Here is a 57,671-nt window from a genome sequence, read left to right as displayed (position 1 = left end):
TCACAACGTGCGAAATGCCGTTATAGACCAGCGCCACCGGCACTTCCTGCGCCAGCCAGTCTGTTTCCGCAAGGCTGATATCACGCCGCTGATGCACCTGCGCCTGCACCGCACCTGAGATCTTATTCACATTAATGTGACTTTCCTGCTCATTCTCTGTCACTTTTTTCGCCTCACATAACAACCTTACTAAAGTAGTGGTAATATTAGGTCGCTATTGCCGCAATATTCGTCGGGTTATTGTGACGCCCGATTCACTGCTCTGCAAAAGTAAAAAATCATTCATGTTGAAAGGATAATCCATGAACGTCAGCCGAAGAAAATTCTTCAAGGTCTGTGCTGGCGGTATGGCAGGGACAACGGCAGCGCTGCTTGGCTTTGCGCCAGAGGTAGCGCTGGCGGAAACGCGACAGTATAAACTGCTGCGCGCACGCGAAACCCGTAACACCTGCACTTACTGCTCAGTTGGCTGTGGCTTGTTAATGTACAGCCTCGGTGACGGCGCGAAAAACGCCAAAGAGACCATTTTCCACATTGAAGGGGATCCGGATCATCCGGTGAGCCGCGGCGCATTGTGCCCGAAAGGCGCAGGCCTGCTCGACTTCATCCACAGTGAAAGTCGCCTGCAATACCCGGAATACCGCGCGCCAGGCTCCGATAAATGGCAGCGCATTAGCTGGGACGATGCCTTTGATCGCATCGCCAGGCTGATGAAAGCGGACCGCGACGCTAACTTTGTGGCGCAAAACGCTGCGGGCGTGACGGTAAACCGTTGGCTCTCCACCGGCATGCTGTGTGCTTCCGCTTCCAGCAACGAAACCGGCTACTTAACCCAGAAATTTACCCGATCGCTCGGCATGTTAGCGGTCGACAACCAGGCACGCGTTTGACACGGACCAACGGTAGCAAGTCTTGCTCCAACATTTGGTCGCGGTGCGATGACCAATCACTGGGTCGACATCCGTAATGCCAATCTGATCGTTGTGATGGGCGGGAACGCCGCTGAAGCGCATCCTGTGGGATTCCGCTGGGCGATGGAAGCCAAGATTCACAACAAAGCCAAACTGATTGTTATCGATCCGCGCTTCACGCGTACGGCATCGGTAGCCGATTTCTATACGCCGATTCGTTCGGGCACCGACATCACTTTCCTGTCGGGCGTACTGCTGTGGCTGATACAAAACGACAAAATCCAGCATGAATATGTGCAGGCGTACACCAATGCCAGCCTGATCGTGCGCGAGGATTATCATTTTGAAGATGGCCTGTTCAGCGGCTACGACGAAGAGAATCGCAAATACGACAAAACCAGCTGGAACTACGAGCTGGACGCCGACGGCTTCGCCAAACGCGACACCACGCTCACGCATCCGCGCTGCGTATGGAACCTGCTGAAGCAGCACGTTAGCCGTTACACGCCAGAAATTGTTGAACGCATCTGCGGCACGCCAAAAGCGGACTTCCTGCACGTGTGTGAACTGATTGGCGAAACCAGCGCGCGCGATCGCACCACCTCGTTCCTGTATGCGCTCGGCTGGACGCAGCACTCGGTCGGTGCGCAGAATATCCGCACCATGGCGATGATTCAGCTGCTGCTCGGCAACATGGGCATGATTGGCGGCGGCATCAATGCGCTGCGCGGCCACTCGAATATTCAGGGGCTGACCGATCTCGGTTTGCTGTCGCAAAGTTTGCCGGGTTACATGACTTTGCCGTCGGAAAAACACACCGATCTGCAGAGTTATCTTGCTGCCAACACGCCGAAAGCGCTGCTGCCGGGCCAGGTAAACTACTGGAGCAACTACCCAAAATTCTTTGTCAGCCAGATGAAAGCCTTCTTCGGCGACAAAGCCCAGGCGGAAAACAGCTGGGGCTTCGACTGGTTGCCGAAGTGGGATAAAGGCTACGACGTGCTGCAGTACTTCGAGATGATGTCGCAAGGCAAGGTCAACGGCTATCTGTGCCAGGGCTTCAACCCGGTGGCATCGTTCCCGAACAAGCGCAAAGTGATCGCATCGCTGTCGAAGCTGAAGTTCCTCGTCACCATCGACCCGCTCAACACCGAAACTGCCACCTTCTGGGAGAATCACGACGAGTTTAACGATGTTGATCCGTCAAAAATTCAGACCGAAGTGTTCCGTTTGCCCTCCACCTGCTTCGCCGAAGAGAACGGTTCGATCGTTAACTCCGGCCGCTGGCTGCAGTGGCACTGGAAAGGTCAGGATGCACCGGGCGAAGCGCTCAATGACGGCGAGATTCTTTCCGGCATCTATTCACGCCTGCGCAAAATGTACGCCAGTGAAGGCGGTGCATTGCCTGAGCAAGTGCTGAACATGAGCTGGAACTACCTGACGCCAGAAAATCCGGCGCCGGAAGAAGTGGCGATGGAGAACAACGGCAAAGCGCTGGCGGATGTATACGATGACAAAGGCACGCTGCTGGTGAAAAAAGGCCAACAGCTCAGCACCTTTGCCCATCTGAAAGATGACGGCAGCACCAGCAGCGGTTGCTGGATTTTCGCCGGCAGCTGGACGCCGGACGGCAACCAGATGGCGCGCCGCGACAACACCGATCCTACCGGTTTGGGCAACACGCTGAACTGGAGCTGGGCGTGGCCGCTCAACCGCCGCATTCTCTACAACCGCGCCTCGTCTGATCCGCAAGGCAATCCGTGGGATCCGAAACGTCAGATCCTGAAGTGGGATGGCAGCAAATGGGGGGGCATGGATGTGCCGGACTACAGCGCCGCCGCACCCGGCAGCGATGTCGGGCCGTTCATCATGCAGCCGGAAGGCATGGGCCGCCTGTTTGCGCTCGATAAAATGGCCGAAGGTCCGTTCCCGGAACACTACGAGCCGTTTGAAACGCCAATCGGCACCAACCCGCTGCATCCGAACGTGGTATCCAACCCGGCGGCGCGCGTGTTCAAGGACGATTTGGCGTCGATGGGCCAGGCGGAGCAGTTCCCGTATGTCGGCACCACTTATCGCCTCACCGAGCATTTCCATTACTGGACCAAACACGCGCGGCTTAATGCCATCGCGCAGCCGGAACAGTTTATTGAAATCGGCGAGAAGCTGGCCAACAAGCTCGGCATCGCGCAGGGCGATACGGTGAAAGTGAGCTCCAATCGCGGCTACATCAAAGCCAAAGCGGTGGTCACTAAGCGCATCCGTCCACTCAACGTCGACGGCAAAATCGTCGATACCATCGGCATTCCGATTCACTGGGGTTATCAGGGCGTGGCGAAAAAAGGCTTTATTGCTAACACCCTGACGCCATTTGTCGGTGATGCCAACACGCAGACGCCAGAATTTAAGGCGTTCCTGGTCAACGTCGAGAAGGTGTAAGGAGAACGAATATGGCTTATCAATCTCAAGACATTATCCGCCGCTCCGCCACCAATGGACTCACGCCTGCCCCGCAGGCGCGTAACCATCAGCAGGAAGTGGCGAAACTGATCGACGTGACCACCTGCATCGGCTGCAAAGCGTGTCAGGTGGCGTGCTCGGAGTGGAACGATATCCGCGATGAAGTGGGACATAACGTTGGGGTGTACGACAATCCCGCCGATTTGACCGCCAAATCCTGGACGGTGATGCGCTTCTCAGAAGTGGAGGAGAACGGCAAGTTAGAGTGGCTGATCCGCAAGGATGGCTGCATGCACTGCGCCGATCCCGGCTGCCTGAAAGCCTGCCCATCTGAAGGCGCGATTATTCAGTACGCCAACGGCATCGTCGATTTTCAGTCAGAACAGTGCATTGGCTGCGGCTACTGCATTGCGGGCTGTCCGTTCGATGTGCCGCGTCTGAATAAAGAGGACAACCGCGTGTATAAATGCACGCTGTGCGTCGATCGTGTCAATGTCGGTCAGGAACCGGCGTGCGTGAAAACCTGCCCGACCGGCGCGATTCACTTCGGCAGCAAAAGCGATATGCAGGCGCTGGCCGGTGAACGCGTGGCCGAGCTCAACACGCGCGGCTATGCCAACGCCGGCTTGTACGATCCGGAAGGCGTCGGCGGCACACACGTGATGTACGTGCTGCATCACGCCAACAAACCGCAGCTCTATCACGGTTTGCCGGATAATCCGAGCATCAGCCCGGCGGTAACGTTCTGGAAAGGGATCTGGAAACCGCTGGCGGCGATCGGTTTTGCCGCTACCTTTGCTGCATCCGTGTTCCACTACGTTGGCGTAGGGCCAAACCGCGTGGAAGAGGATGAGGACGAGAATCTGCACGAAAAAGAGGAGCGCGAATAATGAAAAAACGCGATCGTCTGGTGCGCTACAGCGCACCGGAACGCATCAATCACTGGATTGTGGCGTTCTGTTTTGTGCTCGCCGCGCTGAGCGGACTGGGTTTCTTTTTCCCGTCGTTTAACTGGCTGATGCACGTGCTCGGCACGCCGCAGTTGGCGCGTATCCTGCATCCGTTTGTTGGCACGGTGATGTTTGCCGCCTTTATCATCATGTTCTTACGCTATTGGAAACATAATCTGATCAATCGCGAAGACCTGGTGTGGGCGAAAAACATCCACAAAATCGTGCAAAACGAAGAGGTCGGCGATACCGGCAAATACAACTTCGGGCAGAAGTGTGTGTTCTGGGCTGCTATCATCAGCTTAGTCTTGCTGCTGGTGAGCGGAATTGTTATCTGGCGCCCGTATTTTGCCGGTGCCTTTACTATTCCGCTGATTCGCATCGCGCTAGTGGTGCATTCGGTCTCAGCTGTGGCGCTAATCGTGGTGATTATGGTGCACATTTACGCCGCGTTGTGGGTAAAAGGCACCATTACCGCCATGGTTGAGGGCTGGGTTCCGGCCGCGTGGGCGAAGAAACATCACCCACGCTGGTATCGCGAGCAGCGCCAACGCCAAACACAACAGGAAAAACGTCCCTGATGAGTATTCGCATCATCCCGCAGGACCAGCTGGAGAAAAGCGAAAAGCACACGGCGGAGCAAGTTCCGCCGTTACTTTTCCCCCGGCTGAAAAATCTGTATAGCCGCCGTGCGGCACGTTTGCGCGACCTGGCCGCGAAGAATCCGCTGGGTGATTACCTGCGCTTTGCCGCGGTGATCGCCGAGGCGCAGGAGATCGTGCTGTATGACCATCCGCTGCAGCTCGATCTGCAGCAGCGGCTGACGCAGAGCGCCGAGCAGGGCAAACCGCCGCTCGATATCCACACCTATCCGCGCGATGCGCACTGGCAGCGTTTGCTGCATTCGCTGATCGCCGAGCTAAAGCCGGAGATGAGCGGCCAGGCGCTGGCGGTGCTGGAGAATCTGGAAAAATCCTCCACTACCGAACTGGAAAATCTGGCACATGCGCTGCTGGAAGGCGATTTCGCACAGGTGAGCAGCGACAAATCGCCGTTCATCTGGGCGGCGTTGTCGATTTACTGGGCGCAGATGGCGGCATTAATTCCCGGTAAAGCGCGCGCCGAATACGGTGAGCATCGCCAGTTCTGTCCGGTATGCGCCAGCGTGCCGGTCACCAGCGTGGTGCACATGAGCGTGGGTCAGCAAGGGCTGCGCTATCTGCACTGCAATCTGTGCGAAAGCGAATGGTATGTGGTGCGCAGCAAGTGCTCCAACTGTGAACAAACCGGCGATCTGCATTACTGGTCGCTGGACAGCGAAAAAGCGGCGGTGAAAGCAGAGAGTTGCGGCGATTGCGGTACCTACCTGAAGATGTTGTATCAGGAGAAGGATCCCGCCGTAGAGCCGGTGGCCGATGATTTGGCCTCGCTGGTGCTGGATGCCCGCATGGAGCAGGAAGGATTCGCCCGCAGCAGTCTGAATCCGTTTATGTTCCCCGGCGATTAGCTTTTCCCATGTTTCTGCGGTCCGTAGCGGCGCGATTTATCGCGCATTGTGCCAGCGCACCGCTACGGATATGTGCGGTTTGTTATCGCGTATTTTCATTCAACACGGAGGCGCACGATGAAACTGATTGGCAGCTACACCAGCCCTTTTGTCCGCAAAATATCAGTGATATTGCTGGAAAAAGGCCTGGTTTTCGAATTCGTTAATCACTCTCCGTGGATCGATGACAGCGATGTACCGCAGTACAATCCGCTGGGCAAAGTACCGGCGCTGATTGACGACAACCAGCTCACCTGGTTCGACTCTTCGATCATCGCGCAAGTCATTGAACTGCGCGGCGATGCGCCTGCGCTGCTGCCCGATGATGCGCTGCACGCGTTGCACATCCGTCAGCTGGAAAAACTGGCCGACGGCATTAACGATGCGGCGGTGATGATCATGCGCGAGCAGATGCGTCCCGGCGATCAGCAATCTGAAGAGGTGCTGCTGCGCAACCGTGATAAAATCCAACGCGGCCTCGATGCGCTAGAAACCGCCGCCGCACGAGGCGAATGGCTCAATAGCGGCACGATCAATCTGGCCGATATCGCCACCGGCTGCATGATTGGTTACCTCAACTTCCGCCGCGTGCTGCCAAACTGGTGCGTAAATCGCCCGGCGCTGGTGAAGCTGGCCGAAAACCTGTTTGCGCGCGAAAGCTTTGCCCGCACCGTTCCGCCCTCTCTGTAAGTCACCCGATGAAAACCCTGTACAGCCAATTACCTGCTATCGACAGCCTGCTGCGCGATCCCGCGCTGCAGCCGCTGCTTGCCGATCACGGAACCGCCTTCGCCACGCGCCAGCTGCGCAGCATGCAGCAGGAAGCGCGCGACCATATTCAGCAGCACCAAACCTTGCCAGAGTGGCACCTGAACTGGCCGGATGAAGCGCTGCGCCGCAGCCAGCAACAGCAGCAAAGTGCGCTGCGTCCGGTGTTCAATCTCACCGGCACCGTACTGCACACCAATCTTGGCCGCGCACAGCTGAGCGATCGCGCTATCGACGCGGTGGTGAATTGCCTGCGTCAGCCGGTCACGCTGGAATACGCGCTGGATGAAGCGGCGCGTGGCCACCGCGATCGTGCGGTCAGCGCGCTGCTGTGCGAGTTAACCGGCGCGGAAGCGGCCTGTATCGTTAACAACAATGCCGCCGCCGTGTTATTGATGTTGGCCGCGTTAGCGCCGGGGCGCGAAGTAATTGTCTCGCGCGGCGAGCTGGTGGAAATTGGCGGCGCCTTCCGCATTCCTGACGTGATGCGCCAGGCGGGCTGCAAACTGGTGGAAGTGGGCACCACCAACCGCACGCACCTGAAAGATTATCGCGCCGCCATCGCGGAAAACAGCGGCCTGCTGATGAAGGTGCACACCAGCAATTATCAGATTCAGGGCTTTACCCATGCGGTAACGGAAGCGGAACTGGTTGAGTTGGGTGACGCTTATCAATTGCCGGTGATCACCGACCTTGGCAGCGGATCGCTGATCGATATGACCGAATTTGGTCTGCCGGCTGAACCGATGCCGCAGCAGCTGATCGCCACAGGCGTCAGTCTGGTAAGTTTCTCCGGCGACAAACTGCTCGGCGGTCCGCAGGCGGGGATTATCGTCGGCAAGCAGACGCTGATTGATCAGCTCCAGTCGCATCCGCTGAAACGCGCGCTGCGCGTCGACAAAATGACGCTCGCGGCGCTGGAAGCCACGCTACAGCTCTATCGTCAGCCGGAAACGCTGCGTGAAGCCCTGCCGACGCTGCGGCTGCTCACCCGTCCAGCGCAGGATATTCAGCAACAAGCTGAACGATTGCTGCCCGCGTTACAACAGATTTATCGAGATGACTTTTCGCTGGCGATTGCGCCCTGTTCATCCCAAATCGGCAGCGGATCGCTACCGGTTGAACGCCTTCCCAGTTTCGCCCTCACCTTCACGCCACGCGATGGGCGCGGTAGCCAGCTCGTCAATTTGTCACAGCGTTGGCGCAGCTTAGCGCGCCCGGTGATTGGCCGCATCCAGGAAGGCAAACTGTGGCTGGATCTGCGCTGCCTTGATGATGAAAGCGCGCTGATTCAGGCCTTAGCGTCATGATTATTGCCACCGCTGGACACGTCGATCACGGCAAAACCGCGCTGCTACAGGCATTGACCGGCGTGGATGCCGATCGCCTGCCGGAAGAGAAACGGCGCGGCATGACCATCGATCTCGGCTACGCGTACTGGCCGCAGCCGGATGGTCGCGTGCTCGGCTTTATTGATGTGCCGGGCCACGAGAAATTTCTCGCCAATATGCTGGCGGGCATTGGCGGCATTCATCATGCGCTGCTGGTGGTGGCCTGCGACGATGGCGTGATGCCGCAAACCCGCGAACATTTGCAATTGCTGAGCCTGGCCGGACAGCCGCCGCTCAGCGTGGCGCTGACCAAAGCCGATCGCGTGGATGAAGCGCGCATCGCGGAAGTCCAGCGGCAGGTGGCGCAGCTCACGCAGCAACTCGGCTGGCCGGCGGTGCCGCAATTTGTCACCAGCAGCCACACCCAGCAAGGCATCGACGCGCTGCGCCAGCATCTCAGCACGCTGGCGGAACCGGCCTTCGACTCTCGTTACCGTTTCCGTCTCGCTATCGATCGCGCCTTCACGCTGAAAGGCAGCGGATTGGTGGTCACCGGCACCGCGCTGTCGGGCGAAGTGAACGTCGGCGATACTCTTTGGCTTAGCAGCCTGAATCTGCCGCTGCGCGTGCGCGCGCTGCATGCGCAGAACCAATCGGTGACGCGCGCGCAAGCCGGTGAACGTATCGCATTGAATATCGTCGGCGATGTGGAAAAAGCGCAGATCGCGCGCGGCGACTGGCTGCTGTCACAGGCCAGAGCGGAAGGCACCACGCGCTTAACCGTGGCGCTGCGCTTGCTGCAGCCGCTGAAGAGCGCGTCGCAGCCGATTCATCTCCACCACGCCGCCAGCCACGTCACTGGACGCATTACGCTGCTGGCGGATGATGTCGCGGAACTGGTGCTGAACCAACCGCTGTGGCTGGCCGAGAACGATCGGCTGATTATCCGCGACAGCAACGCACAGCACACGCTGGGCGGCGCGCGCGTGCTGCTGCTCAACAGTAAAAAGCGCGGCAAACGTCAGGCGGAGTATCTTGCCTGGCTGCAGCAGCTGGCCGCCGCACAAGATGATGACGCCAGCCTGCAGGCGCATCTGGCCTATCAACCGACAGAACGGCGTGACCTGGCGTGGGCGCGCCAGCTTACCGAGCCCGCGCTGGATGCACTGATCGAGCATGCAGCACCGGTGCAGCTTGATAACGCGCTGATGAGTGCCGCGCAGGCAGCACAATGGCGGCAAAAGCTGCTGGAATCACTGGCGCATTTTCATCAGCAGCATCCCGAGATGCCGGGCATCGGCCACGATCGTTTGCGTCGTGTGGCAATGCCGCATCAGCCTGCGGAATGGGTGTTAGCGCTGATTGATCAACTGCTGGCGCAAGGTCAGCTACAACAGCGACAAGGCTGGCTGCATCTGCCCGACTTCGAACCGCGCTTTAATCCGCAGGAAGAAGCTCTTTGGCAGCAGGTCGGCCCGCTGTTTGGCGATCAGCCGCTGTGGGTGCGCGATATCGCGCTGGCGCTGCAGCAGGATGAACAGGCGATTCGCTCGCTGCTGCTCACTGCTGCGCGGCTCGGACATATCACCGCGATCGTACGCGATCGCTACTATCGCAGCGACCAGATCCAGATCTTCGCCGATCTGATTCGGAGCCGTGCCGCGCAAGAGGGCAGCACCAGCGCCGCCGACTTCCGCAACCAGCTTGGCACCGGGCGCAAAGTGGCGATACAGATTCTGGAATTCTTCGACCGCAGCGGCTTCACCCGCCGCCGTGGTAACGATCATCTGTTGCGCGACGACCGCCTATTTCCCGTATCATCTGCCTAAAATCTCTCGCGTTGCCTCGCAGTTCAGCCTGTAACTGCGCTGCAACGCGCATTCCCTGTTGCGCAAAAAAGTGACAGAATGTAAGAAATACTCTTACACGGGATGACGATGATGGCACGTACCATGACGATCGATTTAGGCGATGAACTGCGCGAATTTGTTGAATCTCTGGTTGAATCCGGCGACTACCGTACGCAAAGCGAAGTGGTGCGCGACTCGCTGCGCTTGCTGCGTGAGAAGCAGGCTGAATCAAAGCTGGAAAAGCTCAGAGAGTTGGTCAGAGAGGGCTTTGAAAGCGGCCCGGGTAAAGAGTGGGATCATGAAGATTTTCTAAGACGAGCAAAAGCCAGGGTAGGCATTTATGAAAAGGACCATCACGATAAAACCGGAAGCTGATGCAGATCTAATGAAGATCTGGATTTATGGCTACTGGAATTATGGAGAGCAGTTAGCTGATGACTATAGCGCCAGATTCGCTCAGCTCTTCGACAAACTCGCCATGTTTGATTTAGGTCGTAAACGACCGGATTTAGGTCAGCAGATCTATTCGCTGCCTTTCGAACAGCATATTGTGATCTACCGCGCTGAAGTGGATGAAATTTTCATCGGGCGTATCTTGCACCACTCGCAGGACGTTAGCGCCGAGTTTTGAAAACAAAAAAGGGACGATCTCTCGTCCCCTTTGTTTTGTAGCATCGCCATTCATGGCGACCACGCCAATTACTGCAGCAGCGAAATATCCGCCACCTGCAGGAACAGCTGGCGCAGCTGTGCCAGCAGCGTCAGACGGTTAATACGCACCGCCTGATCGTCAGCGTTCACCATCACTTTATCGAAGAAGTTATCTACCGCTTCACGCAGCTGCGCCAGTTCAACCAGCGCATCCTGATAGCGACCTTCTGCAAAGTACGGCTGCAGCTTGTCGCCCAGCGCGGTCACGAAGGTCGCCAGCTGGATCTCTTCGTTCTCTTTCAGCAGGGAAGCCTGCACGCTGTCGTTCAGGGTTTCGGTCGATTTCGCCAGGATGTTCGACACACGTTTGTTGGCAGCAGCCAGCGTGGCGGCCGCTTCCAGCGTACGGAAGTGCGAAACCGCCTTCATGCGCGCATCGAAATCAGCCGGACGGGTTGGACGACGCGCCAGCACCGCCTGAATGGTGTCAACGCTGTGGCCCTCTTCCTGATACCAGGTACGGAAACGGCCCAGCATAAAGTCGATCACTTCATCGACCACTTTGGCGTTGCTCAGCTTGCTGCCGTACAAACGCACCGCTTCTTCGGTCAGCGTTTGCAGATCGAGCGGCAGGTTTTTCTCCACGATGATACGCAGCACGCCCAGCGCAGCACGGCGCAGTGCGAACGGATCTTTGTCGCCTTTCGGATGCTGACCGATACCGAAGATACCCGCGAGGGTGTCCATTTTGTCGGCAATCGCCACGGCGCAGGCCACAGGATTTGACGGCAGATCGTCACCGGCAAAGCGCGGCTGATACTGCTCATTCAGCGCCACAGCCACATCTTCCGCTTCGCCATCGTGGCGCGCGTAGTGCATGCCCATCACGCCCTGGGTGTCGGTGAACTCGAAGACCATGTTGGTCATCAGGTCACATTTCGACAGCAAGCCCGCGCGGGTAGCGTGGTTCACATCAGCGCCAATCTGCGCGGCAATCCAGCCAGCCAGCGCCTGAATGCGATCGGTTTTATCACGCAGCGTACCCAGCTCTTTCTGGAACAGTACGGTTTCCAGACGCGGCAGATTATCTTCCAGACGCTTTTTGCGGTCGGTGTTGAAGAAGAACTCGGCATCCGCCAGACGCGGGCGCACCACCTTCTCGTTACCGGCGATAATCTGCTGTGGATCTTTGGATTCGATGTTGGTAACGAAGATGAAATTCGGCAGCAGCTTGCCCGCCGCGTCGTACACCGGGAAGTACTTCTGGTCACCTTTCATGGTGTAAACCAGCGCTTCAGCTGGCACCGCGAGGAACTTCTCTTCGAATTTCGCCGTCAGCACCACCGGCCACTCCACCAGCGAGGTCACTTCTTCCAGCAGGCTTTCGCTCAAATCGGCGATGCCGCCAATTTTCTGCGCTGCCGCTTCCGCATCCGCTTTGATTTTGGCTTTACGCGCGGCGTAATCCGCCACCACTTTACCGCGCTCCAGCAGCAGCTGCGGATACTGATCGGCGTTGTCGATGGTGAATTCTGGCTCGCCCATAAAGCGATGACCGCGAATCACGCGATCGGACTCAATACCGAGAATCTTCGCGGGAATCAGCTCATCGCCGAGCAGCAGCGTAACGGTGTGCACCGGACGCACAAACTGCACGTCGCTCGCGCCCCAGCGCATCAGCTTAGGAATTGGCAGCTTGCTCAGCGCGGTAGCCACCATAGCGGGCAGCAGCGCCTGCGCGCTTTCGCCGGTGATGGCTGCGCGATGCACCAGCCATTCACCTTTATCCGTGCTCAGACGTTCAGCCTGCGCCACGGTGATGCCGTTACCACGCGCCCAACCTTCGGCCGCTTTGGTGGCGTTGCCATCGGCATCAAACGCGGCGGCGATAGCCGGGCCACGTTTTTCAACTTCGCGATCCGGCTGCGCGGCAGCCAGCTGGGCCACTTTCAGCGCCAGACGGCGCGGAGCAGCAAACCAGCTCACTTCGCCGTGCGCCAGACCGGCGCTATCAAGTTCAGCAGTGAAATGCGCAGCAAAGGCTTCCGCCAGACTGCGCAGCGCTTTCGGAGGCAACTCTTCGGTGCCAATTTCCACCAGGAAAGTTTTATCGGTCATGGCTGCCTCTTACTTGTTTTTATTGCACATCGGGAAGCCAAGCGCCTCACGGGACGCATAATAGGCTTCCGCCACGGCTTTCGTCAGGGTGCGGATACGCAGGATATAACGCTGGCGTTCGGTAACCGAAATCGCTTTGCGGGCATCCAGCAGGTTAAAGCTGTGCGCCGCTTTCAGAATGCGCTCGTAAGCCGGCAGCGGCAGCGGTTTTTCCAGCGCCAGCAGCTGCTGCGCTTCTTTCTCATACTGCTCGAAGCAGGTGAAAAGGAAGTCAACGTCAGCGTATTCAAAGTTATAGGTCGACTGCTCCACTTCGTTCTGATGGAACACTTCGCCGTAGGTGGTTTTACCGAACGGACCGTCGCTCCACACCAGATCGTAAACGCTGTCTACGCCCTGAATGTACATCGCCAGGCGCTCTAAGCCGTAGGTGATCTCGCCGGTTACTGGCTTACACTCGAGGCCGCCAACCTGCTGGAAGTAAGTGAACTGCGTCACTTCCATGCCGTTCAGCCACACTTCCCAACCGAGTCCCCACGCGCCCAGCGTTGGGTTTTCCCAGTTGTCTTCGACAAAGCGAATGTCGTGGATGGTGGGATCCATACCCAGCTCTTTCAGCGACCCAAGGTACAGCTCCTGAAGGTTGTCCGGGTTGGGCTTAATCACCACCTGGAACTGGTAATAGTGCTGTAAACGGTTCGGGTTTTCACCGTAACGTCCGTCGGTCGGACGACGAGATGGCTGCACGTAAGCGGTCGCCATCGGCTCTGGGCCTAAGGCACGCAGACAGGTCATCGGGTGTGAGGTGCCGGCGCCCACTTCCATGTCCAACGGTTGGACAATGGTGCAGCCTTGACGCGCCCAGTAATCCTGCAAGGTCAGGATCAGGCCCTGAAAGGTCTTGGTATCAAACTTTTGCATGTTGAATTCGCACGCGATACGGATCGGTTAAAAAAAGAGTGCGCCAGTATACCCTTTGACCGCGGATTGTGCAGCCGGAAATCCAGGCCAGTGCGCAGGCGATTACGGCAAGGTTTAACGGGCAAAAACGGAACAATAAGAAAATCGTATACGATTCACACTCATCGCGAGCACTCGTCATAAAATTTTCATTAAAATCTTAAATATCATAATCTTGATCGATATATCAGCAAATCCTATTACGTGATGAATATCACCTTTTTGACCCAATGGTTAAAAATCGCGCGTTGACACTCGTATAATCGTATACGAAATTGCGGTGAAACAGTTTTGCTTGAGATTTCACCATGAAGATCGCGTTGAGTTATCCCGGCATGAACGCCAGCGACCGCCCAATGGGGCCTGCGCCGCTCTCCGCCGCCGTGCTGCATGAACCGATGTTGTTCATTTCCGGCCAGGTGGCGATTGATCCCTACAGCGGCGAGATTATGGGCAACGACATCACCAGCCAGACGCGTCGGGTGTTGAAAAACGTCGGCGATCTGCTGAGCGAAGCGAACATGACCTTCGACAACGTGGTCCGCGTCACTGTTTACCTAACCGATCTCAGCACGTTCAGCGCGATGAATGCCGCTTACAGTGAATTCTTCCGGTTCCCCTTCCCGGCGCGCGCCACCGTGGGCATTCAACTCAACCATCCTGACCTGCTGGTCGAGATGGAAGTGACGGCGATGCGCTGATGCATATTCACATCGAGAACGACGCCAGCGCACCGTGCGCACTCCATCTCTCTGTCGAGCAGCTGCAACTGCAACTCGACGCGCATCCGCCGTTGCGCAGCCACTTCACGCTGAGCGAAAACCGCGATCCGGCGCAGACCGCCGACTTTCTCGCCCGCTGCGACATTCTGTGGAGCGGACGTAAGCTGGCGCTCGATCAGTTCAGCACGCCGCGTCTGGGTTGGGTGCAGGTGATGTCCGCTGGCGTTGAGCAGTGGCTGGCGCACTGGCCGCAAGGCGTGACGCTCACCAATGCTTCTGGCGTACACGGCGATAAAGGTGCCGAGTTCATTTTGATGGCGGCGCTGATGTTCAACTTCGGCATTCCCGGTTTTCTGCAGGATCAGGCGCAGCGTGTGTGGCGTCCGACTTTTGGCGGCTGCGCACGCGGCAAAATTGTGCTGCTGCTGGGGGTTGGTGGCATTGGCGCCGCGGCGGCAACTCTGCTGACGGCGCAAGGCTATCGCGTGATTGGCGTGACGCGCAGCGGCCAGTGCGATGCCAACGTGGCGCGCTGCATCCGTATTGATGCGCTAGACGAGGTATTGCCGCAGGTGGATGTGGTGGTGTCGACGCTGCCGCTGACGCCACAAACCCGCAATCTGTTCGATCGCCGCCGTCTCGATCTGCTGCCCGCACGCGCTGGTATCGTGATTGTTGGACGCGCCGATGTGTTTGATTACAGCGCGATGCGCGAAAAACTCAACGTAGGCGAACTGGCCGGCGCGGTGCTGGATGTCTATCCGCAAGAGCCGCTACCGGCCGACGACCCGCTGTGGCACACGCCCGGCGTGGTGATGACACCGCACTGCAGCCTTGACGATCACAGCGCCTACCTCGCCGGTTGCCTTGACGTGTTTATCGATAACCTGGCGCGCTTCCGCCACGGACAACCGCTGCGTAATCAGGTTGATCCGGCACGAGGTTATTAACCCCCGATATTTCCGTAGGTCGCCATTCATGGCGACCACCTAAAAAAGCACCAAAGACGTTCATAAATCACAAGGTCATCGCTTTCTCATTCACCAGCATCAGGGGAACCTTATTATGAAATTCGCACGCACTGCTTTATTAATCTCTGGTCTCAGCGGCAGCTTACTGGCGGGCCTCTCCAGCGCCCACGCAGCCAGCACCGATCCCATCACGCCTGCCGCCAGTGACTTCGCGGCGATGGCGCAGTGCAAAGCGCTGCAAACCAAATATCCGTCGCTGAAAGGCAAAGATCTGGTCGTCGGCCTCGGCGGCTACACCAAAGGCTTTGAAGCGCCATCGGAAAAAGATCCCAGCATCATTGAAGGACTCGATCCTTCCCTGTTCGAGCGCATCAGCAGCTGCCTTGGCGCGAAACACAGTTACCAAAGTGGCTCGTTCAACGTGCTGCTCACCTCGATCGCCAGCGGACGCGCGGATATCGGTCCGATGCTGTACGTCACCGAAGAACGCATGAAGCAGATCGCCTTCGTCGCCTCGATGCAGGTGCAGGATGGTTCGGTGCTGGCACAGGGCAACCCGAAGAAAATCAACAGCGTCGATGATCTGTGCGGCAAAACCGTCGCCGCCGCTGCGGGTTCGTACGAAGCCAACAAACTGGTGCCGGAACAAAGCGCCAAATGCAGCGCCGCCGGTAAGCCCGAAGTCAGCATGTTGATGGTGCAGAACACCGACAACAGCATTCAGGCAGTGAAAAGCGGTCGCGCGGACGTCTATCTGACCGAAGCCGGTTCCGCCGTTGCTATCGCCAAAGCGGACAAATCGCTGCAAAGCGGCTTCACCGTGGATCTGCCGATCATGGTGGGCTTCCCGATCGCCAAAGACAACGCCACGCTGCGCGCGGCGGTGCTGGACGCGATGAAGGTGATTCAGGCGAGCGGCGCACAGAAAAAACTGCTGGATTACTGGGGCCAGGGCAGCGCTGCCGAGCGTCCAGTGGTTGCGCGTGGTTAATGCATAAACTCAGCCGCCTCGGTGACGAAACCGAGGCGTTGAGGAGGATAACGCCTTGGATGATTTTCTTAAGTACCTGACTTTCCCCTACTTGTGGGAAGGCGCTGTTATCGCCGTGCAGCTGCTGATTGGCGCGCTGGCGGGCGGCATTGTGATTGGCTTTTTCCTGGCGTTAGCCAGCAGCTCAAAGCACGGGTTTATTCGCGTGCCGGTGAAGATTTACATCTATACGCTGCGCGGCACGCCGGTGCTGCTGCAGCTGATTTTGCTGTACAACGTGCTGCCGGAATTTGGTCTGCGTTTGAGCCCGTTCACCAGCGCGCTTATCGCCCTGATGATCAACGAAACCGCCTTCTGCGCCGAAATCATTCGCGGCGGCATTATGGCGACCGATCGCGATCAAAGCATGGCGGCGCAGGCGTTCGGTTATTCGCGCAGCAAAGAGATGATTCACGTGGTGATCCCGCAGGCGCTGCGCGCCATTCTGCCCACCATGGGCAATGAAACTGTCGGGCTGCTGAAATCCACCTCGCTGGCTTCGGTGGTGGGCGTCAATGAGCTGACGATGCGCGGCCAGGCGATTGTGTCGCAAAACTTCCTGTTTATTCCGGTGCTGGTCGCGTCGGGCGGCATCTACCTGATTCTTTCCACGCTGCTGGCGGGCGGTCAGTGGTGGCTGGAGAAGTTCTACAACCTTGATGAACGTGCGCGACGGGCACGCGCGCGCCTGGCGAAACTGCCGCCGGAAGCAGACGTGATGCCGATGCAGCTACCAAAACGGCGCTGGGATACGCAAACCGCCGCGCCGGTGCTGGAAGTGAATCAGCTGTGCGTCGACTACGCCGGTAAAGCGGTACTGAAATCGCTGTCGTTAACCGTCCGTCGCGGCGAAGTGGTGGTGTTGCTTGGTCGCTCCGGTTCGGGCAAAAGTACGCTGCTGAAATCGATTCTGGCGCTGACGCCACGCAGCAGCGGCACCATTCAGACTGAAGGCCACTTCATGGGCAGCGACGAAAACGGTCGCGCGCTGGCGCAGCGACATCTGCCGGTGAACCGCGCCAAGTCGGGCATTGGCATCGTGTTCCAGCACTTCGCGTTGTTTGATCATCTTACCGCGCTGGAAAACGTGATGAGCATTCTGCTGCGCGTGCAGGGCGCACAGCCGGAAATCGCGCGCGGCAAAGCGATGCGCGCGTTGAAAATGGTAGGACTCGGTGATTTCGCCGCCTCGCTGCCGCACGAACTCTCTGGCGGACAGAAACAGCGCGTCGGCATTGCGCGCGCGCTGGCGGCAGAACCGCAAATCCTGCTGTTTGATGAACCGACTTCCGCGCTCGATCCCGAACTGGTGCGCGAAGTGAACCAAACCATGCGCAGCCTGGCACAGACCGGCATCACCATGATCATCAGCACCCACGACATCGCGTTTGCGGCGGGCGTTGCCGATCGGGTGGTGTTCCTGCAGGATGGCGCGCTGATTGAAGAAGGCCCGCCGACGATTCTGCAAAATCCGCAAACGCCAGCGTTTGCCACCTTCCTTGAACATGAAAATGCTGCGGAGGCGCCACATGCCAACGCGCTTTGAACTCACGGCACGCGAGCGCCTCGGCGATGCGCTGTTCCGCTATATGCAGGGCCAACCGGCCGATGCGCTGGGTAATGAACCCGATGCCAATCAGCAGGCGCTACGCCGCTTTCGTCTGTTACCGCGCGTGCTGCAGGGCAATGAAAGCATCGACACGCAGATTTCCCTGCACCAGCAAAACTGGTCCGCGCCGATTGGCGTCGGCGCGTTTGCCGGTGACCGAATTTTTCACGAAGAAGGGGTGCTGCCGATTGCGCGCGCCTGCAAACGTCTGCAACTGCCGCTGGTGATCTCCGAAGAGAGCGTCACGCCGCTGGAGCAGATTGGTGCCGAATACGACCGCTGCTGGCTGCAAGTGCGTGCGGCGGGCGATGTCGGCCGCATCAACGCTTTGATCGACCAGGCCGCGCAGGCCGGATTTAAAAATATCGTGCTCACGGTGCTGGCGCCGGTGCATCCGGTGGCCGGGTTACAGCCCGGCGGCTTCTCTATCGGCGACGCCCTGAAACAGCGCGGCTGGCACACCATCGGCGGCACGCAGCCGGGTGTTGCGCCGCTGCCGGCTTTTCCGGTGTGGCGCTGGCAGGAGATTGATGAGGTGGCGGCACACTGCGCCGATCGCCAGCTTCCGCTGTGGCTGAAAGGCGTTCTGCATCATGACGATGCGGCGCAAGCCACGCAGCACGGCGTCAGCGGAGTGATTGCCTCAAACATCGGCCTGCGCCAGAGCGCGCGCTGGGCTACGCCGGTCGATCAGCTGCCCGACTTGCAGGCGGTGACGCGGCTGCCGCTGCTGCTGGATGGCGGCGTACGCTGCGGCAGCGATGCGGTGGTGGCGCGCTGTCTTGGCGCGTCGCTGTCGCTCAGCGTGCGCCCGATCATCAGTGCTTTAGTCGCCGGTGGCGAGAGCGCGGTGTTCGATCTGCTTTCCGGCTGGATCAATGAAGTTACGGCCATTAGTCATTGGTGCGGCGTCAGCGATATGGCGACGCTGAACGGCAGCTTTATCACCGAGGAGCGCTACTGATGCAGACACTGATTTTCAATCAAGGCGATGCCAGCGAATCCCGCATCTATTACTGCGCGCACTATCTGGCGCACAGCCTCGGCCTGTTCGCCGCAGAGCAGCTGCAGGTGATCTTCACCACCAGCGAATCAGGCGGGCATACGGTACAAGGCGGCCAGGTTCCCGCAGTGCTGAATCGCGACGCCGATCTCACGCTGGGCGGCCCGATGGTGGTGATGAAGCATTTTCAGCAGCACGGCGCAGAGTTGCAGTGTTTCTGCGCCTCGGTGGCGGCCAATCCGTGGTTTCTTGCGGCGGCGCAGGCGCAGCCCGATTTTCAGCTCAGCGATCTGCGCGGCAAACGTGTGCTGGATGTCGGCAATGTCGGCACCGCCACGCTGACGTTCCGCTGGCTGCTGGCGCGTCACGGTTTGCAGGATGACGTTGAGCTGATCGCCGGCAGCGGCGATCAGGCGCGGGATTTCACCGCCGTGGCCCAAGGGGCAGCTGATTATGCGCTGCACGCCATGCATATGCTGGCGCCCGCCATCGCCGCCGGACAACTCCACAGCATCAGCAGCCTCGCCAGCGTGTGCGGCCACGTACCCTGGAGCGCCTACATCGCCCGCACCGATGTATTGCAGGAGAAAGCCACCGCTTTCGCCGCCTTCTCCCGCGCCATTGCTCAGGCGCTGACGTGGATCGCCAACCATGACGCCACTGCGCTGGCGCAACAGGTGCAGGCGTTTTACCCCGATTATCCGCGCGAGGCGCTGGTGCGCGGCCTCGCGGCCTATCAACAGGCTGGCGTGTTTGCGCCAGATTGCGTGATTCCGCGCGCTGAGTTTGCGCATTTCAGCCAGCTGTTAACTGCTATCGGCTGGCTCGACTCTTCACAGCCGGTGCCGTATGCGGCGCTGGTGACGCAGGCAGGAGCAGAATGATGAAACAGCTGATTATTAATGGTTTGGTGGTGACAGAAACCCGCGCTGAACTGGCCGATCTGCTGATCGAAAACGGCAAGATCAGTGGCGTGTTATCGCCTAACACCATCACGCACGGCGTTGACGAGGTGATCGATGCACGTGGCTTGATCATCGTGCCCGGCGCGATTGACGTGCATACCCATTTCACCGGCTCGCACGATTTTCCCGAACAGGAGCTGCGTGAAGGCACGCGCGGTGCGGCGGCGCACGGCGTTACCACCATCGTCGAGATGCCGCATTCTCTGCCACCGGCCACATCGCTGGCTAACTTCAGCGCCAAAAAAAGCTGGCTGGCAGACAACTGCTCGGTGGATTACGCCCTGTGGGCTGGTTTAGATGGAAATAACGTGCATGAACTGGCGGCGCTGAATCAGGCCGGTGCGCTGGCCTTCAAAGCCTTCCTGTGCAGCGGCGCACCCAACGGCGACGCCACCGACGAGAAAGGTTTGCCGCGTCTCGACGATGACGGCCTGCTGCGCGCCATGCGCGAGTTGGCCACGTTCGACGGGCTGATTGGCGTGCACGCTGAGAATCACGAGATTTTGATCGGTGCTGGCAGCGAACAGCGCCGCGCCGGACGCAAAGATGCGCGCGCTCATGCGCTGGCGGGGCCGGAAATCGCCGAGATCGAAGCGGTGGGACGCGTGTTAGCGATTGCCGAAGAGACCGACGCGCGCTGCCATATCGTGCACGTCAGCTCGGCGCGCGCGGCGGAAACCATTGTCGCTGCCAAAACCCGCGTACGCGCCAGCTTCGAAACCTGTCCGCACTATTTACTGCTCGACGAAGACGATTTGGTGCGCATCGGCCCCAACGCGCGCTGCGGCCCACCGATCCGCCCGCGTCCGGTGGTGGATGCGCTGTGGCAGGTGCTGCTGCGCGGCGATATCGACATGATCGCCTCTGACCATTGTCCGTACACGCCCGCACAAAAACAGGCGGGTGAAGCCAGCATCTGGGATGCGGGCATGGGCCTCACCGGCGTGGAAACCCTCAGTCCGATGTTCTTCAGCGCGGCCCATATTGAACGTGGCGTGGCGCTCAGGGAGTTTGCGCGCATGACCGCCAGCGGCCCGGCCAAAGCCTTCCAGCTGTGGGGCAAAAAAGGGGCGATTGCGCCCGGCTTCGACGCCGATTTGGTGTTCTACGACGCCAGCCAAAGCTGGACGGTGCGCGGCGCCAATTTTCAGGGACTCGGCAAGTGGAGCGCATTTGAAGGGATGCGCTGTCAGGGTAGAGTGGTGCGCACATTGATTCGTGGCGTCACGGTATTCCAGGATGACCAGATGCAGGTTGAACCCGGCTTCGGTCAATTCGTGACCCGACAGGTTTAAACAGGATAAACAACATGGCAGGAAAACCCTCTACCGCTCGTCGTAAAAACAGCGCCCCGCTGGCGCAGGACGCGGCCACCGATAACAGCTGGAATAGCGCGCGTCCGCGCACGCTGGTCGATCACGCCGTGGATGCCATTCTCAGCGCCGCCTCGCGCGGCCTGATCCTGCCCGGCGACCGCATCGCAGAACCCGAGCTGGTGGCGAAACTCGGTATGAGCCGCGTGCCGATCCGCGAAGCGCTGCGCATTCTGGAGAGCCAGGGCATTGTCACCAGCGAGCCGTATAAAGGTATCCGCCTGATGGAGATTTCGCATCAGCGGCTGGAGCAGATTATCGATGTGCGCATCCCGCTGGAGACGCTGGCCTGTCGCCGCGCGATTGAGGCCGGACGCAACAGCGCTGAGCAGCTTAATCAGCTCTATCAGGGCGTGGCGCAGATGCAGGCGATGATGCAAAGCGATAACGTTTACGGTTTTGCTTCCGCCGATACCGATTTCCACCGCACGCTGTGCAGCTTCGCGCACAACCCGGTGCTGAGCAATTTGTGGGAGTCGATTGCCCGTCAGCTGACGGTGATTTTCGGCCTATCCACCATGGGCAAATCGATGAGCGACATCATTGAGGAGCATCAGCGGCTGATTAATGTCTTTGCCGATGGCGACATCGCCAAAATGACCGACGAGGTTGAGAACCACATCCGCATTCAGGCGCTGGACGTGGATTACGAAACCCTGATAACACAGCGCCGACAGCACCGTTCCGCTCTCGGCTAATTTCGCCTTGCCTTTACACCAGGGAAAACACCATGAAAATCATTAACGTTGAGGCGTTTTACCTGCGCCTGCCAGTGATTGAGCAGCGCACCGACAGCTCTCAGGATGCGCTACTGATCAAAATCACCACCGATGCCGGCATCACCGGCTGGGGCGAAGTGGATGGCAGCCCGTATGTCACCAAAGCCATCATTGAAGCGCCCTATTCGCACACCATGGTCACCGGCCTGAAGTCGCTGTTAATCGGCGAAAACCCGCTGGAAACCGGCCGTTTATGGAAGAAGATGCACAAAGCCACCCTCTATTACGGCCGCAGCGGCGCGGTACTACAGGCGATGGCCGGCATCGACATCGCCTTGTGGGACATCAAAGGTAAAGCACTCGGCAAGCCGATTGTTGAACTGCTGGGCGGCGCCATGCGCGACAAAATGCGCGTCTACTCCTCCAACATGTTCCAGTTCAGCGTGGAAGAGACGGTCGCGCGCGCGCAGCATGCGATGGATACCGGCCATAGCGGCGTGAAGTTTGGCTGGGAGCCGTTTGGCACTGACGAAGCGCTGGATCTGCGCTATCTTGACGCCCTGCGTAAAGCGATGGGCGACGATGTGGATCTGATGCTGGACGTCGGCCACGTGTGGGATGCCAAAACCACCATCCGCCGCAGCCAGCGCTATGAACACCTCAATCTGTTCTGGATTGAAGAGCCGCTGCATCCCGATAACTACGCCGGTTACGGCCAGGTTTCCGCCGCCTGCCAGCAGCATATCGCCGCCGGTGAGCAAGAGTGCTCGGTAACGGGTTTCCAGCGCCTGATAGATGAAGGCGGCATCGATATCGTGCAGATCGACCTGACGCGCACCGGCTTTACGCAGGCAATGGAGATCGCCAGCTACGCACACAGCCGTGGACGCAAAGTGTGCAACCACAACTTCACCACCGACATTAATACCGCCGCCTCGCTGCATTTCCTCTGCGCGATTGAGAATGCGCTGGTGATGGAGTATTGCGTCGAGCCGGGCGAAATCAGCCGCTCGCTGGCGAAGAATCCGGTGCGCATCGCCGACGGTTACGCGTGGCTGCCGAGCGAGCCAGGCCTCGGCGTTGAACCCGACGAAGCGGTGATCGAGACGTTTTTGGTGCGTGATTAACGGCTGTCACCGCCTAACAACGAAGCACACATTGTAGCGGCGCAATTTATTGCGCGATAAATCGCGCCGCTACGCAGTGCGCGCGAATTGATTCTGGTGTCGAGTGTCGAATAACAGAGTGATCTGAATTACAACGCTAAAGGTTGTTGGCGCGCTGCTCACTGGCTACCCTTCTTCGCAGCCAATGCAAGAGGGTGCCATGCAGCAAAAAATTTACTGGATCGACAACTTACGTGCGGTTGCCTGCCTGATGGTGATCGTCATTCACACCACAACCTGGTACATCACCGGGCCGATGGCGGTAACAGGCCTGAGCTGGGACGTGGCGAACCTGCTTAACTCAGCGTCACGCGTCTGTGTGCCGCTGTTCTTTATGATTTCAGGCTATCTGTTTTTCGGCGAACGCAGCGCACAAGGGCGGCATCTGCTGCGCATCGTGCTGTGCCTGCTGTTCTACAGCGCGGTGGCGCTGGCCTATATCACCTGGCTGACGCCGATCAGCGAAGGTCGATCGCTGCTCAAACTGCTGCAAAGACCGGTGTTCTATCACCTGTGGTTCTTCTTCGCCATTATCGGCATCTACCTGTTATCCCCGCTGATTCAGGTGAAAAGCGTGGCACCGCGCTATGTCGCGATACTGGTGATCGTGCTGGCGGTGCTGGCGAATCCGAATACCGTGAGCCAATCGCTGGGACCGTTCCACTGGCTGCCGGTGAATCTGTATGTCAGCGGCGACAGCATTTACTACCTGCTGTATGCGCTGCTCGGGCGTGCGATTGGCTGCATGGAGACCGACAAGCGCAGCATCAGCTGGCTGGCGGGATTAGGCTTTGTGGCCTGCGTGATTGGCATTGCGCTCGGCACCAAACAGATGCTGAAAATCAACGGCGCGTTCAACGATACCTGGTATCTCTACTGCGGGCCGCTGGTGTTTATTGCCGCCATCAGCCTGTTGATTCTGTTCAAAAACACCCTGAATCAGCGCGCGCTGCCGGGGCTCGCCACCATCTCACGCTATTCCCTGCCGATCTATGGTTTTCACGCGCTGTTTATCCACTTTTTGCGTACTCATCACTACGACGACATGTCGCGCCCGTGGCTCGATTTGCCGTGGGTGATGGGCGCGTCGCTGATCGGCAGCCTGCTGCTGGCGATGGGATTACAACGCGTGGATAAGCGTCATCTGGTGAGCTGATCGTCCCAGCGCTGGTGCGCGCGGCGCAGCTGGCGGGCCGAGGAGAATCCGGCGGCCAGCGCCGCTTTCTCCGCCGCTTCGCCCTGCTGCTGGCGTTGCCGCGCAATCACTAAGCGCAGCTGTTCGTGGTATTCGCGCACGCTGATGCCCAGATGCTGGCGGAACAGGCGCGTCAGATGACGCTCGCTGACGTGCGCCCGTTCGGCCAGCGCGGTAAGCGACCAATCATGTTCGGGATGGGCAATCATCACATCCTGCGCGCGATGAATCGCCGGATGCATGTGATTGCGATAGCGCAGCCACGGCGACAGTTGCGGATCGTCGCCGGAACGGCGGAACCACACCACCATTTCGCGCGCCACTTTCAATGCCTGCGGCGCGCCGCACAGCCGATTGATGAGATGCAGCGCCAGATCAATACCCGCAGTAATGCCCGCGCTGGTCCAGATGCCGCCATCTTCGACGAAAACCCGGTTATCTTTTACCAACGCCGCTGGCGCTGCCGCTTTCAGACGCGGTAACACATCATGATGCGTGGTGCATTGGATGCCATCCAGCAATCCCGCCTGCGCTGAGAGCAGTGCGCCGGAACAGATGCACACCAGCGTGATGCGCTGATCGGTAATCGCTGTCTGCTGCTGGCGCAGCCAGTCACGCGCTATCGCGGCCGGTGCGGTGTCGAAACAGACGCGCGAATCGTGTACGCCAGGCACCACCAGCAGGCTGTCATCCGGCAGCTGCGCGGGCAAGGGCGCGATGTCGGCGAGGGTCATGCCGGTGGAGCACAGCACGCTCGGCTGCGGGCCGATGTAGTGCAGCGCGAAGTGGCCGTCGGCCAGCTGCAGGGTTTCAGCGGGGCCAGTGAGATCCAGCGCCATCACGCCGGGAAGCACGAGAAAGAAGACGGACTGCGGCATGGTGAGCTCCGGTTGGGTTTGGTGTGTTTTTCCCCCCTCACCCTAGCCCTCTCCCGCAAGCGGGAGAGGGAACCGATCGAGCTAATAACTCCCTCTCCCGTTTACGGGAGAGGGTTGGGGTGAGGGCAAATCAGGCCACTACATTTAACACAAAACCCCAATCATACCCGATAAAAACTCCAACACCCTGCCAAATCCAGCCATCACTCTCCCACATCAAGACATCAACGGCTGCAACTGCTGATACAAGTGCGCAAACACCTCGCGCTGTGGCCGATACGCCTGATGCCGCGCCGCATCCGGTTGATGCCGCTGCGCCAGTTCCAGCGACGGCCATTCGCTCGCCGGATCAACCGCCAGCTGCGCCAGCCGCGCCGCACCCAGCGCCGGACCGACTTCGCCGCCATGACAATAATCCAGCGTTTGCCCGCTGATATCCGCCAGCATCTGACGCCAGTACGCACTTCGTGCGCCGCCGCCAATCAGCATCACGGTTTTCGGCTGCACGCCACACTCATGCACCGCATCCATGCCTTCGGCCAGCGCGAAGCCCACGCCCTCCAGCACCGCGCGCGCCAGTTCTGGCCGGCCATGCTGATGCGTTAAACCAAAGAATGCGCCCTGCGCCTGCGGATTGTTATGCGGCGTGCGCTCGCCAGAAAGATAGGGCAGGAACCACACTGGCGGCACATCGCTGCGCGCTTTTTCCGCCTCACTTAGCAGTTGCGGCACATCGGCGCAGCCGGTCAGCGCCGCCGCCCAATCAAGGCAGGAAGCCGCGCTCAGAATCACCGACATCAGATGCCAGCGCTGCGGCAGCGCGTGGCAAAAGCTGTGCACCGCACGCTGTGGATTGCTGAGATAACCGTCGCTCACCAGGAAATAGACGCCCGACGTACCGAGCGACAGCATGCCTTGTCCCGGCTCAACCATGCCGACACCCACCGCGCCCGCCGCGTTATCGCCACCGCCCGCCACCAGCGGCACGCTTGGCATGCCCCAGCGCGCGGCGACATCTGGCAACAAGGTGCCGGTGATCTGATTGCCTTCAAACAGTTGCGGCATCTGGCTGCGTTGCAAATCGCAGGCGTTGAGCATCTCATCGCTCCAGTCGCGCTGCGCCACATCCAGCCACATCGTTCCCGCCGCGTCCGACATGTCGCTGGCGAACTCACCGCTCATGCGCAAGCGCAGATAATCCTTTGGCAGCAGCACTTTAGCTACCTGAGCAAAAATTTGCGGCTCATGCTGTTTTACCCACAGCAGCTTAGGCGCGGTAAAGCCAGGCATCATCAGGTTGCCGGTGATGCGACGCGAATCCGGCACGCGCTTCTCCAGTTCCTGACACTGCTCGCCGCTACGCCCGTCATTCCATAAAATCGCCGGACGCAGCACCCGACTCTCGCTATCCAGCAAGGTGGCACCGTGCATCTGCCCGCTCAGGCCAATCGCCTTCACGCCGCTGAGATCGTGCTGCTGGGCCAGCGCCTGCATGGCACGATCGGTCGCCCGCCACCAGCTTTCGGCATCTTGCTCGCTCCATAACGGCTGTGGCCGCGACACCTCCAGCGGCGCACTCTCCACTGCAATCACTTTGCCGTGCGCATCCAGCAATGCCACTTTCACGCCGGAGGTGCCTAAATCGATGCCGATAACCATGCTGCGCTCCTGAAAAGTTAAAAATCAAACAAGTAGTGATTCACCAGATTCTCCAGCTGTTCCTGGCGTCCACTACGATGCTGTGGATTAAATTGCTGTTGCTGCGCCTGTTCCGCCAGCGCGGCAAGGGAAAACTCTCCCTTCAGGATCTGCTGTCCGAACTCGCCGTTCCAGCCGCTGTAGCGCTGCGCCACACGCTTATCCAGCTCGCCATCCGACACCATGCGGGCCGCGACTTTTAACGCCAGCGCCATGGTATCCATTGCGCCAATATGGCCGTAGAACAGATCGTATTTATCAGTGCTCTGGCGGCGGACTTTGGCATCAAAGTTTAAGCCGCCGGTGGTGAATCCGCCCGCTTTGATGATTTCGTACAGCACCAGCGCATTCTCTTCCACGCTGACCGGGAACTGGTCGGTATCCCAGCCACACTGCATATCGCCACGGTTAGCATCCACCGAGCCAAAAATGCCCAGCGCAATGGCCGTTGCGATCTCATGATGGAAAGAGTGCCCCGCCAGCGTCGCGTGGTTGGCTTCCACATTCACTTTGATCTCTTTCTCCAGCCCGAACTGCTTCAGGAAGCCATAAACTGTCGCGACATCATAGTCATACTGATGTTTCGTCGGCTCCTGTGGCTTGGGTTCAATCAGCAACATGCCGTGGAAACCGATCTTATGTTTGTGCTCCACCACCATCTGCATAAAGCGGCCAATCTGCTCGCGCTCCTGACGCAGGTCGGTATTCAGCAGGGTTTCATACCCTTCACGCCCGCCCCACAGCACATAGTTCTCGCCGCCCAGAGTTTGCGTGGCCTGCATGGCGCTGCACACCTGGCTGGCGGCCCAGGCAAAAATTTCCGGATCCGGATTGGTCGCCGCACCCGCACCGTAACGCGGATGGGTAAAGCAGTTGGCGGTTCCCCATAGCAGTTTCACGCCGGTTTCCTGCTGTTTTTCCAGTAATTTATCGGTCATCACCGCGAAGTTTTCACGATAGCTTTTCAGCGAATCGCCTTCCGGTGAGACATCCACATCGTGGAAGCAGTAATAAGGCACATTCAGTTTATGGAAGAACTCAAAGGCGACATCGGCCTTTTGCTTCGCCAGCTCAAGCGCATCACCCGGCTTCTGCCACGGACGATCAAACGCGCCAACGCCAAACATATCCGCGCCGTTCCAGCAGAAGGTATGCCAGTAACAGGCTGCAAAGCGCAGATGCTCCGCCATGGTTTTACCGAGAATCACCTCGTCCGGGTTGTAATGACGAAACGCCAGAGGATTGCGGGTATTACTCCCTTCATAACGAACGCGATCAAGCTGGTCGAAATAGGCGTGCATAGTTAGCTCCTTAGCATGAGGACCCGAATGGTCAGCTTTGAGCGGTTATTGTGATGATGTAATTTACTGCTGCTCAATTACGATATTTAACACTCAACGTAAGATAATTATTATTTGTGCGCCAGCTCGCAAAATAATGTCGTTATTTTCATTCAGCCTCTCTCACGTCGTTTTTTCTGAAAACGTTGAAATATCGATCGCGCTCATAAAATCACAAATAAACCAAAAAACGTAATAGCCGGATAAAAATCAGTAATTGATGTCATCTGAAACTCAGGGCAACAATTCATCGGCCTGGTTATCAGCCTTACAACGACAACAGCCTCAACCTACAGGATTAATACCATGAACATGAAAAAATCACTGTTGGCCGCCTGCGCGGCTCTGGCCCTGTTTAGTCACGCGGGTAGCGCTAAAGAAGTCAAAATCGGTATGGCTATTGATGATTTACGTCTGGAACGCTGGCAAAAAGATCGCGATATCTTTGTTAAACAAGCCGAATCACTGGGCGCCAAAGTGTTTGTGCAATCGGCCAACGGCAACGAAGAAACGCAGATGTCGCAAATTGAAAATATGATTAATCGCGGCGTCGATGTATTGGTCATCATTCCTTATAACGGCCAGGTTTTAAGTAACGTGGTGGCGGAAGCGAAACGTGAAGGCATTAAAGTGCTGGCGTATGACCGCATGATAAATAACGCCGATATTGATTTTTATATCTCATTCGATAATGAGAAAGTGGGCGAATTACAGGCCGAAAGTATTGTGAAGCAAGTACCAAAAGGTAATTACTTCCTGATGGGTGGCTCGCCGGTGGATAATAACGCGCGCCTGTTCCGTGCCGGTCAGATGAAAGTGTTAAAACCTTATATTGATAATGGCAGCATTAAAGTGGTCGGCGATCAGTGGGTTGATGCGTGGCTGCCGGAAAATGCGCTGAAAATAATGGAGAACGCCTTAACGGCAAACAGCAACCACATTGATGCCGTTGTAGCCTCGAATGATGCCACCGCAGGCGGTGCGATTCAGGCATTAAGCGCGCAGGGACTTTCCGGCAAAGTCGCGATCTCCGGCCAGGATGCCGATCTCGCCGCCATCAAACGCATTATGAACGGCACGCAAACCATGACGGTTTACAAACCCATCACCGAACTGGCGACTGAAGCAGCCAAAATCGCGGTGGAACTCGGTGACGACAAACAACCCGCCAGCAACAGCAAGCTGAATAATGGCTTGAAAGATGTGCCATCGCGCCTGCTGAACCCTATTCCGGTGAACAAAGACAACATTGAAAGCACGGTAGTCAAAGACGGCTTCCACAAGCAGAGCGAACTCTGAGGCGCGAGCCCGTAAAGGAGAGAGGCCGATGTTGCTGGAAATGAACCATATCACCAAGCGTTTCGGCGCGGTGAAAGCCCTGGATGACGTGAGCCTGCAGCTGAAAGCCGGTGAAGTGATGTCGCTGTGCGGCGAAAACGGCTCGGGGAAATCGACCCTGATGAAGATCCTGTGCGGGCTGTATCCGCACGGTGACTTTGAAGGCAGTATCCATTTTGCGGGCGACGAGATTCAGGCGCAGACCATTCGTGATACCGAACGCAAAGGGATCGTGATCATCCATCAAGAGCTGGCGCTGGTGCGGCAGCTGACGGTGATGGAGAACATTTTCCTCGGCGCAGAGCTGGGACGTTTCGGCATGGTGGATGACGAAACCATGACGTTGCGTTGCCAGCAGCTGCTGGAGCGGGTCAAGCTGCAGGTATCGCCGGATACGCGCGTCGGCGAACTGGGATTAGGCCAGCAACAGCTGGTGGAGATTGCACGCGCCTTGAATAAACAGGTGCGCCTGCTGATCCTCGACGAACCGACCTCTTCGCTCACCGAACAGGAAACGGAGGTGCTGCTTAGCATCATCAAAAACCTGCGAGAACATGGCATCGCCTGCATCTACATTTCGCACAAACTCAACGAGGTAAAAGCGATTTCGGACACCGTCTGCGTGATCCGCGACGGTCAGCATATCGCGACCCGCGCGGCCGCCGGGCTGAGTGAGGATGACATCATCACCATGATGGTCGGGCGCGAGCTGACGGCGCTCTATCCGCATAGCCCACACGAGATTGGCGAAACCCTGTTGCAGGTAGAGAACCTCACGGCGTGGCATCCCATCAACCGCCATATCCGCCGGGTGGATAACGTCTCTTTTAGCCTGAAGCGCGGCGAAATTCTTGGCATTGCCGGACTGGTTGGTGCCGGGCGAACCGAAACCGTGCAGTGTCTGTTTGGGGTTTGGCCGGGACGCTGGCAGGGCGATATTCATATCAACGGCAAGAAAGTCCGTATCAAGGACTGCCGCGCCGCCATCGCGCACGGCATCGCGATGGTGCCGGAAGATCGCAAAAAGGATGGCATCGTGCCGCTAATGGGCGTGGGCAAAAACATTACGCTGGCCGCGCTGGACCAATTTAGCCCCCGGCTTTCGCTGCTGGATGACGCGCAGGAACAACAGGCAATTAATCAGGCCATTGCGCGCCTGCGGGTGAAAACCTCGTCGGCGGAACTGCCGATTGGTCGCCTGAGCGGCGGCAATCAACAGAAAGCGATCCTCGCTAAATGCCTGCTGCTCAATCCAAAAATCTTAATTCTTGATGAGCCGACGCGCGGCATTGATGTGGGCGCGCGCCAGGAAATCTATCTGCTGATCAATTCGTTAGTGCAGCAAGGGATTGCCGTGATTGTCATTTCGTCTGAGCTGCCCGAAGTGCTGGGCCTGAGCGATCGGGTTTTGGTGATGCATGAAGGCAAAATCAAAGCCGATCTGATTAACGATAACCTGACTCAGGAGCAGGTGATGGAAGCCGCCCTGCGGAGTGAACACTATGTTTAAGACCGAAAGTACGCAACTCGGCCTCACTACGCCGGGTAAAGGTGCGCCAGGTAAATTCTCGCTGCCAAATCTGCAGGTGCTGGTGATGCTGGGGGCGATTGTGCTAATCGCCCTGTTCTTCACCTGGACCACCGACGGTGCCTGGCTCAGCGCACGTAATGTTTCTAACCTGCTGCGCCAGACCGCCATCACCGGCATTCTTGCGGTCGGCATGGTGTTCGTCATTATCTCTGCGGAGATCGATCTCTCGGTGGGTTCGATGATGGGGTTGCTCGGCGGTGCTGCAGCTATCTTTGACGTCTGGCTCGGTTGGCCGCTGCCGCTCACCATCGTCGTGACTTTGGTGATGGGTTTGCTGCTCGGCACCTGCAACGGCTGGTGGGTGGCCTATCGCAAAGTTCCGTCGTTTATTGTCACGCTGGCGGGAATGCTGGCGTTTCGCGGCATTCTGGTCGGCATCACCGATGGCACCACGGTAGCGCCCACCAGCCCGGCAATGTCGCAGATTGGGCAAAGCTATCTGCCTGGCGGGATCGGGTTTGGCTTCGGCTTTGCTGGCCTCGCGCTGTTTATCCTCTGGCAATGGCGCTTGCGCCTGCGTCGCCAACAGCTTGGTCTGGCGCAAACCTCCGTCAGCGGTGCGCTGGTGCGGCAGGTCGTCACCGCCGTTCTGGTACTGGGCGCGATTTGGCTGCTCAACGACTATCGCGGCGTACCAACGCCGGTCTTGCTGCTGGCGCTGCTGTTGCTCGGCGGCATGTTTATGGCGACGCGCACGGCCTTTGGTCGCCGGATTTATGCCATCGGTGGCAACCTGGATGCCGCGCGCCTTTCCGGCATTAATGTGGCCCGCACCAAGCTGGCGGTTTTCGCCATCAATGGCGTGATGGTGGCGATTGCTGGCCTGATCCTAAGCTCACGCCTTGGCGCGGGTTCGCCTTCGGCAGGCAACATTGCCGAGCTGGATGCTATCGCCGCCTGTGTGATTGGCGGCACCAGCCTGGCGGGCGGCGTTGGCTCGGTGGCGGGCGCGGTCATCGGCGCATTTATCATGGCGTCGCTGGATAACGGCATGAGCATGATGGATGTCCCGACCTTTTGGCAGTACATCGTCAAGGGCGCCATCCTGCTGCTGGCAGTGTGGATGGATACCGCGACGCGCCGCCGGGTGTAATCGCGTGGGGGATCACAATGTGGCGCAAATTCTTTCTGCTGTCCGTCGTGCCATGCTATGCAAGGTGCTGTCGATTTAGGAGAGTGCGCCACGATGCATGAGAAACGCTTTCGCATTACGTTGCTGTTCAACGCCAATAAGGTCTATGACCGCCAGGTGGTTGAGGGCGTCGGTGAGTATTTACAGGCATCACAAACGGATTGGGACATTTTCATTGAAGAGGATTTTCGTTGCCGCATCGACAATATCCGTGAATGGCTGGGCGACGGGGTTATCGCCGATTACGACGATCCCTCGATTGAAAAACTGCTGGCGAACGTGTCGGTGCCGATTGTTGGCGTTGGCGGATCGTACCATCAGCCGCAGGACTATCCGCCGGTGCATTACATCGCCACCGACAACGCCGCGCTGGTCGAGAGCGCCTTTTTGCATTTGAAAGAAAAAGGCGTGAACCGCTTTGCTTTCTATGGCTTGCCCGCAGCCAGCGGCAAACGCTGGGCGCAAGAGCGTGAACATGCGTTTCGCCAGCTGGTGGCGCGCGAGCGTTATCAGGGCGTGGTTTATCAGGGCATGGAAACAGCGCCGGAAAACTGGCAGCACGCTCAGAACCGCCTGGCTGACTGGCTGCAAACCTTGCCGCAGCAAACCGGTATTATTGCCGTCACCGATGCCCGTGCGCGCCATCTGCTGCAGGCCTGTGAATACCTCAAAATTCCGGTGCCGGAAAAGCTCACGGTGATCGGGATTGATAACGAGGAGCTGACGCGTTATCTGTCGCGCGTGGCGCTCTCGTCCGTGGCGCAGGGTTCACGCCAGATGGGTTATCAGGCGGCAAAACTGCTGCATCGCCTGCTGGATAATCAGCCTCTGCAACTGCAACGAATTCTGGTGCCACCGGTAAAAGTGATTGCGCGCCGCTCCACCGATTTCCGCTCCTTGCACGATCCTGCGGTGATTCAGGCGATGCATTACATCCGCTTCAACGCCTGCAAAGGCATTAAAGTTGAACAGGTGCTGGATGCCATCGGCATCTCACGATCGAATCTGGAAAAACGCTTCCGTGATGAAACCGGCGACACTATTCACGCCATGATTCACCGCGAAAAACTGGAGAAAGCGCGCGAGCTGCTGGCGTGTTCTTCGCTGAGCATCAATGAGATCTCACAAATGTGTGGCTACCCGTCGCTGCAATATTTCTATTCGGTGTTTAAAAAGAGTTACGCCAATACGCCGAAGGAGTATCGGCAGCTTCACGGTGAAAACGTGCTGTGACGCACGGCTGAGATCAAGAATTCCGCCGCGATTGTCGCTATACTCCTGCGGCATCTTCAAAGGAAGATCGTCGTCTCCGGTGAGGCGGCCGGATTTCAAATCCGGTTGGGGCCGCCAGCGGTCCTGGGCAGGTTCGACTCCTGTGATCTTCCGCCACTACACTTCCGCAGACTTCCGAGATAATTTTTAATTTACTTTAAAAACAACGAAATGAATACACGCCTTGTCCGTATCCGTCCTGCTGCGTCTGCCAGAATCCAAGATAAATGTGTATAGTGATGCGTATAAATTTCTTATACACATTTTTGACTTATACACATGGCTCTCACAGACATTCAAATTCGACGCGCAAAACCTCAAGAAAAGCCTTACACCCTCAGCGACGGCCTCGGGCTGGCTTTACTCATCAATCCGGATGGCAGTAAAGGCTGGCGCTTTCGCTACCGCTTCAACGACAAAGCTAAGCTGATGTCGTTTGGCTCATACAGTCTCGTTTCACTTGCTGAGGCGAGAGAGAAGCGCGATGTGGCGCGCAAGCAGGTAGCTAATGGCATTGATCCAGTTGAGGAGCGCAAGGCTCAAAAGTTGGCGCTTAAAATCTCCAGGGAGAACTCGTTCGAAGCCATTAGCCGTGAATGGCATACGAATAAGGCTGATCGTTGGACGGTGGCCTATCGCGAGGAGATCATTAAGACCTTTGAGCAGGATGTGTTTCCTTTCATCGGCAATCGCCCTATATCGGAAATTAAGCCACTGGAGCTGCTTGAGGTGCTTCGCCGTATTGAAAAACGCGGGGCATTAGAGAAAACGCGTAAGGTGCGGCAGCGCTGTGGTGAAGTGTTCCGTTATGCCATCATTACCGGTAGAGCTGAGTACAATCCAGCGCCTGATTTGGCTGTTGCGCTGTCCGTTCCTAAACAAAAGAACCATCCATATTTATCAGCGGAAGAGTTGCACCATTTTGTCCGCGATCTTGAAGCGTATACCGGCAGTATCATTACTAAGAATGCGACAAAGATTGTCATGTTGACGGGCGTAAGGACTCAGGAGATGCGCTTTGCAACTTGGGAAGAGGTTGATCTAGAAAAAGGGATATGGGAAATTCCTGCAGAACGGATGAAAATGCGTAGGCCTCATATCGTGCCCCTGTCCACGCAGGTGATTGACCTTTTCAAAAAACTAAAGCCTATTACCGGACATTATCCTTATATTTTTATTGGTAGAAATAATCGCAGTAAACCAATTTCAAAAGAAAGTGTTTCGCAGGTAATTGAGTTACTCGGTTATAAAGGACGCGCTACCGGTCATGGTTTCAGGCATACAATGTCTACAATTCTCCATGAAGCAAATTTCGATAGCGCATGGATTGAACTACAATTAGCCCATGTTGATAAAAATTCCATTCGAGGAACATATAATCATGCTCTTCATATTGAAAACAGAAGAAAGATGCTCCAATGGTACGGGGATTTAATATCCAGCACATTATATTAATATAATGCCACGCATGCTATATTATGATTATATTTTTTTTGGTGAGAAATTAGTGATGAAAAAGAGTGTTTTAATAACAGACTTAGACAACACTTTATTTGACTGGTTTAGTGTTTGGTATCATAGCTTTAACTCTATGTTAGAAAAGGCATCAGAGATATCTGGAATCTGCAAACTTGATTTGATAAACCAGATTAAACCAATACATCAAAAATACGGTACTGCTGAGTATTCATTCATTCTTGAAAGCATTCCTTCATTACAAGAAAAATACGGAAGTAGAGAGTCGATAAATTCAGCTATGGATGAAGCTATTCATGCTTTTAGAAGCGCCAGGAAAAAGCATCTTTGTCTATACCCAACTGTAATGGACACTCTTAAAGACTTAAAGAGTAGAGGTTGCTATATAGTAGCGTATACTGAATCAAAAGCTTATTATTCGAATTTTCGCCTAACTCGACTACAACTTGATGGATTAATAGACGTCTTATTTTCTCCAGAGGATCATGCCATTCCTGAAGGCGAGGTTAAACAGGAAAAATATAAGCTTATTCACACCAAGCAAGAATACACACCTGCGGATGAAACCAAGCCGAACCCTCAATTGCTTTTAGACATTGTTAAATCTATTGGCGCCATGCCGGATGATTGCGTCTATATAGGTGACAGCGAAATGAAAGATATTGAAATGGCCCAGAAAGCTAAGATAACTGATGTATTCGCAAGTTATGGGACAGGTCACTTTCAAGAAAATAAGAAGGGTTATGATTTATTGCGTGCCGTCACTCATTGGACAGATGCAGATGTTGAAAGGGAAAGATTGATTAAAGAAAGTTCAAGCGGAGCGAAACCGACTTATACAGCCCATCAATTTTCAGATATCTTGAAATTTTTTGATTTTATCGCCTTTCAAGGAAAAAACAAATGAGTAATTTACAAGAAAGAATTCATTTAGAGACGATGCGGATTGAAGAGTTAAAACTCAAAGTTGATGTATGGAAAACGGTAGTTGACGTTCAGAAGCATTTTAATGAATTGGAAATGAAGGTGAGGAATTTTGGGGTTTTGATTCTTTCAGCCTTCATTGGTGCTATTGGCGTAAGTTTTAACTCCAGCTCAAGCCTTATCGTCCTTGGTAATAGTTTCTCAGTAGCGTCAATGTTAGCCTTTGGTGCGGCTATCGTATGGATGCTATTTTATTTTGTCGACGTTTACTGGTATCACCCCTTGTTGCTTGGTGCAGTGAAAAAGGGCTTAGCCCTTGAACAAGAGATTGCTGTTGATTTAGTTAACATCGATTTAACCAAAACAATTGGGGATAACAGCCCACGGGATATATTGTTTTTGAAAGGAGTCCATAGCACTACTAAAGCAAAAATATTTTATTTTGGAGTTCTATTCGTTCTCTTATTGAGTGGAGTTGGCATGTTATTTTTTAATGCTCCAAGCAAAACAAACCAACTTGAAAAGATAAGAATAGATGCACAGTGCATAAGAAAAGCAAATTATGATGGATATAACTGCTCAATGGAATCATTGCCTGTGAATATCAAGTAAGCATTGATAACTACACCCTGCCCTACATTGACATCGCTCTTTGTAGGGTCGAAGCCAATATCATTGCAAATTTCCTGTTCTAACCTTCTTAAGCCGTTAACCAGCGTCTCCTTCCTTTAAGCCTCCAGCGCGCGCTCGTACCCCCGCCACGCCTGCCCGCTTTATGTAGCAGTTTTCATGCGGCTGCATGAGTCCCTTCAGGCCGCGCCACTGCTGGCCTCAATAGCATAAACTCAGCTGCATTTATTCATGCGCTTTCATGCAGCATAGGCATGCACCCATGCGCTTCATGCTGGCCAGAGAAAAGAGATGAAAAAAACCGGCACGATGGCCGGTCAGGTATTGCTGATGAAGCTCAGCCGGGGGCGTTCTGGCGGTTCGAAAGCCTGCTTGCAGCTCCATAACGGTTTAGCGTCTGCCGTGGTGGCGGTGATTCTTTCTCAGGGATGTCTTCAGCTACCTTCTGAGGTTTCATGATGATGGTGTCCAGGCTCTCAAGCGTTGTGAACGTGCAGGAGCAGTCGATATTACGACACTGATACCACGTCTTTTTTAACGTACCTGTCTGATATTCGCTCGTACGCGTGTGTGCGGTCATGCTGCATTCAGGGCATTTCATTGCCATCACGTTTTATCCTTCTGTTTAACGCCAGTCACCGTACAGGCTGGAGTTAACGGTTTATAAAAGCCGTTATCGTTAGCTTTCTTCGAAGAGGGAGAGCCATTAGCGGTTCCGGTGAATGCATTGTGCCGTTGCTGGCACAGGCGAGCTATCGGATGGCGTTGTGTGATGGCCCAGACAAAATAACCTTCTTCTGGCTGGCGGCAAGGTGACATATTGGCTCCCTGTTCAACTTTTAAATTTATATATATCCTTCACCATTCTTCACCTTAATAAAAAATAGAGTAAATACAGTATATTAAAGTGTGAATAATCAATATTTATCCCTTCACCCGGTGTTCACCATGCTTCACCCAACTTTTTATGCAGATAAACCTTTTCGAGTGTTTATTTCGATTGATTCAACAAGGATTAATCATTAAAAGCGACTTGCATAATTCATCTCGGCACTATTGGTCTATATTGCCCTATATTTACCTGTGCGAAAAACAGACGGCTAATTTTTGCGCACTTGTGCCAGCCGCAGCACCCTTTCGCCTTGTTGCGTTGGCTGTAAATATGCTGAGAATAAAGAGCTACCCGACTTCGGACGTATCTGTCCGTATCACCACGGACTCAATAAGAGGTAGCTCATGCACACCGTATTATCCGCAAACTCCTCCGCTCCTGCGGCCCCGGCTTTACCCGTAAACCCGGCGCTGAACGATCGCTTCCTGCGACTACCGGAAGTCATGCACGTCTGCGGCCTGTCACGCTCCACCATTTATGACCTTATCAGCCGCGGCGCCTTTCCTGCGCAGGTGTCGCTTGGCGGCAAGAACGTGGCCTGGCTCGCCAGCGAAATCAGCGTCTGGATGAGCGATCGCATTGCAGCGCGTGGTCAGGAGCGTACCGTATGAGGTTTTTGAACCATGCCGGTAAATCACGCCACCCCTCTGTCGCGCACGCAATCCCGCTGGTGCATATGGCTGGCGCCGGGATGGATAGGCCGCTACAGCCGCAGTGTTTCGGTGCAACAAAGCCAGACTTCAGCCTGCAAAGCACAGGCATCCCGTCCTACGTTATCCGGACTGTTTCCCGTGGCGACATTTCTCCCGCCAGCTGCTGAGGTTGCCTGATGTTATTTTTAACTGCTACCTCCGGCTTGCGCGCCGGGGCCATTCCCTGGTACAGTAATTCCGCTGTCGCAAAATCGGCAGCCGGGCGTAGGAACCCGAGTTACTCAATGGCGACACCAGACGCGCCATGCGTCTTTTTTTGTGTCCAAGCCTCAGTGCACCCATTTTTCGGGCAACGGTTCTGTATCCGTTGCGCCGTCTGCGTAATGGTGGCCCGGGCGGGGCAGCCTTCGGGCTGGCCGGTATCCATTGAGGCCGGTATTCCTACCCCCGTTCGGGCTACCACCCATGAGTGTAGGAACTCCGGTGGTGGCGATAACCGCTACTCTCTGGAGACTGCCATCATGGCTACGGTCCTTAATTCCCCATACCCGCAGTTTGTTTTCGTCTTTGCCGCCGTCCGCCGCTGCGAGCGCCAGCAGCATATTCATATGCTCCGCACCGTTGCCGCCGACGAGCGCGCCGCCCGCCTTTTGCTGGCCCGCGACTACGTGCTGTCCTTTGCCGCCCGCCTGCCGGTCCGGGAGGTGCGCGCATGACTCACGCCACGATTTCTCACGCCGACCTCGTACGCCTTGAACACCTGCGCAACGCCGGGCGCTTTGTCAGCGATATGACGGCCTTTCAGGAGTGCCACGAACTGCCGCAGCCCGCTCAGCGCGCGCAGCTGGCTTCGCTGGTCTTTCTCATCACCGAGCAGCTGGATGACGTGGTGACGCGCTGCCAGAACAACTGGATGAACGCGGAGGCTGAATCATGAAAGTCCGTACCCTTTCGCCTGAACTGCGCGCCGCGCTTTCACGCCGCGCCGTCGCCTGCGCCTGGCTGACCGTCTGCCGTGAACAGCAGCGCTACCCCGGCCTGACGCTGGCGCGCCTGGAGCTCGTCATTGAAACCGAGCTGGAGGGCTTTTACCTGCGCCAGCACGGACGCCTGCGCGGTCAGGAGATTGCCTGCGCGCTGCTGGATGATTTGCTGTCCACCGGGCCGCTGAAGTCGGCTCCGCGCCTGAGCTTTCTCGGTCAGGTAATGATGGATGAACTCTGCGGGCGCATGACAGACGCGCCGGTGCTGCACTGAGGGAGAACAGAACGATGAAAATGACCGTATCAGAGGCGGCCACCGCGGCGCGGGGCCACTGGCCCCGCATTCTGCCCGCGCTGGGCGTGAAGGTAATCAAAAACCGCCACATGCCGTGCCCGGTCTGTCAGGGAACGGACCGCTTTCGCTTCGACGATATAGACGGGCGCGGCACGTGGATTTGTAATCAGTGCGGAGCCGGTGACGGCATGGACCTGGTGAAAAAGGCGCTCAGCATTACGTTCATAGAGGCCGCCACGCGCGTAAACGACCTGACCGGCAACCTGCCGCCGGTGGCTGCCGGCATCAGTGCGGCAGCCGGCCCCGAAACGGACGAGACATCCCGCGCCGCAGCGGCTGAACTGGCGCAGCAGCTGGTCAGTACGGCAAACGAAGCGGCGGGCAATGCCTACCTGTCGCGAAAAGGCCTGCCTGAGCAGGCGTGCCTTACGCTTTCGAAGGCGCATAAGGTGGCGTTAACGACCTACCGCACCGGCGATGTGGTTGTGCCCCTGCACGACATGAGCGGCCAGCTGGTTAACGTGCAGCTTATCAATGCCAGCGGAGAAAAGCGCACGCTCAAAGGCGGCCAGGTGAAAGGCGCCTGCCACGTTCTCAGCAGCGCTAAGCCCGCAAAGCGCATCTGGCTCGCAGAGGGCTACGCGACCGGCCTGACGGTGCACAACCTGACCGGTGATGAGGTGTGGGTTGCGCTCTCATCGGGCAACCTCCTTTCTCTGGCTGGCCTTGCCCGGGAAAAGCACGCCACTCTGCCGCTGATGATTGCCGCCGACCGCGACCTTAACGGCAGCGGTCAGGATAAGGCGAAGAAGGCCGCTGATGTCAGTAACGCCGTCGTCGCGCTGCCGCCCGTGTTCGGCGACTGGAACGACGCCTTTGTGCAGCTCGGCGACGTCCCGACGAAGCAGGCGCTTGCTGAGGCCGCCGCGCCCGCCACCGCCAGCCCGTTTGACGTGATGAGCGAAGCGGAGTTTTCGGCGATGAGCGCCAGCGAAAAGGCGGAGCGCGTTGCTGAGCATTACCGCAATGCGCTGGCGGTAGATGCCAGCGGCGAAATCCTGTCACGCTATAAGGCGGGCGCGTGGAAGGTCATTTCGGGGAAGCAGTTTGAGCGCGACGTGGCGAAACTGTTCCAGCGGCTGCGCGCGCCGTTCTCGGCGGGCAAGATTTCAGGCGTGGTGGACACGCTGAAGCTGATGCTCCCGCAGCAGTCTGACCCGGCGCGCAGCCTGATAGGCTTTCGCAACGGCGTACTGGACACGCGCACCGGCAGCTTCAGCCCGCACAGCAAAAGCTTCTGGCTGCGCACGGTCAGCGAGGTAGACTTTACCTCACCCGTCAAGGGCGAGACGCTGGCGAACCACGCGCCGCACTTCTGGCAGTGGCTGGACCGCGCCGCCGGACGCGACGCGGCAAAACGCGATATCATTCTCGCCGCGCTGTTTATGGTACTGGCTAACCGCTACGACTGGCAGCTGTTTCTGGAGGTCACGGGTCCCGGCGGCAGCGGCAAAAGCATCATGGCCGAAATCGCCACCATGCTGGCCGGAACGGACAACACCACCTCCGCGACCATCGAGACGCTGGAGTCATCGCGCGAGCGCGCGGCGGTGATTGGCTTCTCGCTGATAATTCTGCCCGACCAGGAGAAGTGGAGCGGCGACGGCGCGGGCATCAAGGCGATTACCGGCGGCGACGCGGTATCCGTGGACCCGAAATACCGCGATGCCTACTCAACGCACATCCCGGCGGTGATTCTGGCGGTAAACAACAATCCGATGCGCTTTACCGACCGCAGCGGTGGCGTATCACGCCGCCGGGTTATCCTGCACTTCCCGGAAATCATCCCGGCAAACGAGCGCGACACGCAGCTGAAGGAAAAAATCAGCGGCGAGCTGGCCGTTATCGTGCGCCAGCTGATGCAGCAGTTCAGCCAGCCGCAGGACGCAAGGGCGTTACTTCAGTCGCAGCAGAACTCCGATGAGGCGATGCGCATCAAGCGCGACGCGGATCCGATGGTGGACTTCTGCGGCTACCTGTTCACCACGCCGGAGCCTACTTCGCTTTACATGGGGAACGCCAGCATCAGGCCGCTACAGCCAAAACGCTATCTCTATCACGCCTATCTGGCTTACATGGAGGCGAACGGCTACAGGAATCCACTCAGCATGAAGATCTTCAGTCTGTCGCTGGAGAGCATTATGCGCGAGTACGGACACCATTATCTGAAGCGGCGCACGAAGCTGGGGATGCAGACTAATCTCGATCTGACTGAGGAAAGTAGTGCTGACTGGCTGCCGAAGTGCGATGCCACCTGAAATTCATAATATTTAGAACCGGCGAAAGCCGGTTTTTTGCGCTCGTTAGAGGCGCTAAATTCATCTAGCTCCATATAAAAAATACATTCTCTGATATATAAGAGAATTTCGCTTGCCACATTTGAAACGAGTCGAGTCTGCTATGAGCGAACAGCGGACGTTCACAGTTAGCTGATGCATGTAAACTTTTTCAATCGCATATTAGATAACAAAGTGATGTCATGGCTGCCTCTAAAAGCGGCACATGCATGAGGCAGCGGCCGGTTAATCGCGTTTGTATAAGATGCGAAAGTTGCAGATGAGGAGCTCGTTAAAATCCAAAAAAAATGCTGGTCACCTTTGTAACCAGCATTTAAACCTACCTATACAATATGGTCCTTCAAATCAGAAATTTACTTTTACCCCCAACAAGGCGCTGGTATCGGAGTATCCTTTGTCACCCATCTGCTGGCCGATATTACCCCACAGGTTAACATTTTTGGTGATCTGGCCCTCAACCCCTACTTTCAGCTCGCCCAGATTGCGCGTGCCTTTCTGGGTGACTTTTACGCCGTTTAGTTCGCTGCCAAATTCCTTTGTATTATGGATCCAGTTAGCCTCAATAAATGGCTGGAATACGCGATCTTTGCCATCATCAATAGCGCTATGACCTTTGATAAAGGTACGCGCTCCTAAGCGGGTTTGAATGTTGCCATCGCCGGTTCCTTTCACGCGGGTGCCATTCTGCTCGCGAATCTCATCCGCTTGCACGCCCATCCAGGTGATCTGCGCCTGAGGCTGCACGAAGTAGCTCTCACGCTCATTCTTCTCGCCAATCTTCCACGTGTATCCGGTCTCAAGTGACGCGGTAATACCTTTTGATTTATAAGACTCCGCCGTCAGTGAATCGCCTTTCACGGTGTTATCAAACCAGCTGTACTGCGCCCAGCTGTCAAGATAAGCACCTGATTTCTCTTCGGTGTCCTGTAACCAGGTCGCGTAGATACCCGTGCTGTAACCATTGATTGTGCCATCTGCTTTCTGACCAGAAATATGGTTACGACTGTTACTCTGCTGGTTAGCATAACCGGCCATCACACCAAGGTGATAACGGTTAGCGCCATCTGTAGTCCACTGCGCAATATCGCCACCCATTTGCATTACGTATCGATTAGCCTGGGTTTTCATCTGTCCACTGCTGTCACTTGAGCGGGTGTGGCCACCGACGTTTCGCAGCCACATACTGGTCACTTTCTCTTCGCCAGTAAGCGCGTCAACATAGTGGGTCTCACCCAAACGATCATGTAAACGCGTATTGAACAGGTTATTTGCTGCAGCCATGTTCGCTGCGTAGGCGGCAGATTCCGGGCGATAAATCTTGATGATTTCATCTTTATTGCCACCACCGCTACCTTCACCAGGGTCAATCACACCACTGAGCAAGTTGGTCAGATACCAGTTGTTGCTGTTGGCGCTTTCGCCACGTACCAGATTGTAATCATAGGCACCAGCGACTATACGGCCGTCCTTCACAAACTCACCGTCAGATTTGCCTCCGACACTGATAACTTCAATACCGTTGAGGGTTTTAGCACCGCTCCCGCCGGCATTGTTGACACTTACGAGTGTTGTACCGCTAGTGTCCCCCGCAACGATCATTTTATCAGTGGTCGAATTGTCATCACCTAAGGCGGTGTTCAGAGTAATGTGACCGTTATTACCAAGGTAATTGCCAGCAATATGCAACTGATTACCTGCCGCTGCTCCTGCACCACCCAAAATGATGTCTCCACTGTTGGCAAAATTGCCGCCAACGTTGAATCGCAGAGTTTCTGTAACGGACTTAGCGGCTGGAATGATTTCACCTAACTGCAGTTTACCGCTGTTGGTAACGTTGCCTGATGTACCACCAAAGCCACCGGCAACCGCCCCTGCGGCTATATTCAGGTTGGCTGAAGCCAGAGTGACGTTATTGCCCACGCTGCCAAGCTGCAGGCCGCCCGCGTTAACCTGTGTATCTCCGGTGTACTGCGCTGCCTGCTGGCTAAGCGTTACCACACCTGAACCATTCTGGTTTAACTCACCGCTGCCGGTAATAGTGTTATTCATCAACCAGCTGTGGCTGCTGGCAAGATTTAACGCTCCCTCATTGGCGATTTCAGCTGAGCCCAAGCTCGATTGAGTTGATGCCGTCAATGCGGAGCCGTTTCCAATACTGAATTTACCTGCGAATTCACCGTTATCACCCAGCAAGATAACATCACTGTTCTGCGCAATATTGGTTTCACCTGAACCGCTCAGGCTGTTGAACAACGCGCCAGCCGCATTTTTTAATGCTAATAAACCTTCGTTGACGATATTGCCGCTGCCCAAGCCGATGGTGTTGTTCAACTGCACGTCAGCACCAGAAGCAATTGAAGTTGTTGCCGCGAGCCCGGCATTGCTGCCATTGATCGTTAACGTACCGCCATTTACATTCAGTGCACCACTGCCCTGCAGGTTGCCGTTGACCGAACCGCCGTGTGTAATGCCCAGTGTGCCGCCGTTGAGGTTCGCCACTGATCCTGCCGTTGTGTTTAAAGCACCGATAGTCTGGTTGTAGCCATTCATGTCAAATCCAGTATTGGCCGCCAGCGAAAGTTCTGATGTCTGACCCAATACGTTGTCATTGTTCATCACCAGACTACCACTCCGTACATCCGTTTTACCGCTGTAGCTGTTATCCATATTGGAGAGTGACACGGTGTGGCCAGTACCGGTATCAATCGCCAGGTCGCCGATGCCAGTCATCTTCGCGCTCATATCCGCAGAATTGCCCTTTTTACCAAAGGCATTCAGCACCAGTGCATCGTTGCCCTGAGTCAACAGGTCCAGTTGCGTCAGGCCGTAAGTAACATACAACCCGTCATTGGCCTGACCACTGGTCAGTCGATAGTCATAGGTGGCATTGGCCACCACGTTGCCATCCTGCAGCACGTTGGTATTTAATTTATCGGTTATCAGGTTGCCGCTGGTATCCCGCAGTTCCAGATTGCCGCCGGAGCCTTGCACCGGAATCGCGCCACCTGCCAGTTTGATGCCCTGATCGCCTTCATCCTGTTCCAGTAATGAAACGGTCTGTGGTGGCAGCACATGATGGTTTGTGACCGAACCAGGATTAATTTCAACAGTACCTCGGCCACTTATGTCCATTAATCCGGAAGTCTGCACCACGCCTTTAGCAACCGTATCGCCAGGTGTACCGGTATTAAATACGACGGTGCCACCGTCAAAGTTAAGACCACCAATTCGCTGCACGCTATCAGCTACGGTTATACGGCTATCAGTACCTGCAAGCAGGGTTGCGTAAGTGAGAGCCTGGGTATTCAGTCCATCTAGAGCAAATTTGCTGTCGGTTAGCCCTAAGGTACCAGTAAAGGTGTTGCTGGCATTGTTGGCAGTAAAGTCAAAAGCGTTACCCGCCGTACTGGCCGCAATCATGCCTGATCCACTGATGTGACTGTTAAAAAATGTGTCAGCGCTTTGTTTCAATACCAGTGTGCTGCCGTCGGTAATATTAAAACCGGTACCTACGGCGTCATCTGCAGAGTTGCCTAAGGACAGCAGAATATTATCCAGCGTCAGGGTTGAGCTGTTTTCAAGATTTACCTGTTCAAAACCTGTAATTGTTTTTCCAGATTGCGCCAGCGTCAGCTGACTGTTACGCAGATTGAGCTTGTCATCGCCGGCTCCGCCATTCAGAGACTTAAACAAATTGCCGTCGGTGGCATCAATGTTGACCAGATTATAGCTGTCATTACCGCTTGAGCTGGTGATATCCGTAGCGGTACTCCCATGCTGTAAATCCACAGTGTGGTCGTGTGAGGTAGTCAGATTTACCTGACCGACTATGTTACCGCCCTGAGCATTCACGAAGTGAACGCCTGACAGGCCGCTGGTTATTTCCAGCGCAACCTGTGCAGCCGAGTTGGCGATAATATCCCCCCGATTAATAAAGCTCCCCACATAATCGTTATTAACGTCGACTACAGGGTTAGTTGTGGATTTTGACACCAGGCGACCGCTCTGCTCAACCACTGCAGTCGTTCCGCCAACTTTCAGAGCAGGTCCGCCAGAAGCATCATTAACGTTGACACTGGCTCCGGATTTAACGTCACCTTTTATGTTAGTAACGATACCGCTGCCGTCCGCACTGTTGACATCAATTACCAGGTTACGAGAGTTTGACATATCAAGGACACTGTCAGCTGTCGAACTGTCAGCATTCTGAATTAACAAGCCGGAGCCGCTACCATTGACAGTAATCTTTCCACTGTTTTCACTGGCCATGCTGGCGGCTGTGCGCACACCTGCCCCGTTATCAACGGTGATCTGCGTGTTATCAAGTTTAATGCCTGCGATTTCAGCCTTGTTTTCGATGGCATTACCATCGCCTACTGGGTTCATCTCAATGCTGGCGTCTTTAACGATTAATCCGGTAGCCCCGGTATCAAGCAGAATGCCATGGGCGCTGCCGCTGGCTTTTACCTGACCCAAACCGTCCAGCGTCAGGTTCGCGCCGCTGCCTACGTTTATCGCGGCTACGCCATCGCTGGCAGTAATGGTGCCGGTATTCGTGACGGCTGAGTTTTCGCCCTGAATATTGACGGCAACGCCATTCACATTGATATTACCGCTGTTATTTAGCGTGCCGCCCTCAACCAGCACACCGGTGGTGCCGGCAGTAGTGAAGTCGATGCTACCCTGATGGTCGAGCGTGCCGCCGTTACGCGCTATGTAACCAATGGCATTAGCCGCAGTATTGGCGCTGGTGAGGTTCGCCAGGCTAGTGAGAACCGCTCTGCCCACCTGACTACTGTTACCTACAATGTCGGTATAGCTGCCATCAACAATTCCCGCAGAACTGCCTGCACCAGAAAGAGTCAAATCAGTTTCGTCGGAAAGCGTTCCTTTGGCGGAGCCTTCAACGCGAACCCCCGTTGCACCTTCACCCGAAACGAGGATCGTCATCTTGCCGGTATCCAGTGTGCTTTGATTGGCATTGCTGGTTACAAGCAATGCAGTGGCATTTTTACCGCTGGCATCAATGCGGGTGGTGCTCGCAGAACCGTCAAAGCTGGCTCCCCCATCAATACGATAAAGCGTTGAGCCTTCCGCGCTAGCGGCCTGCGTGGTGGTTGAACCATCGACAATCTTCGAACCTGCACCGTAAACGTAGTAACCGGTCTGGTTTTTGCCGTTAAAGTGCATCTCGCCATTATCCGTGATATCGATAGTGCCGCCATTGCGCGCGTGCGCTCCAATCGCGCCATCACCGTTAAGGTTAATGATGCCGCCATTGGTCGCAATTGCACGCTGGCCGTCAGCCCACATGCCATAATTGGCGGTTTTCGACATCGCATCCACACCTTCCGTGATGTTGATGGTTCCTTTGTTTGTCACCACGGTAGTACCACTGTCCGTGTCGACAGAGTTCGCCATTAAAGCAACCGCATTAACACCATTTAGTGTGATAGTGCCACTGTTAAGCACGTTTTTAGCACTAGCAAAGCCCATCATTGCGATATTTTGCAACGGAGCGGCGCCACCGGTTTTACCATTGATAGTGATATCGCCTTTATTCTCGGCTTTTGCTCCAGCCCCTTGAACAATGACGCCATAGGCGCCTTGGGTCAGCGAACCAAGCGTTAAATTCCCGCTAGCCTCGTTGATAAATTCTGCATAATCACGCACCGTCACCAAACGGTTATTGGGTGAATTGACCTCGAGATCATTAACCGCTTCGCCAATGTTACGTTGTGCCTCACGTCCAAGATAAACTGTACCTTCGTTTCGTAAGGTCGCGTTATCACCCATCAGCACGCCATGGGAATAGGTTGAGTAGACCGAACCGTTCTTTTCCGCGGCATAAATATTGATATTCCCACTATTCACCAGGCTGGAATTGCCGTTGAGGCTAATGCCAATGTTTGCGACATAATTTCCTGCCGGGGCAACATTAATTACACCACTATTATTGATGATCGCGTTATTGGCGGTGATGGCATTTTTCTGTCCACCGCTATAGAAACTGCCAATAGGCGTTCCGGGTGAAGTCTCATACTCCATCATCTCTTTGTTGGTGCCGGCATCAATTACGCCGAAATTATTTACGACGCTATCCCTGGCCGTAATCACTGCATTATCTGCACTGGAATTAGAGAAAAGACCTATCGAACCATAGTTATTTAATGTTGCACCATTGACTAAGCGAATGAGAGAGATGTCAGTATTGAAACCCTGGATGGAAGCATCCGTGTCAACGTTTATGGTGGCTGCGCCACCATCGCCCAAAATATATGCAACGCCTACGGTGCTCATCCCTAAACGGGAGGCATCATCATCAGCTATTTTATCATCAACATATATAAGCTTTTCAGCACGTGAATAGGCCTTTTCAAACTCGGATTGATATTGGCTGGCTTGAATCAGGCCACTCTGCACGGCGCTAATTAGCGCGCTATTGTAATTTTTTAAATCATCAAGATTATTAACGCTCTGATTGCCTATCGCACTGGAGAAGTCGCCGCTAAAACCAGAAGAAAATTTCAGAACAGGATCGTCAGACTTTTTCGAGGTATTCCGGAAGTTACCGAGATGAACCACGGTTTTGCTGAGATAATTCAGTGTTGCAGGAGCCGCTGCATTAACGGAACTGACTTTAAACACAGATGATGTCTGATTCTTCCCCTTCATGAAAAGCTCAAGGCGGTTATTCAGATCGTTAAACCAAAGGGGACCGGTCGCTCCCCCCACATCCACCTCCAGGCTTCCTCCCGCCTCTACTTGGATCAAATTACGATCAACATATTGACCGTCCGCGCCCACCGCATAGTGCTGAACAAACTCGCTACCGCTGAGTGGAACATTTCTTAATTGAGCGTTGTCGTAACCCTGAAACGTAATGGTATTACCCGTAGTTGGGTCGATATATTCGTAGCCAATGCGATTACCAAATGCCAGATATCCTTCATCGAGATAATTAACGCCATCACCGGTTAATAACCCCAAGGCATTAGCCTGTGCCAGCGTCATTGATCGGTAACCTTTATCACCCGATTTAATACTATTCCAGTTGGTGGAGGTTAGTTTATCACTGCCAGTAATGCGCTGAATATGCCCCCCATCTGGCGCATCAAAATCATCTAAATCAATATCAACAGCCATTGTAGGTGCGCTGAGAGCCAATGCCAGTGCCCCGATAGTCAATATACCCGTATGACTTAACTGCACGCCAGATTGCTTAGATCCGCCGCTGGATGACTTACTTTTCCCCTTGGTTAATTCTGAGGTGACATCAAAACGTTGCAGGGCAGAATTCCACTTTACTTTAAATATCTTATTCATAATATTTGATTCGCGATTTAGATTGATATCAGAATATGATCTGAATGATGACGCCAGCCATAAACCAGGCACCAAGGGAAAACGCAGCTACAAAAAGCCACGCAGCAGGTCTAAGTATTTGGTTAATTTCAATGAAATTAGCAATTGCCTTCATGATTTTCTCACTGTCTTTGTGGCTCAGCGCAGGTGTGAGCACATCTGACAATAAGTGTGTCATTTTTTAATCACTGTAAATATCAGACACAAAGAGCCACAGTGTAAGCCGAGGACTACATTCCAATGTTTTAATTCTTATTTATTTTTCTTTCGTAATTAGAACTAGGATAAATGAAGTGATTTTGTGGGAGCGGGACTACAAAATAATTTTTGCAGTCTTTTTCTTAGCAACATATTATTAACCAATATCTAAACATACAGGATGCATATGGCTGCGTTCATTGTTGTAGACGACCATCCACTGGCAAGGCTTGCCATTCGTATGCTTCTTGAGAAAGAAGGCCACCTTGTTGTAGCAGAAACTGACAACGGTTCAGACGTGTTAGATTTGGTCATAAAGCACAATGCTGATGCACTGGTGATGGACATTGATCTTCCTGGCATCAATGGCATTGAGGCGATTACCTTGCTGCGCTCTGCTGGTGTAAAAATCCCGGTCATCGTCATGAGTGGAAAAAATGCCGACTATTACACTCAACTCAGCATGAAGGCTGGAGCGAACGGTTTCATCAGCAAACAAAATAATCTTTCAGACCTTTCCTACGCTATTGGGGCGGTTTTTTCTGGCTACGGTTATTTTCCTTTGCGCATGCATGAACCTTATGAAAAGGCCATCACAGCTTCAGAATCGGAGCAACTCCGACTGCTGTCGCGGCGTGAGTTTGAAGTGTTGAAGCTTCTGGGTGAAGGGGTAGAAATCATCAATATCGCAACACGTATGCAAATCAGCAATAAGACCGTAAGTACCTACAAAGCACGTCTTATGGATAAACTGGGTCTGAAGAATCAGCGTGACTTACTGGATTTCACTCGCAGGAATAATATCTCCTGATGCGTCCAAATCGTCTTTGGATATACGCTGCTTTCTTATATTCGGTTAGTGGCATCTCCGCTCCCGATAAGCTCAGTTATGTGCCTGACGCCCTTCCCGAAGTGACGGCTCCAACGCTCACAGATTATCAATGGCGTTGGCTCGGACAAAAGCGCGAATTGACGCTCGCGCTTTATGGTCCCACCAGACCGCCTTTGACGAGGATTGATGCTTCAGGACGCGTTACCGGGTATATCCCCGATTTCTCCTGGACTCTGGCTCGAAGCCTCGGCCTGACTCTTCGCATCGTTCATTTTAATAATGCAGAGTTAGCCTATTCCTCGCTTAACGAAGGCGACACCGACATAATATTTAGCCCCGCAGGAGATGAACTTCACTCTTATCATCAAGCAGTTATGAGCGTCAAGGTGGCAGAAGCGTATCCCTTGGAAGTTGTACGACGAAGCGCCGATGCTATGTCCGCTATCACTGACAAAAGTACTATTTCAGGTGGCACACCTGGCAGGTTGCTTGCTGCGCTCGATCAGGGAAAGGTTCAGTCTGTCATATTGCCGGCTGGGGAAGCGTACTATGTAACAGAACGAAACTACGTTAATTCCCTGAATATAATTGCTCTTTCTTCCCAGCCGATGACAGCATATAAATTCATTACCCGGAAGCATACGCCTGTTTTGCATGAGGTGCTTGAGAAAGCGACCCTTAATCTGCGTTCAAGTCAGGCAGGTGAAATAATTGCCTCTCGTTGGGATCAAGGCAATCTCATTCGCTTCATTTCCGAACCGTTAAACCTGACGTCTGATGAGCGGACCTGGCGTGAAAGTCATCCCACCGTCACCGTAGTGGCCTCAAGTTTTAATCCTCCGTTTTTTATGAAAGGCCCGGATGGGAATTACACGGGGATAGGACCTGAATTACTTTCGCTTGTGAGTCTCAAAACAGGCATTCGGTTCCGCTATTCGGACATTGGCGACGCTACGAATATTTCCGCGGCTCTGGCAAGCGGAGATGCCGCCATGACCGCGCCACTGATATGGAGTCAGGAAAGAAACCGGGACATCCTGCTCACGACCCCGTTTATGTTTACGCCCACCGTGATGGTCACCCGCAGCGGTGAACAATCATTAGATGACATCCGCAGCGTGGCATTGATTCCCGCCCAGGAAGCCACAGACTGGTTCAGAAAGGCCTTTCCAGAGGCTAAGGTTACTTTGATCGGTAATCCAGGACTTGCTATGCAATGGGTCGCTGAGGGAAAAGTTGACGCCACACTGAACACGCTCATTAGCGCCCGATATCTTCAGCAGGGTCTCTACCAGGACAGGCTTAAATTACAACAGGATTTACCTGTACCGGAGGCGGCGATTGTCTTTGGGGTAAGAAGGGCTGACCCGGAGCTGCAAAGCATACTTAACAAGACGCTTGGTTTAGTGCCAGCAGATATGGTGACCAGTATACTGACACACTGGCAGGCTACACCTGCAGCGCGCTTCGATACCTGGAGAATTTATCGCAGTGAATTTTACAGTGGGGCGGCGGGTGCCGTGTTGCTTATCCTAATTACCGCAGTATGGGCCGGCGTTCTGCGAAGACAGGTTAAGCGCACTCAACGGGCTAAAGTTTTATTACGCCAAGAAATCCTGTTTCGTGACCGGCTGATAAACGGCCCTCCCCGTCCCGTCTATGTGGCGACTCCTGATGGACAAATCATCCACAACAATCTGGCATTCGAAAAATATTTAAGCGACTACCCCTCCCAAAATCTGGCTTTATCGTTATTTGACAGCAGACACCCACTCTATGCTGTCTGGAAAGAGTGCTTAAGAATGCCGCCGACGGGGGACGAGCCACTGGAGTCAGAATTCGCTCTTAAAGATTCATCCGGGCGCGTAAGGCAAATACGGCACTGGATGACCAGCTTCCATGAAGACGACGGGACAACCGGCGGTTTTATCGGAGGATGGCAGGACGTAACTGACTATCTCAGTATGCAGGGCCAGTTAAGCATAGCTCGGGAAGAGGCTGAACGTGCCAGTCAGACTAAGAGCCGATTTCTGGCCACTATGAGTCATGAGATACGGACGCCCCTTAGCGCAATAATCGGCCTGCTTGAGTTGCAGGTGCAGGAAAATCGTGCCGATACAGAACTCATTCGCGTGGCCCACGAATCATCCCAGAGCCTTCTGGCGTTGATTGGTGACGTTCTTGATATTGCACGCATCGAATCGGACAAAGTCACTCTACAGCCACGTTGGTGTCGTGTATCGGCTATTGCTCATGCGGTAGTAGAGACTTTTAGCGGGCTGGCACACCAGAAGGGATTGCTCCTGAGCCTGGCGCTGCCGGAATACGACAGAGAGGTTTTTTCTGATGAAAATCGGCTCAGGCAAATAATAGGAAATCTTGCTGGCAATGCCGTCAAATTCACTCAGAAGGGAGAGATAAATATAAGCGTTTCGCTCCCGTTACAGAACAAAGGCAGAATGCAAATTGTCGTGCGGGACTCAGGTCCAGGTATTTCCGAAAATGATCAGAAGCGTCTGTTCTTGCCCTTTGAACAGGCAGACAACTCAGTTTCAGGGGGAAGCGGGCTTGGGCTGGCTATTAGCCGCGAACTCACGGTGCTAATGAACGGAACACTGAGTCTTGAAAGTGCTCCCGGAAAAGGTTCTGCTTTTACGATTGATATTCCTGTAGAAACAAGACCCGTCAGCTATGTAGATTCTGTCCCAGTCATTCCCCCAAGGCTGCATTCGTCGCTTAAGATTCTTGTCGTTGACGATCATCCTGCAAATCGCCTGCTCGTTTCACGCCAGGTTGCCCTGTTGGGTCACAGCGCCAGTGTTGCAGATAATGGCCGGTCAGGACTTGAGACATGGCAAAATGAGAAGCCCGATATCATCCTTACCGACTGCAATATGCCGGAAATGGATGGCCTCGAGATGACTCGTAGCATCAGGAAACAAGATCCGGGTGTTTTGATCATTGGTATTACTGCGGATGCACAGGAATCGGAAAGAGACCGATGCCTTGCCGCTGGAATGAATGCCTGCCTATTCAGGCCGGTAGATTTTTCCCGACTGGCTGAAACTATCGCTGCTTTTGAGCCACACGAACCACATGAAGTTAAGGACCTTACCGAGTGGATAGATCTAGAGGCTATGGCCGCCTTTTTACCCGATAGCCCTCAGGCCATAAGAGAGTTTATTACTCTTTCTATCTGTGAAACCCGGAAAGACCTTCTTAACGCGCGCGATGCGATTGCTCAGAACGATTTACCTTCTGCACGCCGCATTTTTCATCGTGTTGCCGGGACGCTCAAGGTGAGCGGAATCAGGGAAATGGGTGAACAGTGTGCCATGCTTGAAGAGTTGGCAGAGATGGATGAAGACAACTCGATTATTATTCATCATATTGAAAAAGCACTGACTACGATTGATCAATTTGAAAATGTCTTTATGCATTCGTGATCTGCACACGATAAATTAGGATAATTCCTACAACTCAACCTAGTGCTGTCTGATGTCGTGAAAATGACAAATTCTGTTTAATGCTATTAGCAAACAGGAGGTGCTATGTTCACATTAACGGTCATGGACAGCGATAAATGGATTGCCGCAGGAATTTCTCAGTATTTTAACGACAGACATATTAAAGTAACAGTGATGACTGACGAACAGGATAGTCAAGCACTCAAACTTGCGGCGGAATCGAATATTGTCATAAGTGAGTTATACACAGCTGGACGTGATGTACAGGCAGTTTGCGAACTTTTTGTTATGCTCAGAATGATATCACCATCAACTCGATTAATTTTCCTCACAGACCTCAGGGAAAAAGCCGTCATCAAATACATTACAGCTCTTTTGCCAAATGCAAGTGTACTTCCGAAAAGCTGTGATATACACCGTCTTGCGAGTGAGGTATTTAGTTGCGCTTCGCGATCTGATGACGAGATTACTTCCTTAAACGTTAAGCGTAAAAGCGGGGCTCTGACCGCTAAGGAGTTTGGATTGCTTCGAGTTTTAGCCACTAACGACAGTCTGACTGACATAGGATGTAGGCTTCAGCTCAGCGTCAAAACAATAAGTCAACATAGAAAAAACATAATACGAAAACTAAATTGCCATACTGCTCACGACCTTTCTACTCGTCTTATTGGTATGGGATTTGGGAATAACAAATCGTCCTGACCTGCACCTCGCTACTCCGAAGAGACTGTTATAAGCAACTTCCGCTGCTGGTACGAAGCGGACCAAGTAACTGAGCTAAAGGTCTGCTCTGAGCGAGTAGCGGGCGTTTAATGAGCTGAGTTATCAAAGTTGAGTAAGGAACTGATTGATATCTTCACGACTAGCTAGCTTTATTTGGTTCTCGGGACTTACTTTTGAAAAGACAGACAGATGTCCCTCATAACTACTCGACCCGGTTCGTATTTCATACAAGGAGGCCCATTCCAGCAAGGCTTTATAATCTTCAACAGACCCATTGTTTCTTATTCCCCTGACTTCTATGTTTTCAACACATTCGCTTGGCTTAGGCGTCAGCCATATAACATGAGAAGCGTAATGAGAGACTTGATCAGCAATCCAGCCATATACGCCCTCAATAATCCAGCGTTCTTTATTTGCTATTTCAAGAACATCTTTAAGCACTTCTTTCTTTTCCCTAGCTCTCCCGTAACCATCTTGTTCCCAGTAAAGAGTATCTAAATCTGTAACAGGTAATTTTTTAAATTCAGAGATCCGTGCAGCAAGCCAACTTTTGCCTGAACCGCTGTTTCCCATGATCAGCACACGCTGTAAGTCATTGCACATGTTTAAGTTCTTATATTGAATCACTTCTGAAAACGTATGATATTTTGAACAAAATGCAGTAAAAACCTGTTTCTGCAGATTTGGCGCTTTATAATTTGATGATCATCTCGTTTCAATCTGCTAGAGAGATAAATTATCCGCTTTTGACACAAAGCGGACTAACTGGATGTAAGGTCCGCTATGAGTGAGGAACGGAAGTTCGCAGTTATCCTAAATCAGATGGGAAATTTGCTAACGAAGTCGCGTATGAGTTTACAGGTTGCAGGCTTCAAGCAGGGGGCAGCATTCCAGTATGTGCTCACGGTAAAAAGAGCCCTCAGTTAGAGGGCTGCTAGCTGATATAGAAAAATGGACTCACTTAACACGCCCATCCCTAAAGACCATTTGCTTATCTCCTGATGAGTAGTTTTGAACGATACCTAGAAGCTCTTTGGAGTAATCAATTACTGATGTAACTTTTGCCGGCTCGTGGTACACATAGCTCAACTTGTACCCTCTAAGCTTAACTCTCAGATCTTCATCGGCAGACTCTAAATAAGAATCATGTAGCTCCTCACTATATGTCCCCTCCCCATACTTTATGTCAGGAATTTTACCAGCCAATGAGTTCGCCAAGTCATAAAGAGAAAATCTGACGCCGGTCACTTCGTTAGATATAAAAACTTCATTATTTAGCATCATGCTGAATTTATTGTTTATTTTATCAACGTCAAGCTCTGGCTGAGACTCCAACCAGGAAGCGTCCACAAAAGGAGAAAATGATGTAATATTTGGAGGGGATATGGCAATGATGTTCAAATGGATGGTTTTTACTAGTGGCGTTCCATCAGGCGCAGTCCAGTCCTCGTCAATTCCTTCTCTTATAAGAAGAAGATCAATTTTATGCTGCCCTGCTTTTTTTTGTGCTCCGCTCTGGTAGCCTGTTTTCGTAGCGTAGATGAGTCTAAGACCTGGTATGTCCTGCGTCTTACCAATAAAAGCGTCAATTTTGTCTATGGTCACTGTAGAAGCATAGTCTTTGCATTCGATTACAGTTTTATAAACATAACCACCTAAATTAAACTCCCAATACACATCAAACTGCCTTAAAACTCCATTTCTATCTTCTATTTTTTTATTTACTTCCACTTTTATATTTTTTAAATGTGAGATCCCTTCTGCATTAATCAAACTTTGCTGAATGGCCCCAACAAAATCCTCATATTCCTTTCCTGTATTTTTTTTCATGCAAGCCTCTTAACTTCAAGATTATAGAATTATGTCGTGATACTATAATAGTTGGCCAAGGATTTTTTTCTTGGCCATATTTAATAACTTTTCTACTATTACTTCGATATGACAGTATTTTTTCAGGTTTTTTTTCAGGACTTAACTTTTTACACCGTCAAGGAATCCCTGTCGATCCTGTAACTATTATTATAATATTCGAGCCAGTATCCAGAGTGATTCCCCTGCTTTTTCAGCCTATATAACGAAAAAAATAATGCAGACCATCGTTAAGATGATCTAAAGAGCTCATGTCCACTTTTGGCACAAAGCGGGCCGTACATAGGCGGATGACCGCTTTGAGCGATTTGGGGACGCTCTACGAGGCGATTTGAATTATACGAACATGGGTGGCCAGCAGAGCATTACTTCCACGTGATGCACCGAACAGTTCCCCCTCCGAAAACTGAATATGTTGTTCATCAGGTTAATATCGCAAGTATTTACGACTCCCCTTATTGGTCTTTTGAACTCGGATCGTGATTCTTAGTCAGTCGTGCAATAGTGGCTTCGTGATCATTCGGCTTACGGAAGATTTGCAGTAAAAAATCATCAAGCATGAAGCAGGCACTCGCAATGTCTTCCTTCGAAACCTCCCGCAAGTTATGGCTTCCCGTGTTCCCAAGCCACTTCATTGCCATGAATCCTCTTTTGATATACTCATTAGACTCTGGAATTGATGAAATTCTATTATCAAGCGACAAATAGCGATCATTTTTTCCAGTGCGCGGGATGTTGAAATAGTCGAGAATGATTTCAAGTGTAGTGCGAAGGACATTGATCGCTGCATTTGGGTGGCCTGGTAACTGGGCGGAGAGTTCTTTTAACTGAACCTTGATTTTATCGGGGTAATCATCACAGGGCGTGAACAAGGTAAGGGGAGGATAGAAATACCGTGGGCGATATACAGAAGCATACGTCAGGGAACGGCCTGAATAATCTTCCTCATAAAACCCGTCTCCCGTCAACGAAACTGGCTGCCTGCAGTTCTTCTGTCTGCAAACCAAAATGCAGGTGAACACATTCTCATCATCTTCCGGAGAAAAGCCTTCATTCGCATCATAGTGTTGTTGAGCGCGAGCCGTGCGGAACGTGGTAAAACTGTTTTCAACAAGTTCGAGGGTGGCTCTTCCGCACGACGGACACTGCCAATCAGGAATTGAGTGTTTCGAAAAAAAATCAAATTTGAAACGTCTAACCATCAAATGTCTCTCTGCGTATTTTTTTGCTGATTGTATCCGGTGTTGGGACATAATCGTAGAAAGAAACCTTCAAGTATGAAATATGTCACAAACGTCCGCTTTTGGCACGTAGTTGACCATCGGACTGAACTGAAGGTCCGCTGCGAGCGAAAGCAGGCGTAGTTTTCAATTACTGATTCTGTTATTTAGTATCCTAACGCACGATTGCCTTGCTCATATTGATACCCGTTACTCCAAAACCGCTGCTCTCGTATACAT

46 protein-coding genes and 1 tRNA gene (1 of these 47 running past the window's edge) are annotated in these 57,671 nt (G+C 54.3%); 35 read left to right on the top strand and 12 right to left on the bottom strand.

The window, feature by feature from the left end:
• On the bottom strand, positions 1-130 hold the 5' end (the start) of the coding sequence (gene fdhD / locus DEU53_RS17315; RefSeq protein WP_233501805.1) for a formate dehydrogenase accessory sulfurtransferase FdhD. 662 nt of this gene lie to the left of the window's left edge; 130 of the gene's 792 nt are visible here — the first part of the coding sequence; it begins with the start codon at positions 128-130; its stop codon lies beyond the left edge, outside the window.
• A 172-nt stretch (positions 131-302) separates the two neighbouring features.
• On the opposite strand from fdhD, the gene fdnG reads away from it, so the two are divergent.
• The 9 genes from fdnG to DEU53_RS17270 all read left to right on the top strand — a co-directional run bounded on the left by fdnG (position 303) and on the right by DEU53_RS17270 (position 10,447).
• Positions 303-3,350, top strand: a complete 3,048-nt coding sequence (gene fdnG / locus DEU53_RS17310) for a formate dehydrogenase-N subunit alpha (RefSeq protein WP_110867872.1) — start codon at positions 303-305, stop codon at positions 3,348-3,350.
• Positions 3,351-3,361: 11 nt separating this feature from the next.
• Complete coding sequence (gene fdxH / locus DEU53_RS17305) at positions 3,362-4,261, top strand: formate dehydrogenase subunit beta (RefSeq protein WP_101763836.1); 900 nt, start codon at positions 3,362-3,364, stop codon at positions 4,259-4,261.
• On the top strand, positions 4,261-4,902 hold the full coding sequence (gene fdoI / locus DEU53_RS17300; RefSeq protein ID WP_101763837.1) for a formate dehydrogenase cytochrome b556 subunit: 642 nt from the start codon (positions 4,261-4,263) through the stop codon (positions 4,900-4,902). The genes fdxH and fdoI overlap by 1 nt, the downstream gene beginning before the upstream one ends.
• A complete protein-coding gene (gene fdhE, locus DEU53_RS17295; RefSeq protein ID WP_101763838.1) occupies positions 4,902-5,828 on the top strand; it encodes a formate dehydrogenase accessory protein FdhE in 927 nt (308 codons plus the stop codon). Before fdoI ends, fdhE begins: the two co-directional genes overlap by 1 nt.
• Positions 5,829-5,945: 117 nt before the next feature.
• Complete coding sequence (locus tag DEU53_RS17290) at positions 5,946-6,557, top strand: glutathione S-transferase (RefSeq protein ID WP_110867871.1); 612 nt, start codon at positions 5,946-5,948, stop codon at positions 6,555-6,557.
• An 8-nt stretch (positions 6,558-6,565) separates the two neighbouring features.
• On the top strand, positions 6,566-7,945 hold the full coding sequence (selA, locus tag DEU53_RS17285) for an L-seryl-tRNA(Sec) selenium transferase (RefSeq protein WP_110867870.1): 1,380 nt from the start codon (positions 6,566-6,568) through the stop codon (positions 7,943-7,945).
• Entirely contained in the window at positions 7,942-9,795 is a 1,854-nt protein-coding gene (selB, locus tag DEU53_RS17280) for a selenocysteine-specific translation elongation factor (RefSeq protein WP_110867869.1), read from the top strand. The genes selA and selB overlap by 4 nt, the downstream gene beginning before the upstream one ends.
• A 111-nt stretch (positions 9,796-9,906) precedes the next feature.
• Positions 9,907-10,191: a type II toxin-antitoxin system ParD family antitoxin gene (locus DEU53_RS17275; protein WP_061719305.1), complete on the top strand. Its 285-nt coding sequence runs from the start codon at positions 9,907-9,909 to the stop codon at positions 10,189-10,191.
• Positions 10,192-10,201: 10 nt separating this feature from the next.
• A complete protein-coding gene (locus DEU53_RS17270) occupies positions 10,202-10,447 on the top strand; it encodes a type II toxin-antitoxin system RelE/ParE family toxin (RefSeq protein ID WP_233501802.1) in 246 nt (81 codons plus the stop codon).
• A gap of 68 nt (positions 10,448-10,515) precedes the next feature.
• Here the strand turns inward: DEU53_RS17270 and glyS are convergent, their stop codons facing one another.
• Positions 10,516-12,585 carry a glycine--tRNA ligase subunit beta gene (gene glyS, locus DEU53_RS17265; RefSeq protein ID WP_110867868.1) on the bottom strand — a complete coding sequence of 690 codons (2,070 nt, stop codon included), beginning with the start codon at positions 12,583-12,585 and terminating at the stop codon, positions 10,516-10,518.
• 9 nt (positions 12,586-12,594) lie between these two features.
• Positions 12,595-13,506 carry a glycine--tRNA ligase subunit alpha gene (glyQ, locus tag DEU53_RS17260; RefSeq protein ID WP_008105242.1) on the bottom strand — a complete coding sequence of 304 codons (912 nt, stop codon included), beginning with the start codon at positions 13,504-13,506 and terminating at the stop codon, positions 12,595-12,597.
• A 347-nt stretch (positions 13,507-13,853) separates the two neighbouring features.
• Between glyQ and DEU53_RS17255 the strand changes: the two genes are divergently transcribed.
• The 10 genes from DEU53_RS17255 (at position 13,854) to DEU53_RS17210 (ending at position 24,259) form a co-directional block, all read left to right on the top strand.
• Positions 13,854-14,246 (top strand): RidA family protein, encoded by a 393-nt coding sequence (locus tag DEU53_RS17255; RefSeq protein WP_110867867.1) that lies wholly within the window; start codon positions 13,854-13,856, stop codon positions 14,244-14,246.
• Entirely contained in the window at positions 14,246-15,217 is a 972-nt protein-coding gene (locus DEU53_RS17250) for a D-2-hydroxyacid dehydrogenase (protein ID WP_110867866.1), read from the top strand. Before DEU53_RS17255 ends, DEU53_RS17250 begins: the two co-directional genes overlap by 1 nt.
• A 115-nt stretch (positions 15,218-15,332) precedes the next feature.
• Entirely contained in the window at positions 15,333-16,229 is an 897-nt protein-coding gene (locus DEU53_RS17245; RefSeq protein ID WP_110867865.1) for a transporter substrate-binding domain-containing protein, read from the top strand.
• 55 nt (positions 16,230-16,284) lie between these two features.
• The gene (locus tag DEU53_RS17240; RefSeq protein ID WP_110867864.1) at positions 16,285-17,814 is read left to right on the top strand and encodes an amino acid ABC transporter permease/ATP-binding protein; all 1,530 of its coding nucleotides are present in this window, start codon (positions 16,285-16,287) and stop codon (positions 17,812-17,814) included.
• Entirely contained in the window at positions 17,798-18,841 is a 1,044-nt protein-coding gene (locus tag DEU53_RS17235; RefSeq protein WP_110867863.1) for an alpha-hydroxy acid oxidase, read from the top strand. Before DEU53_RS17240 ends, DEU53_RS17235 begins: the two co-directional genes overlap by 17 nt.
• Positions 18,841-19,764 carry an ABC transporter substrate-binding protein gene (locus DEU53_RS17230; protein WP_110867862.1) on the top strand — a complete coding sequence of 308 codons (924 nt, stop codon included), beginning with the start codon at positions 18,841-18,843 and terminating at the stop codon, positions 19,762-19,764. The genes DEU53_RS17235 and DEU53_RS17230 overlap by 1 nt, the downstream gene beginning before the upstream one ends.
• A complete protein-coding gene (locus DEU53_RS17225) occupies positions 19,764-21,140 on the top strand; it encodes a dihydroorotase family protein (RefSeq protein ID WP_110867861.1) in 1,377 nt (458 codons plus the stop codon). The genes DEU53_RS17230 and DEU53_RS17225 overlap by 1 nt, the downstream gene beginning before the upstream one ends.
• Before the next feature lie 14 nt (positions 21,141-21,154).
• The gene (locus DEU53_RS17220; protein WP_101763851.1) at positions 21,155-21,916 is read left to right on the top strand and encodes a GntR family transcriptional regulator; all 762 of its coding nucleotides are present in this window, start codon (positions 21,155-21,157) and stop codon (positions 21,914-21,916) included.
• Positions 21,917-21,948: 32 nt separating this feature from the next.
• The gene (locus tag DEU53_RS17215) at positions 21,949-23,064 is read left to right on the top strand and encodes a mandelate racemase/muconate lactonizing enzyme family protein (RefSeq protein ID WP_101763852.1); all 1,116 of its coding nucleotides are present in this window, start codon (positions 21,949-21,951) and stop codon (positions 23,062-23,064) included.
• Positions 23,065-23,263: 199 nt separating this feature from the next.
• Positions 23,264-24,259 (top strand): acyltransferase, encoded by a 996-nt coding sequence (locus DEU53_RS17210; protein ID WP_110867860.1) that lies wholly within the window; start codon positions 23,264-23,266, stop codon positions 24,257-24,259.
• On the opposite strand, the gene DEU53_RS17205 is transcribed toward DEU53_RS17210, so the two are convergent.
• The 3 genes from DEU53_RS17205 to xylA all read right to left on the bottom strand — a co-directional run bounded on the left by DEU53_RS17205 (position 24,244) and on the right by xylA (position 28,175).
• The gene (locus tag DEU53_RS17205; protein ID WP_110867859.1) at positions 24,244-25,176 is read right to left on the bottom strand and encodes a GlxA family transcriptional regulator; all 933 of its coding nucleotides are present in this window, start codon (positions 25,174-25,176) and stop codon (positions 24,244-24,246) included. The two genes, DEU53_RS17210 and DEU53_RS17205, sit on opposite strands and share 16 nt — an antisense overlap.
• A 216-nt stretch (positions 25,177-25,392) precedes the next feature.
• Positions 25,393-26,835: a xylulokinase gene (gene xylB, locus DEU53_RS17200; protein ID WP_110867858.1), complete on the bottom strand. Its 1,443-nt coding sequence runs from the start codon at positions 26,833-26,835 to the stop codon at positions 25,393-25,395.
• 17 nt (positions 26,836-26,852) lie between these two features.
• Positions 26,853-28,175, bottom strand: coding sequence for a xylose isomerase (gene xylA, locus DEU53_RS17195; RefSeq protein WP_110867857.1), 1,323 nt, complete (start codon positions 28,173-28,175; stop codon positions 26,853-26,855).
• A gap of 345 nt (positions 28,176-28,520) precedes the next feature.
• On the opposite strand from xylA, the gene xylF reads away from it, so the two are divergent.
• The 8 genes from xylF to DEU53_RS17150 all read left to right on the top strand — a co-directional run bounded on the left by xylF (position 28,521) and on the right by DEU53_RS17150 (position 36,559).
• Complete coding sequence (xylF, locus tag DEU53_RS17185; protein WP_101763858.1) at positions 28,521-29,513, top strand: D-xylose ABC transporter substrate-binding protein; 993 nt, start codon at positions 28,521-28,523, stop codon at positions 29,511-29,513.
• Positions 29,514-29,541: 28 nt separating this feature from the next.
• Positions 29,542-31,062, top strand: a complete 1,521-nt coding sequence (locus DEU53_RS17180) for a xylose ABC transporter ATP-binding protein (RefSeq protein WP_110867855.1) — start codon at positions 29,542-29,544, stop codon at positions 31,060-31,062.
• Positions 31,055-32,236, top strand: a complete 1,182-nt coding sequence (gene xylH / locus DEU53_RS17175) for a xylose ABC transporter permease XylH (RefSeq protein ID WP_110867854.1) — start codon at positions 31,055-31,057, stop codon at positions 32,234-32,236. Before DEU53_RS17180 ends, xylH begins: the two co-directional genes overlap by 8 nt.
• 93 nt (positions 32,237-32,329) lie before the next feature.
• The gene (gene xylR, locus DEU53_RS17170; protein ID WP_061719296.1) at positions 32,330-33,508 is read left to right on the top strand and encodes a D-xylose utilization transcriptional activator XylR; all 1,179 of its coding nucleotides are present in this window, start codon (positions 32,330-32,332) and stop codon (positions 33,506-33,508) included.
• Positions 33,509-33,569: 61 nt separating this feature from the next.
• Positions 33,570-33,664 (top strand) — tRNA-Sec (locus DEU53_RS17165).
• A 162-nt stretch (positions 33,665-33,826) separates the two neighbouring features.
• Positions 33,827-35,002 (top strand): integrase arm-type DNA-binding domain-containing protein, encoded by a 1,176-nt coding sequence (locus DEU53_RS17160; RefSeq protein ID WP_110867853.1) that lies wholly within the window; start codon positions 33,827-33,829, stop codon positions 35,000-35,002.
• 55 nt (positions 35,003-35,057) lie between these two features.
• Positions 35,058-35,930: an HAD family hydrolase gene (locus DEU53_RS17155; RefSeq protein ID WP_110867944.1), complete on the top strand. Its 873-nt coding sequence runs from the start codon at positions 35,058-35,060 to the stop codon at positions 35,928-35,930.
• Complete coding sequence (locus DEU53_RS17150; protein WP_110867852.1) at positions 35,927-36,559, top strand: hypothetical protein; 633 nt, start codon at positions 35,927-35,929, stop codon at positions 36,557-36,559. Before DEU53_RS17155 ends, DEU53_RS17150 begins: the two co-directional genes overlap by 4 nt.
• 355 nt (positions 36,560-36,914) lie before the next feature.
• On the opposite strand, the gene DEU53_RS17145 is transcribed toward DEU53_RS17150, so the two are convergent.
• On the bottom strand, positions 36,915-37,184 hold the full coding sequence (locus DEU53_RS17145; RefSeq protein WP_110867851.1) for an ogr/Delta-like zinc finger family protein: 270 nt from the start codon (positions 37,182-37,184) through the stop codon (positions 36,915-36,917).
• Positions 37,185-37,813: 629 nt separating this feature from the next.
• Between DEU53_RS17145 and DEU53_RS17140 the strand changes: the two genes are divergently transcribed.
• From DEU53_RS17140 to DEU53_RS17115, 5 genes are all read left to right on the top strand, one after another.
• Complete coding sequence (locus tag DEU53_RS17140; RefSeq protein WP_110867850.1) at positions 37,814-38,080, top strand: AlpA family transcriptional regulator; 267 nt, start codon at positions 37,814-37,816, stop codon at positions 38,078-38,080.
• A 218-nt stretch (positions 38,081-38,298) separates the two neighbouring features.
• The gene (locus DEU53_RS17130; protein WP_110867848.1) at positions 38,299-38,838 is read left to right on the top strand and encodes a host cell division inhibitor Icd-like protein; all 540 of its coding nucleotides are present in this window, start codon (positions 38,299-38,301) and stop codon (positions 38,836-38,838) included.
• Positions 38,835-39,059 (top strand): hypothetical protein, encoded by a 225-nt coding sequence (locus tag DEU53_RS17125; protein WP_110867847.1) that lies wholly within the window; start codon positions 38,835-38,837, stop codon positions 39,057-39,059. The genes DEU53_RS17130 and DEU53_RS17125 overlap by 4 nt, the downstream gene beginning before the upstream one ends.
• Complete coding sequence (locus DEU53_RS17120) at positions 39,056-39,379, top strand: DUF5375 domain-containing protein (protein ID WP_110867846.1); 324 nt, start codon at positions 39,056-39,058, stop codon at positions 39,377-39,379. The genes DEU53_RS17125 and DEU53_RS17120 overlap by 4 nt, the downstream gene beginning before the upstream one ends.
• Positions 39,380-39,393: 14 nt before the next feature.
• Complete coding sequence (locus DEU53_RS17115; protein WP_110867845.1) at positions 39,394-41,718, top strand: phage/plasmid primase, P4 family; 2,325 nt, start codon at positions 39,394-39,396, stop codon at positions 41,716-41,718.
• 384 nt (positions 41,719-42,102) lie between these two features.
• Here the strand turns inward: DEU53_RS17115 and DEU53_RS17110 are convergent, their stop codons facing one another.
• Entirely contained in the window at positions 42,103-49,083 is a 6,981-nt protein-coding gene (locus DEU53_RS17110; protein ID WP_110867844.1) for an autotransporter outer membrane beta-barrel domain-containing protein, read from the bottom strand.
• A gap of 28 nt (positions 49,084-49,111) precedes the next feature.
• On the bottom strand, positions 49,112-49,300 hold the full coding sequence (locus tag DEU53_RS17105) for a hypothetical protein (RefSeq protein WP_110867843.1): 189 nt from the start codon (positions 49,298-49,300) through the stop codon (positions 49,112-49,114).
• Between the two features lie 207 nt (positions 49,301-49,507).
• On the opposite strand from DEU53_RS17105, the gene DEU53_RS17100 reads away from it, so the two are divergent.
• From DEU53_RS17100 to DEU53_RS17090, 3 genes are all read left to right on the top strand, one after another.
• Positions 49,508-50,131 carry a response regulator gene (locus DEU53_RS17100; protein WP_110867842.1) on the top strand — a complete coding sequence of 208 codons (624 nt, stop codon included), beginning with the start codon at positions 49,508-49,510 and terminating at the stop codon, positions 50,129-50,131.
• Positions 50,131-53,598: a transporter substrate-binding domain-containing protein gene (locus DEU53_RS17095; protein WP_110867841.1), complete on the top strand. Its 3,468-nt coding sequence runs from the start codon at positions 50,131-50,133 to the stop codon at positions 53,596-53,598. The genes DEU53_RS17100 and DEU53_RS17095 overlap by 1 nt, the downstream gene beginning before the upstream one ends.
• Positions 53,599-53,703: 105 nt before the next feature.
• Positions 53,704-54,321 (top strand): LuxR C-terminal-related transcriptional regulator, encoded by a 618-nt coding sequence (locus DEU53_RS17090; RefSeq protein WP_110867840.1) that lies wholly within the window; start codon positions 53,704-53,706, stop codon positions 54,319-54,321.
• A gap of 123 nt (positions 54,322-54,444) precedes the next feature.
• Here the strand turns inward: DEU53_RS17090 and DEU53_RS17085 are convergent, their stop codons facing one another.
• The 3 genes from DEU53_RS17085 to DEU53_RS17075 form a co-directional block, all read right to left on the bottom strand.
• Positions 54,445-54,945, bottom strand: coding sequence for an adenylate kinase (locus DEU53_RS17085; RefSeq protein ID WP_110867839.1), 501 nt, complete (start codon positions 54,943-54,945; stop codon positions 54,445-54,447).
• A gap of 354 nt (positions 54,946-55,299) precedes the next feature.
• Positions 55,300-56,172 carry a restriction endonuclease gene (locus tag DEU53_RS17080; RefSeq protein WP_110867838.1) on the bottom strand — a complete coding sequence of 291 codons (873 nt, stop codon included), beginning with the start codon at positions 56,170-56,172 and terminating at the stop codon, positions 55,300-55,302.
• Between the two features lie 494 nt (positions 56,173-56,666).
• A complete protein-coding gene (locus DEU53_RS17075; protein ID WP_158527639.1) occupies positions 56,667-57,413 on the bottom strand; it encodes a DUF4145 domain-containing protein in 747 nt (248 codons plus the stop codon).
• Between the last annotated feature and the right edge of the window lie 258 nt (positions 57,414-57,671).

Origin of the sequence: Pantoea sp. AG1095, assembly GCF_003208415.1 — a bacterium.
Classification (GTDB): domain Bacteria; phylum Pseudomonadota; class Gammaproteobacteria; order Enterobacterales; family Enterobacteriaceae; genus Pantoea; species Pantoea leporis.
The sequence above is the reverse complement of the archived record's forward strand: the minus strand, read 5'-3'. Positions and strand labels throughout refer to the sequence as shown.

Bases quoted from the DNA above. Each gene is read 5' to 3' on its own strand.
- xylF (WP_101763858.1), top strand. From the start codon at position 28,521: ATGAACATGAAAAAATCACTGTTGGCCGCCTGCGCGGCTCTGGCCCTG.
- DEU53_RS17235 (WP_110867863.1), top strand. From the start codon at position 17,798: ATGCCAACGCGCTTTGAACTCACGGCACGCGAGCGCCTCGGCGATGCG.
- DEU53_RS17220 (WP_101763851.1), top strand. From the start codon at position 21,155: ATGGCAGGAAAACCCTCTACCGCTCGTCGTAAAAACAGCGCCCCGCTG.
- xylH (WP_110867854.1), top strand. From the start codon at position 31,055: ATGTTTAAGACCGAAAGTACGCAACTCGGCCTCACTACGCCGGGTAAA.
- DEU53_RS17105 (WP_110867843.1), bottom strand. From the start codon at position 49,300: ATGACACACTTATTGTCAGATGTGCTCACACCTGCGCTGAGCCACAAA.
- DEU53_RS17115 (WP_110867845.1), top strand. From the start codon at position 39,394: ATGAAAATGACCGTATCAGAGGCGGCCACCGCGGCGCGGGGCCACTGG.
- fdoI (WP_101763837.1), top strand. From the start codon at position 4,261: ATGAAAAAACGCGATCGTCTGGTGCGCTACAGCGCACCGGAACGCATC.
- DEU53_RS17110 (WP_110867844.1), bottom strand. From the start codon at position 49,083: ATGAATAAGATATTTAAAGTAAAGTGGAATTCTGCCCTGCAACGTTTT.
- DEU53_RS17270 (WP_233501802.1), top strand. From the start codon at position 10,202: ATGAAGATCTGGATTTATGGCTACTGGAATTATGGAGAGCAGTTAGCT.
- xylB (WP_110867858.1), bottom strand. From the start codon at position 26,835: ATGGTTATCGGCATCGATTTAGGCACCTCCGGCGTGAAAGTGGCATTG.
- DEU53_RS17085 (WP_110867839.1), bottom strand. From the start codon at position 54,945: ATGTGCAATGACTTACAGCGTGTGCTGATCATGGGAAACAGCGGTTCA.
- DEU53_RS17150 (WP_110867852.1), top strand. From the start codon at position 35,927: ATGAGTAATTTACAAGAAAGAATTCATTTAGAGACGATGCGGATTGAA.
- DEU53_RS17095 (WP_110867841.1), top strand. From the start codon at position 50,131: ATGCGTCCAAATCGTCTTTGGATATACGCTGCTTTCTTATATTCGGTT.
- DEU53_RS17215 (WP_101763852.1), top strand. From the start codon at position 21,949: ATGAAAATCATTAACGTTGAGGCGTTTTACCTGCGCCTGCCAGTGATT.
- DEU53_RS17275 (WP_061719305.1), top strand. From the start codon at position 9,907: ATGGCACGTACCATGACGATCGATTTAGGCGATGAACTGCGCGAATTT.
- DEU53_RS17225 (WP_110867861.1), top strand. From the start codon at position 19,764: ATGAAACAGCTGATTATTAATGGTTTGGTGGTGACAGAAACCCGCGCT.
- fdxH (WP_101763836.1), top strand. From the start codon at position 3,362: ATGGCTTATCAATCTCAAGACATTATCCGCCGCTCCGCCACCAATGGA.
- DEU53_RS17125 (WP_110867847.1), top strand. From the start codon at position 38,835: ATGACTCACGCCACGATTTCTCACGCCGACCTCGTACGCCTTGAACAC.
- selA (WP_110867870.1), top strand. From the start codon at position 6,566: ATGAAAACCCTGTACAGCCAATTACCTGCTATCGACAGCCTGCTGCGC.
- DEU53_RS17290 (WP_110867871.1), top strand. From the start codon at position 5,946: ATGAAACTGATTGGCAGCTACACCAGCCCTTTTGTCCGCAAAATATCA.
- DEU53_RS17245 (WP_110867865.1), top strand. From the start codon at position 15,333: ATGAAATTCGCACGCACTGCTTTATTAATCTCTGGTCTCAGCGGCAGC.
- selB (WP_110867869.1), top strand. From the start codon at position 7,942: ATGATTATTGCCACCGCTGGACACGTCGATCACGGCAAAACCGCGCTG.
- DEU53_RS17180 (WP_110867855.1), top strand. From the start codon at position 29,542: ATGTTGCTGGAAATGAACCATATCACCAAGCGTTTCGGCGCGGTGAAA.
- DEU53_RS17155 (WP_110867944.1), top strand. From the start codon at position 35,058: ATGAAAAAGAGTGTTTTAATAACAGACTTAGACAACACTTTATTTGAC.
- fdhE (WP_101763838.1), top strand. From the start codon at position 4,902: ATGAGTATTCGCATCATCCCGCAGGACCAGCTGGAGAAAAGCGAAAAG.
- DEU53_RS17130 (WP_110867848.1), top strand. From the start codon at position 38,299: ATGTTATTTTTAACTGCTACCTCCGGCTTGCGCGCCGGGGCCATTCCC.
- glyQ (WP_008105242.1), bottom strand. From the start codon at position 13,506: ATGCAAAAGTTTGATACCAAGACCTTTCAGGGCCTGATCCTGACCTTG.
- DEU53_RS17160 (WP_110867853.1), top strand. From the start codon at position 33,827: ATGGCTCTCACAGACATTCAAATTCGACGCGCAAAACCTCAAGAAAAG.
- glyS (WP_110867868.1), bottom strand. From the start codon at position 12,585: ATGACCGATAAAACTTTCCTGGTGGAAATTGGCACCGAAGAGTTGCCT.
- DEU53_RS17120 (WP_110867846.1), top strand. From the start codon at position 39,056: ATGAAAGTCCGTACCCTTTCGCCTGAACTGCGCGCCGCGCTTTCACGC.
- DEU53_RS17090 (WP_110867840.1), top strand. From the start codon at position 53,704: ATGTTCACATTAACGGTCATGGACAGCGATAAATGGATTGCCGCAGGA.
- DEU53_RS17080 (WP_110867838.1), bottom strand. From the start codon at position 56,172: ATGAAAAAAAATACAGGAAAGGAATATGAGGATTTTGTTGGGGCCATT.
- DEU53_RS17255 (WP_110867867.1), top strand. From the start codon at position 13,854: ATGAAGATCGCGTTGAGTTATCCCGGCATGAACGCCAGCGACCGCCCA.
- DEU53_RS17250 (WP_110867866.1), top strand. From the start codon at position 14,246: ATGCATATTCACATCGAGAACGACGCCAGCGCACCGTGCGCACTCCAT.
- DEU53_RS17205 (WP_110867859.1), bottom strand. From the start codon at position 25,176: ATGCCGCAGTCCGTCTTCTTTCTCGTGCTTCCCGGCGTGATGGCGCTG.
- DEU53_RS17075 (WP_158527639.1), bottom strand. From the start codon at position 57,413: ATGGTTAGACGTTTCAAATTTGATTTTTTTTCGAAACACTCAATTCCT.
- DEU53_RS17230 (WP_110867862.1), top strand. From the start codon at position 18,841: ATGCAGACACTGATTTTCAATCAAGGCGATGCCAGCGAATCCCGCATC.
- DEU53_RS17100 (WP_110867842.1), top strand. From the start codon at position 49,508: ATGGCTGCGTTCATTGTTGTAGACGACCATCCACTGGCAAGGCTTGCC.
- xylA (WP_110867857.1), bottom strand. From the start codon at position 28,175: ATGCACGCCTATTTCGACCAGCTTGATCGCGTTCGTTATGAAGGGAGT.
- DEU53_RS17140 (WP_110867850.1), top strand. From the start codon at position 37,814: ATGCACACCGTATTATCCGCAAACTCCTCCGCTCCTGCGGCCCCGGCT.
- DEU53_RS17145 (WP_110867851.1), bottom strand. From the start codon at position 37,184: ATGGCAATGAAATGCCCTGAATGCAGCATGACCGCACACACGCGTACG.
- xylR (WP_061719296.1), top strand. From the start codon at position 32,330: ATGCATGAGAAACGCTTTCGCATTACGTTGCTGTTCAACGCCAATAAG.
- DEU53_RS17210 (WP_110867860.1), top strand. From the start codon at position 23,264: ATGCAGCAAAAAATTTACTGGATCGACAACTTACGTGCGGTTGCCTGC.